General features: G+C 48.9%; 52 protein-coding genes (2 of these 52 running past the window's edge). 13 read left to right on the top strand and 39 right to left on the bottom strand.

What is annotated here, in order from left to right; genetic code table 11:
- From ACFO5U_RS15670 to nadB, 6 genes are all read right to left on the bottom strand, one after another.
- Positions 1-630 carry the 5' end (the start) of an aldehyde dehydrogenase family protein gene (locus ACFO5U_RS15670; protein ID WP_377280022.1) on the bottom strand. Its footprint begins 792 nt before the window's first position, so the window shows 630 of its 1,422 coding nt (coding positions 1-630); it begins with the start codon at positions 628-630; the stop codon falls past the left edge of the window.
- A 20-nt stretch (positions 631-650) separates the two neighbouring features.
- A complete protein-coding gene (locus tag ACFO5U_RS15665) occupies positions 651-2,039 on the bottom strand; it encodes a hypothetical protein (protein ID WP_377280021.1) in 1,389 nt (462 codons plus the stop codon).
- Between the two features lie 145 nt (positions 2,040-2,184).
- Positions 2,185-3,186, bottom strand: coding sequence for a LacI family DNA-binding transcriptional regulator (locus tag ACFO5U_RS15660; RefSeq protein ID WP_377280020.1), 1,002 nt, complete (start codon positions 3,184-3,186; stop codon positions 2,185-2,187).
- Positions 3,187-3,422: 236 nt separating this feature from the next.
- Positions 3,423-4,517: a quinolinate synthase NadA gene (gene nadA / locus ACFO5U_RS15655; protein WP_377280019.1), complete on the bottom strand. Its 1,095-nt coding sequence runs from the start codon at positions 4,515-4,517 to the stop codon at positions 3,423-3,425.
- Complete coding sequence (nadC, locus tag ACFO5U_RS15650; RefSeq protein ID WP_377280018.1) at positions 4,514-5,368, bottom strand: carboxylating nicotinate-nucleotide diphosphorylase; 855 nt, start codon at positions 5,366-5,368, stop codon at positions 4,514-4,516. The genes nadA and nadC overlap by 4 nt, the downstream gene beginning before the upstream one ends.
- Positions 5,365-6,924, bottom strand: a complete 1,560-nt coding sequence (gene nadB, locus ACFO5U_RS15645; protein WP_377280017.1) for an L-aspartate oxidase — start codon at positions 6,922-6,924, stop codon at positions 5,365-5,367. Before nadB ends, nadC begins: the two co-directional genes overlap by 4 nt.
- A 99-nt stretch (positions 6,925-7,023) precedes the next feature.
- Between nadB and ACFO5U_RS15640 the strand changes: the two genes are divergently transcribed.
- From ACFO5U_RS15640 to ACFO5U_RS15610, 7 genes are all read left to right on the top strand, one after another.
- Entirely contained in the window at positions 7,024-8,169 is a 1,146-nt protein-coding gene (locus ACFO5U_RS15640) for a cysteine desulfurase family protein (RefSeq protein ID WP_377280016.1), read from the top strand.
- Positions 8,170-8,356: 187 nt separating this feature from the next.
- Complete coding sequence (locus ACFO5U_RS15635; protein ID WP_377280015.1) at positions 8,357-8,731, top strand: GntR family transcriptional regulator; 375 nt, start codon at positions 8,357-8,359, stop codon at positions 8,729-8,731.
- Positions 8,731-9,603, top strand: a complete 873-nt coding sequence (locus ACFO5U_RS15630; protein ID WP_377280149.1) for an ATP-binding cassette domain-containing protein — start codon at positions 8,731-8,733, stop codon at positions 9,601-9,603. Before ACFO5U_RS15635 ends, ACFO5U_RS15630 begins: the two co-directional genes overlap by 1 nt.
- Position 9,604: 1 nt before the next feature.
- Positions 9,605-10,318, top strand: coding sequence for a hypothetical protein (locus ACFO5U_RS15625; protein WP_377280014.1), 714 nt, complete (start codon positions 9,605-9,607; stop codon positions 10,316-10,318).
- A 128-nt stretch (positions 10,319-10,446) separates the two neighbouring features.
- Positions 10,447-12,093, top strand: coding sequence for an ATP-binding protein (locus ACFO5U_RS15620; protein ID WP_377280013.1), 1,647 nt, complete (start codon positions 10,447-10,449; stop codon positions 12,091-12,093).
- Positions 12,090-12,803 carry a response regulator gene (locus ACFO5U_RS15615; RefSeq protein ID WP_377280012.1) on the top strand — a complete coding sequence of 238 codons (714 nt, stop codon included), beginning with the start codon at positions 12,090-12,092 and terminating at the stop codon, positions 12,801-12,803. The genes ACFO5U_RS15620 and ACFO5U_RS15615 overlap by 4 nt, the downstream gene beginning before the upstream one ends.
- 175 nt (positions 12,804-12,978) lie before the next feature.
- A complete protein-coding gene (locus tag ACFO5U_RS15610) occupies positions 12,979-14,301 on the top strand; it encodes a CitMHS family transporter (RefSeq protein WP_377280011.1) in 1,323 nt (440 codons plus the stop codon).
- A 58-nt stretch (positions 14,302-14,359) separates the two neighbouring features.
- Here ACFO5U_RS15610 and ACFO5U_RS15605 read toward each other — a convergent pair whose 3' ends face one another.
- The 7 genes from ACFO5U_RS15605 to ACFO5U_RS15575 all read right to left on the bottom strand — a co-directional run bounded on the left by ACFO5U_RS15605 (position 14,360) and on the right by ACFO5U_RS15575 (position 22,493).
- Positions 14,360-15,295: an acetamidase/formamidase family protein gene (locus tag ACFO5U_RS15605; protein ID WP_377280010.1), complete on the bottom strand. Its 936-nt coding sequence runs from the start codon at positions 15,293-15,295 to the stop codon at positions 14,360-14,362.
- Between the two features lie 120 nt (positions 15,296-15,415).
- Complete coding sequence (locus ACFO5U_RS15600; protein WP_377280009.1) at positions 15,416-15,550, bottom strand: hypothetical protein; 135 nt, start codon at positions 15,548-15,550, stop codon at positions 15,416-15,418.
- Positions 15,550-16,188 carry a DUF998 domain-containing protein gene (locus ACFO5U_RS15595; protein ID WP_377280008.1) on the bottom strand — a complete coding sequence of 213 codons (639 nt, stop codon included), beginning with the start codon at positions 16,186-16,188 and terminating at the stop codon, positions 15,550-15,552. Before ACFO5U_RS15595 ends, ACFO5U_RS15600 begins: the two co-directional genes overlap by 1 nt.
- A 168-nt stretch (positions 16,189-16,356) precedes the next feature.
- Positions 16,357-17,106 (bottom strand): hypothetical protein, encoded by a 750-nt coding sequence (locus tag ACFO5U_RS15590; RefSeq protein WP_377280007.1) that lies wholly within the window; start codon positions 17,104-17,106, stop codon positions 16,357-16,359.
- A 4-nt stretch (positions 17,107-17,110) separates the two neighbouring features.
- On the bottom strand, positions 17,111-20,875 hold the full coding sequence (locus ACFO5U_RS15585; protein ID WP_377280006.1) for an AAA domain-containing protein: 3,765 nt from the start codon (positions 20,873-20,875) through the stop codon (positions 17,111-17,113).
- A 249-nt stretch (positions 20,876-21,124) separates the two neighbouring features.
- Positions 21,125-21,865 carry an SDR family NAD(P)-dependent oxidoreductase gene (locus ACFO5U_RS15580; RefSeq protein WP_377280005.1) on the bottom strand — a complete coding sequence of 247 codons (741 nt, stop codon included), beginning with the start codon at positions 21,863-21,865 and terminating at the stop codon, positions 21,125-21,127.
- 82 nt (positions 21,866-21,947) lie between these two features.
- Entirely contained in the window at positions 21,948-22,493 is a 546-nt protein-coding gene (locus ACFO5U_RS15575; protein WP_377280004.1) for a DUF1697 domain-containing protein, read from the bottom strand.
- A 175-nt stretch (positions 22,494-22,668) separates the two neighbouring features.
- On the opposite strand from ACFO5U_RS15575, the gene ACFO5U_RS15570 reads away from it, so the two are divergent.
- On the top strand, positions 22,669-23,565 hold the full coding sequence (locus ACFO5U_RS15570) for a sulfurtransferase (protein WP_377280003.1): 897 nt from the start codon (positions 22,669-22,671) through the stop codon (positions 23,563-23,565).
- 91 nt (positions 23,566-23,656) lie between these two features.
- Here ACFO5U_RS15570 and ACFO5U_RS15565 read toward each other — a convergent pair whose 3' ends face one another.
- The 6 genes from ACFO5U_RS15565 to ACFO5U_RS15540 form a co-directional block, all read right to left on the bottom strand.
- Positions 23,657-24,889, bottom strand: coding sequence for an AI-2E family transporter (locus ACFO5U_RS15565; protein ID WP_377280002.1), 1,233 nt, complete (start codon positions 24,887-24,889; stop codon positions 23,657-23,659).
- A gap of 282 nt (positions 24,890-25,171) precedes the next feature.
- On the bottom strand, positions 25,172-25,426 hold the full coding sequence (locus ACFO5U_RS15560) for a hypothetical protein (RefSeq protein ID WP_377280001.1): 255 nt from the start codon (positions 25,424-25,426) through the stop codon (positions 25,172-25,174).
- A 115-nt stretch (positions 25,427-25,541) separates the two neighbouring features.
- Positions 25,542-26,576, bottom strand: coding sequence for an SDR family oxidoreductase (locus ACFO5U_RS15555; protein ID WP_377280000.1), 1,035 nt, complete (start codon positions 26,574-26,576; stop codon positions 25,542-25,544).
- Between the two features lie 380 nt (positions 26,577-26,956).
- Positions 26,957-27,736, bottom strand: a complete 780-nt coding sequence (locus tag ACFO5U_RS15550) for an ABC transporter permease (protein ID WP_377279999.1) — start codon at positions 27,734-27,736, stop codon at positions 26,957-26,959.
- Positions 27,733-28,656 carry an ABC transporter ATP-binding protein gene (locus ACFO5U_RS15545; protein WP_377279998.1) on the bottom strand — a complete coding sequence of 308 codons (924 nt, stop codon included), beginning with the start codon at positions 28,654-28,656 and terminating at the stop codon, positions 27,733-27,735. Before ACFO5U_RS15545 ends, ACFO5U_RS15550 begins: the two co-directional genes overlap by 4 nt.
- A 139-nt stretch (positions 28,657-28,795) precedes the next feature.
- Complete coding sequence (locus tag ACFO5U_RS15540; protein WP_377279997.1) at positions 28,796-29,257, bottom strand: hypothetical protein; 462 nt, start codon at positions 29,255-29,257, stop codon at positions 28,796-28,798.
- An 82-nt stretch (positions 29,258-29,339) separates the two neighbouring features.
- On the opposite strand from ACFO5U_RS15540, the gene ACFO5U_RS15535 reads away from it, so the two are divergent.
- Together ACFO5U_RS15535 and ACFO5U_RS15530 are read left to right on the top strand one after the other, a co-directional pair.
- Positions 29,340-29,705, top strand: a complete 366-nt coding sequence (locus tag ACFO5U_RS15535; RefSeq protein ID WP_377279996.1) for a PH domain-containing protein — start codon at positions 29,340-29,342, stop codon at positions 29,703-29,705.
- A gap of 339 nt (positions 29,706-30,044) precedes the next feature.
- Positions 30,045-31,640 (top strand): ABC transporter substrate-binding protein, encoded by a 1,596-nt coding sequence (locus ACFO5U_RS15530; RefSeq protein ID WP_377279995.1) that lies wholly within the window; start codon positions 30,045-30,047, stop codon positions 31,638-31,640.
- Between the two features lie 112 nt (positions 31,641-31,752).
- Here ACFO5U_RS15530 and ACFO5U_RS15525 read toward each other — a convergent pair whose 3' ends face one another.
- Positions 31,753-32,226 (bottom strand): cupin domain-containing protein, encoded by a 474-nt coding sequence (locus ACFO5U_RS15525; RefSeq protein ID WP_377279994.1) that lies wholly within the window; start codon positions 32,224-32,226, stop codon positions 31,753-31,755.
- A 325-nt stretch (positions 32,227-32,551) separates the two neighbouring features.
- On the opposite strand from ACFO5U_RS15525, the gene ACFO5U_RS15520 reads away from it, so the two are divergent.
- A complete protein-coding gene (locus ACFO5U_RS15520) occupies positions 32,552-34,225 on the top strand; it encodes a DUF2207 domain-containing protein (RefSeq protein ID WP_377279993.1) in 1,674 nt (557 codons plus the stop codon).
- A 280-nt stretch (positions 34,226-34,505) separates the two neighbouring features.
- Here the strand turns inward: ACFO5U_RS15520 and ACFO5U_RS15515 are convergent, their stop codons facing one another.
- From ACFO5U_RS15515 to ACFO5U_RS15455, 13 genes are all read right to left on the bottom strand, one after another.
- Positions 34,506-36,182, bottom strand: coding sequence for a peptide ABC transporter substrate-binding protein (locus ACFO5U_RS15515; protein WP_377279992.1), 1,677 nt, complete (start codon positions 36,180-36,182; stop codon positions 34,506-34,508).
- Positions 36,183-36,361: 179 nt separating this feature from the next.
- The gene (locus tag ACFO5U_RS15510; RefSeq protein WP_377279991.1) at positions 36,362-37,042 is read right to left on the bottom strand and encodes a protein kinase family protein; all 681 of its coding nucleotides are present in this window, start codon (positions 37,040-37,042) and stop codon (positions 36,362-36,364) included.
- A 298-nt stretch (positions 37,043-37,340) separates the two neighbouring features.
- Positions 37,341-37,514, bottom strand: a complete 174-nt coding sequence (locus ACFO5U_RS15505) for a hypothetical protein (RefSeq protein WP_377279990.1) — start codon at positions 37,512-37,514, stop codon at positions 37,341-37,343.
- A gap of 117 nt (positions 37,515-37,631) precedes the next feature.
- A complete protein-coding gene (locus ACFO5U_RS15500; protein ID WP_377279989.1) occupies positions 37,632-38,516 on the bottom strand; it encodes a proline iminopeptidase-family hydrolase in 885 nt (294 codons plus the stop codon).
- Between the two features lie 166 nt (positions 38,517-38,682).
- A complete protein-coding gene (locus tag ACFO5U_RS15495) occupies positions 38,683-39,585 on the bottom strand; it encodes a glycine betaine ABC transporter substrate-binding protein (protein ID WP_377279988.1) in 903 nt (300 codons plus the stop codon).
- A 28-nt stretch (positions 39,586-39,613) separates the two neighbouring features.
- Positions 39,614-40,351 carry an ABC transporter permease gene (locus ACFO5U_RS15490; RefSeq protein ID WP_377279987.1) on the bottom strand — a complete coding sequence of 246 codons (738 nt, stop codon included), beginning with the start codon at positions 40,349-40,351 and terminating at the stop codon, positions 39,614-39,616.
- Positions 40,352-40,355: 4 nt separating this feature from the next.
- Positions 40,356-41,348 carry an ABC transporter ATP-binding protein gene (locus tag ACFO5U_RS15485; protein WP_377279986.1) on the bottom strand — a complete coding sequence of 331 codons (993 nt, stop codon included), beginning with the start codon at positions 41,346-41,348 and terminating at the stop codon, positions 40,356-40,358.
- Between the two features lie 18 nt (positions 41,349-41,366).
- Complete coding sequence (locus ACFO5U_RS15480; RefSeq protein WP_377279985.1) at positions 41,367-42,020, bottom strand: ABC transporter permease; 654 nt, start codon at positions 42,018-42,020, stop codon at positions 41,367-41,369.
- Between the two features lie 507 nt (positions 42,021-42,527).
- Positions 42,528-45,377 carry a DEAD/DEAH box helicase gene (locus tag ACFO5U_RS15475; RefSeq protein ID WP_377279984.1) on the bottom strand — a complete coding sequence of 950 codons (2,850 nt, stop codon included), beginning with the start codon at positions 45,375-45,377 and terminating at the stop codon, positions 42,528-42,530.
- A 98-nt stretch (positions 45,378-45,475) separates the two neighbouring features.
- The gene (gene nadX / locus ACFO5U_RS15470; protein ID WP_377279983.1) at positions 45,476-46,255 is read right to left on the bottom strand and encodes an aspartate dehydrogenase; all 780 of its coding nucleotides are present in this window, start codon (positions 46,253-46,255) and stop codon (positions 45,476-45,478) included.
- Positions 46,256-46,380: 125 nt separating this feature from the next.
- On the bottom strand, positions 46,381-49,527 hold the full coding sequence (locus ACFO5U_RS15465; RefSeq protein WP_377279982.1) for a bifunctional cytochrome P450/NADPH--P450 reductase: 3,147 nt from the start codon (positions 49,525-49,527) through the stop codon (positions 46,381-46,383).
- An 80-nt stretch (positions 49,528-49,607) separates the two neighbouring features.
- Positions 49,608-50,180 (bottom strand): TetR/AcrR family transcriptional regulator, encoded by a 573-nt coding sequence (locus ACFO5U_RS15460; protein ID WP_377279981.1) that lies wholly within the window; start codon positions 50,178-50,180, stop codon positions 49,608-49,610.
- A 327-nt stretch (positions 50,181-50,507) separates the two neighbouring features.
- Complete coding sequence (locus tag ACFO5U_RS15455; protein WP_377279980.1) at positions 50,508-51,497, bottom strand: aldo/keto reductase; 990 nt, start codon at positions 51,495-51,497, stop codon at positions 50,508-50,510.
- Between the two features lie 526 nt (positions 51,498-52,023).
- Here ACFO5U_RS15455 and arr point away from each other — a divergent pair.
- The gene (gene arr, locus ACFO5U_RS15450; protein ID WP_377279979.1) at positions 52,024-52,440 is read left to right on the top strand and encodes an NAD(+)--rifampin ADP-ribosyltransferase; all 417 of its coding nucleotides are present in this window, start codon (positions 52,024-52,026) and stop codon (positions 52,438-52,440) included.
- A 41-nt stretch (positions 52,441-52,481) separates the two neighbouring features.
- Here arr and ACFO5U_RS15445 read toward each other — a convergent pair whose 3' ends face one another.
- From ACFO5U_RS15445 to ACFO5U_RS15435, 3 genes are all read right to left on the bottom strand, one after another.
- Entirely contained in the window at positions 52,482-52,814 is a 333-nt protein-coding gene (locus ACFO5U_RS15445) for a hypothetical protein (RefSeq protein ID WP_377279978.1), read from the bottom strand.
- A gap of 130 nt (positions 52,815-52,944) precedes the next feature.
- The gene (locus ACFO5U_RS15440; protein ID WP_377279977.1) at positions 52,945-53,940 is read right to left on the bottom strand and encodes a bile acid:sodium symporter family protein; all 996 of its coding nucleotides are present in this window, start codon (positions 53,938-53,940) and stop codon (positions 52,945-52,947) included.
- The gene (locus ACFO5U_RS15435; RefSeq protein WP_377279976.1) at positions 53,937-55,340 is read right to left on the bottom strand and encodes an FAD-binding oxidoreductase; all 1,404 of its coding nucleotides are present in this window, start codon (positions 55,338-55,340) and stop codon (positions 53,937-53,939) included. Before ACFO5U_RS15435 ends, ACFO5U_RS15440 begins: the two co-directional genes overlap by 4 nt.
- Before the next feature lie 182 nt (positions 55,341-55,522).
- Here ACFO5U_RS15435 and ACFO5U_RS15430 point away from each other — a divergent pair, with 182 nt between their 5' ends.
- Positions 55,523-56,224 carry a FadR/GntR family transcriptional regulator gene (locus ACFO5U_RS15430; protein WP_377279975.1) on the top strand — a complete coding sequence of 234 codons (702 nt, stop codon included), beginning with the start codon at positions 55,523-55,525 and terminating at the stop codon, positions 56,222-56,224.
- An 87-nt stretch (positions 56,225-56,311) separates the two neighbouring features.
- Here ACFO5U_RS15430 and ACFO5U_RS15425 read toward each other — a convergent pair whose 3' ends face one another.
- From ACFO5U_RS15425 to ACFO5U_RS15415, 3 genes are all read right to left on the bottom strand, one after another.
- Positions 56,312-57,055 carry an aquaporin gene (locus tag ACFO5U_RS15425; RefSeq protein WP_377279974.1) on the bottom strand — a complete coding sequence of 248 codons (744 nt, stop codon included), beginning with the start codon at positions 57,053-57,055 and terminating at the stop codon, positions 56,312-56,314.
- Between the two features lie 167 nt (positions 57,056-57,222).
- Positions 57,223-57,405, bottom strand: a complete 183-nt coding sequence (locus tag ACFO5U_RS15420; protein WP_377279973.1) for a hypothetical protein — start codon at positions 57,403-57,405, stop codon at positions 57,223-57,225.
- A gap of 130 nt (positions 57,406-57,535) precedes the next feature.
- Positions 57,536-57,671, bottom strand: partial view of an SRPBCC family protein gene (locus ACFO5U_RS15415; protein WP_377279972.1) — the 3' portion only. It continues 311 nt past the right edge of the window; 136 of the gene's 447 nt are visible here — the last part of the coding sequence; its start codon lies off the right edge, out of view; the stop codon is at positions 57,536-57,538.

The raw sequence follows: 57,671 nt of genomic DNA, 5'->3' as shown, positions 1-57,671 counted from the left end.
GACTGTTCTGCCGCTGCCCGTGACCAAATTAAATGCACCCTTCGGCAAATCTGTTTGATCCAGAAGTCGAGCCAGGAAAAAAGCGGAGAGCGGGGTTTGGGATGCTGGTTTCAACACGACCGTATTGCCTGCCGCTATCGCCGGCCCGACTTTATGGGCGACCAGATTCTGCGGAAAGTTGAACGGTGTGATTGCCGCTACGACGCCCAAGGGTTCGCGCATCGTGTACGCTAAGCGATTGCTGCCGCCTTTTGCCGCGTCCATCGGGATCATTTCCCCCGACAACCGTTTCGCTTCTTCAGCCGCGAATTTATACGTTTCAATCGTCCGCTCAATTTCCCCTAAGGCAAATTTCAAAGGTTTGGCGGATTCTTGCGCAATGATTTTCGCTGCTTGCTCTTTGTGTTCCATGAAAAGCGAAACCAATTGCTCAAGGATGGCCGCACGCTCATAAGCAGTCAATGCTTCCATGGCCTCCTGTGCATCAGCAGCAGCTTTGATGGCTGCTTCCACCTCTGATACAGAAGCTTTCGGGATTTCACTGATTTTTTCATTGGAGTACGGTGAGAACAACTCTGCGTAGTCTTTCGTTTCTTGCCATTGGCCGTTTATATAAAGTTTCTTTTTCATACATGACATCCTTTCATTCGTTAAGCATTTTCTTTCGTCTCCGGCACGAGGTCTTTCGTGAATGTCTCATCCGATTCATTCTTGAAGAAATCCTTGCCGTAAATCAATAAGCACAATGCGATGCCGACTGGGAATGCCCACGCCGCGCCTTTGATGACTAACACCGCCCCAATGATGCCGGCAATCCCCAAATCGCTTTGGCTTCTCGCTTCCAAAATGCCAACTTTCACACTGACATATCCTTGGATCAATAGCGTCAACGCGAGAGCGATTCCGAGGATCGGCTCAACCAAGCTAACAATCGGTAATAATAATAAGCCAGTATTCGTTCCCCAACGGAAAGAGCCTGCGCCACCAATGAAAGAATCCATCGCTTTTCTGCCATCTTTATAACGCTGAACCACTACGACTTGCATGGCTGCCCATAAAGGTCCGGCCATCGTTACGTCTGGACCTATTACACTCATCGCCGAGTTTCTTGCGCCAAAAATTAAATGCGCGCGGTTCGGATTGTAGTCGAGCTTTTCATCGGGACGCGATAAATCCGCCTCTTTCACTAGCGCTTTCGTCTGCAATACATCACCAAACAAGACGATATAAGCTGCTAATACGGTCGGAATTCCCGTGATAAACAGCATCAATGGAGGAAAGCCTAAACCGAACATTGTGTAGTTTGTCCATAAACCGATAAAGTCAGGCGAGATGAGGCCCCATTCGATGTTTGGCCACGGCGCTTCGCCGAACAGCGGCGCAATGACGATGGCTATGATGATAATCGGGAAAATTCCAAGCTTTCCGACCAGCCCCCAAATCGGATGCGTCGTCTTAAGTTTGTTGAAATGCTTTGAAAACAATAAATAGAAACCGATTCCGACAGCGATTGAAATCGTCCATGGGAAGGTCTCGAAACGGCCGCCCACTTCGAAAATCGAAACGACGGCGGCAAAACCGGCACCGAGTATGATTCCGGCTCTAATGGCGGAAGGAATGCTGGATACCACTTTAGCCGCTAAACCGGTCGATCCGAGAAGAATCGCAAACACCCCTAAGGTCATCTGAAAAGCGATTAACGCGTGCACCCTCTCCGGCCCTTCCGGAAATTGCATGCAATACAACATGATCAGCGGAATCGCTGGCGTAATCCATCCCGGTACTGCTGGATCTCCGAGTAGATGGTGCAGCAAATAAAAGGCCCCGTTCAGCAATACAATGGCTAAAGCTACTTCAAAAGGCATCCCGAGCAATTCGATCAATAGCGGAATCGCCGCTAAATCGACTGCACACATTAACAGGCCTTGCACATAATCCGGCCATTCAAATCGGTAATGAATAAAAGGCAAACGAATTTTAAACGGCCCAGCTGGAATAAATGGTGATTCTTCACCAAACTCACGCTCTTTCCACTTCATAAACATCCCCCAGTTTCTGATTGAAATTAATACCCCTTTGATATCAGGATGGATTTTAAGCCATCCTCCCACAAAAAATGAAAGCGCCATCATTAATTAACTAGAATAAATGGTTACGTAACCATTTTCGCGTTAAAAAAAGGGCTCATACCCTCCTTCTTTCAATTGTTGTCTTTCTTTCGAATAGTCTAACAGCTTTTGTGATTTGAATACAAGGTTTATTTTTTTGATGAATCATGTCAATCAGCGTTTCGATGGCTAATTGCCCCAGGTTCGCCGTCGAGGAAATGCCGACCGTTGTTAAGTTAATGGAGGCATGCTGGCCGATTTCCACATTATCGATGCCGATGATGCTAATATCTTCCGGCACGCGATAGCCTGCTGAAATATAGAAATCCATCATTTGGATAGCGATAGCATCTGTCGCTGCATAAATAGCCGTCGGTTTTTCCTTGAGCATTTCCATTTTCAAAAAAGTTTCATGCAGCTGTTCTTTGCTCGTGTCGGTGAGAAAAACCCGCTCTTGCTCCACTGCGACTCCATTTTTTTGGAACGCTCTTAGAAAGCCGTCGTAGCGGCCTTTGAATGTGCTAATCTCCAGCGGCCCCCCTATCCAGCAAATCGCTTCGTGTCCGAGCGAAAGCAAATAATCCGCAGCCAAAAAACCGGCCTGTTCGTTATCCATTTCCACGAAATTTTTGTTGCTTGCATGTTTTCTGTTGTATGTAATGAAGGGAATTCCCGATTTCTCCAGTTTTTCGAAAATGGGGTCATCCAATAAAATCGAAGACAAGATAATGCCGTCCACTTTGTTTTCAAATATAGAATGATACGTATCGGTAATGTTTTCATTTTTGGAGAAATGAACATTGATTTTAAAGCCGTTTTCGTTGGCGTAATTGACGATCGAAGTTGTCGTTTCCACGAAAAACGGATTGTATAAAGGACCTGAAATCAAAGCGATCGTATCGGTTTTTTGTTGAACAAGCGACCGGGCGTTAGCGTCGGGGATATAATTCAACGCGTCGATGGCAGCCATCACTTTTTTGTAAGTGGGCCCTTTGACTCGATCGGGAGTATTCAAAACACGTGAAACCGTAGTTTGTGAAACACCTGCATATTTTGCAACATCTTTTGATGAAACCATATCGAATCCCCCGGCTTTCATATGTCTTAAATCCTGCATAGATGCCCGCAGCCTGGCAGCATCTGCGGGTTTCTGCATTGTCGTAATGTCCAGAAAAGAAATTATCTTCCATGGGAATTTTACACGAAAACCGGCTTTGGTTAAAGCGCGAGATGAACGGACAGCCTCTCAGAATCCATCAATCGACGATGAAAAACCCGCTGCCCATTTTCAGGACAGCGAGTTTTCTTCCTAATTTATAGCATCTTCTCCAAAGCCATCTTCGCCTCTAGAGCCGTTTGTTCGTCCACTTGGATGCGGTTAAGGACACGCCCTTCCACCAGTTCTTCCAAGATCCACGTGAAATGCGGCAAATCGATGCGGTTCATCGTCAGGCATGGGCACATATATGGGTTCAAGGACACGATGTCGCGGTCCGGATAGTCTTTGATGAGCCGGTTGACGAGATTCATCTCCGTGCCAATCGCCCATTTGGATCCAGGCTCGGACGCTTCGATCATGTCGATGATGTATTTCGTCGAGCCTGCAAAATCAGACGCACTGACCACTTCATAGGTGCATTCAGGGTGTACGAGAATGTTGCGGTCCGGCTCTTTTAGACGTAAATTGTCGACATGTTTCGGCAAGAAGTTCATATGCACCGAGCAATGTCCTTTCCATAAGATCACTTGAACGTCCTCAATGGCGCAGTCGAGTTCAAGCTTTTGCTTGATCGGGTCCCACACGGCCATATGCTCGAGCGGGATGCCAAGTTTCACGGCGGTGTTGCGCCCGAGATGCTGATCGGGCAAGAACAGCATGCGCTGCTTTTGCGATAATGCCCATTCGACCATTTCTTCGGCGTTGGAGGAAGTTACCGTCGCTCCGCCGTTTCTGCCGACAAAAGCTTTGATCGCTGCTGTCGAATTGACGTACGTCAGCGGAACGATCGTGTCGCCGTAAAGTTTCTGCAGCTCTTGCCAAGCGCGCTCGGTTTGGTCGATATTGGCCATATCCGCCATCGAACACCCCGCCCGCATATCCGGCAAAATGACCGCTTGATGCGGTTCGGTTAAAATGTCTGCTGTCTCCGCCATAAAATGGACGCCGCAAAACAGGATATAATCCGCCGTCTGTCTGCCGGCGATTTGGGACAATTGCAGCGAGTCGCCTTTGACATCGGCATACCGGATCACTTCATCTTTTTGGTAATGGTGGCCGAGTATATACAATCGTTCACCGAGTAATGCACACGCGCGCGTTGCCCGTTCATGCAGCTCATCCGTTGTGGCTGTTAAATAACTTTCTGGCATGGCGTCAGCGAGTTGCAGTTCTTCGAGAAAAGAAGTCATTGAGTGAGTACCTCCTTATGGGATAAAGCCAAATTCATGCTGATGTCGATATTCGATACGCTATGCGTCAAAGCACCGATCGAGATGACGTCGACGCCGCTGTCCCGATATTGCGACAGCTTTTCCAAGTCGATGCCGCCAGAAGCTTCCGTGCGGATCGTGTCCGGAACGAGTTGCGCCCAGCGCTTGATCGTGTCCGGTGTCTGATTGTCGAACATGATCGTGTCGGGACGGGCATCGATCGCTTCCAACAATTGCTCTTCGCTTTCGACTTCCACTTCGATCATGACCATATGGCCGAGCGATGCGCGTACTTTTTTTACCGCTTCCGTAATGGATCCGGCCGCTGCGATGTGATTGTCTTTCAGCATCACCGCATCATACAGCCCGTTGCGGTGGTTGAACCCACCGCCTGCACGGACGGCGTATTTTTCGAACATGCGCAGCCCCGGCGTCGTTTTCCGTGTATCGACGATGCGTGTATGACTCGAGCCCAGCGCTTCTACACACTTCGCGGTCAATGTAGCGACCGCACTCATGCGCTGGACCAGATTTAGCATGACGCGTTCCCCCGCCAAAAGCGAAGCGACCGGGCCGCTCAAACGCACGATGGCATCCCCCGATTGAACATGGTCTCCGTCTCGTTTCAACTGTTCCACTTCAACGGAAGGATCAAGCAATTCGTAACCCCATTGGTAGCACTCGAGCCCCGCCACTACGCCGTCTTGTTTCATGCGGACAATCGCTTGTGCGGTATCTGTTTCTTCAAATAACACGGACGACACGTCGCGGTCTCCGACGTCTTCCAATAGAAAAAGCTTTAACGCTTCCTGCGCTTTCATTCGGTTCATAGCACTGTCTCCTTGAATGTAATTTGGCGCTCGCGTATCGACGCGCCGCGCTTTGATAATTCGATAACTTTCCCCGTCCATTGATCGTTCGGTTCCGGGCAGTCGATGCGATAATGGCCGCCTCGGCTTTCCGTGCGCAATAAAGCGGCCGTCGCGATCAGGCTGCTGGCAGTGGCGCGGTGGATTTGTGAAATCACTTGCGTTGGATAATCGCGCAGCGTGACTGTTGGGACGGGATGCTCTTGAATAAAGTTTTTCAGTTTTTCCGGGTGTCTTAATATACCCGCCAGCCGGGTCATTTTTTCTTTCATATCGGTTTCGTCGCTGGGTTTGTAAGTACCGGCTCTTATATGGGCTTGAACTTTCTTTAAGTGCACTGAAAGATCGGTTTCAGGAACCGCGCTTCTACAGATAAATTCAGCAAGACGCTTCCCGAATACCAGCCCTTCAAGCAATGAATTGCTCGCAAGCCGGTTGGCGCCGTGGACGCCGGTCGACGCCACTTCACCAATGGCAAAAAGGCCCGGTACCGATGTCGCGCCGACGCTGTCGGTTTGGACACCGCCCATATGAAAATGGGCACCTGGACGGACCGGCAGTAAATTTATTGCCGGGTCGAGGCCATTGCGCAGACAATTCGCATGGATTGACGGGAACCGTTGCGCAAACCCGTCCAACTGCCTGGCGTCGAGAAATACTGGCCCGTTCTGCTGCCAATGCCATTCGATGGCCCGCGCTACTACATCGCGAGGGGCAAGCTCCATCATTGGATGGATGCCATTCATGATGCGTGTAGCGTTTGCGTCAATTAACAAAGCGCCTTCCCCCCGAACCGCTTCGGATATGAGTCCCCGTGACTCGCCGTTGATGGTCAGCACGGTCGGATGAAATTGGACAAACTCCAAATCTTCGAGCACCGCTCCGGCATGATACGCCAGCGACAATCCGTCGCCTGTCGCCACCGGTGAATTCGATGTTTCTTTGTAGAGCTGCCCGATGCCGCCAGTCGCAAGCACCACGTGTCTCGCACGGATTTCAACGCGTTCACCGACGCTATCGCTGACGAGGACGCCCGTGCAGCGGCCGTCTTCTACAATCAATTCCAGCGCCTGATGATATGCGAAGCGAGTCGCTTTTCCAGCCGTTTCTTCTATTAAAAAACGCATGAGCCTGTTTCCGGTCTGGTCGCCGCCCGCATGCAAAATCCGTCTTGTGCTATGGGCGCCTTCCATTCCGAGAATGGGCAATCCGTTTTCATCAGCATCAAACGGCAGCCCTTCGGAAATCAAGCTTCCCATTATGTCAGATCCTTCACGGACCAAGATCTCGACCCGTTCGGCATCTGCGTGTTCAGCTGCAGCAAGCAGCGTATCCATGGCGTGGGAAGCTGGGCGGTCATCAATACTAAGGCTCGCGGCAATGCCGCCTTGAGCATAGACCGTATTGCCCGTCCCGGCATCTTGTTTCGTCAGCACGGCTATGGAATAACAATCAGGGAGCGAGCGGGCCAACATCAGCCCGGCAGCGCCTCCTCCGATAATGCAAACATCGAACAAAACTTTACACCTTCTTTACAAGTGTCTTGACACTATTAATGACATAAAGATACAGTGATTACAAGAATAAAGTCGGCTATGGAAAGAAGTTGATGGGAAATGATGATTTACTTGGACTCGGCAGCCACGGCTCCGATGAGGCAAGAGGCAATCGACGCTTATGCAGAAGCTGCCAAAAAAGCATTTGGCAACACACAAAGCCTTCACGATGCAGGATCTGCAGCGGCGGAGTATGTCGCTTCTTGCCGCAAGATCTGGGGGCAGCTAATGAACGTACGCGCTGGTGGTATTTATTTCACAGGCAACGCCTCGGAAGCGAACCAGCTGGCGATCCGGTCGTTGTTGAGAGGGCGGCCTGACAAATGCCGAACCATCGTCTCGACGAAACTCGAACACGCTTCCGTGCTCACCACACTTCACGAGCTCGAAAAAGAAGGCTACGTGATCGACTGGATTTCGGTCGATCGTTTCGGCCGCGTAGACATGGATGAGTTCAAGAAGAAAGTGAGCGAGGAAACGGCATTGGTCATTATGCAACTCGTCAATTCGGAGATGGGTGCAGTGCAGCCGGTCGAACAATGCGCTCGCATCGCCCGCACATTCGGCGTTCCGGTCCATTCGGATATTGTGCAAGGTTTCGGCAAGCTCCCTGTTGACCTCGGCGCTATCGGTGTGACGTCCGCTGTTTGTTCGGCGCATAAGATCGGCGGCCCTAAAGGTGTCGGCATCGCTTACCTTGATCCCGCAGCACACTGGGAATCAGTCTACGAAGGAACGACGCATCAAGCGGGGTTTCGGGCAGGTACCATCGACGTACCGGCAATCGTCTCGGCGACAATTGCGGCAAAGCTGGCCGTTCGCGAACAGCCCCACGCTTATGAGCATGCCCGCCAGTTGCAGCAGTATCTTGTGGAACATTTGCCGGAGGGCGTTGTGCTGACGGGCGAGCTTTCATCAAAATCCCCGTTCATTCAGGGACTTGTTTTGCCGCATGTCGAAGGGCAATGGATGATGCTCGCTTGCAATCGGCACCAAATCGCCATTTCCACCGGCACGGCCTGTAAGATCGGTTTCGGAGAAGCGATGTCAGCCATGCTTTCGATGGGCATAGAAAGTGATGCAGCAAGAAAATTCGTCCGCATTTCATTCAACAAAAATACAACGGAACATGAAGTGGAAGCGTTTCTTCAAGTGGTGGCAGATTCTATAGCCAATAAAACGCCAGAATCTGCTCGCCTCCATTGAACGGATTCACTATTCACCTAATTTGATACGTTTGAGCATCAGAAGCCGCAGCGATTGCGGCTTCTTTTTTCTGGAAAATTTTTAGAACCATTTCAAATCTGCTGTGTTGACAAAAAAACAATTACGTTATATGGTTATACACATAAGCATATAACCATTACACCAAATCATTCAAGGAGGTGTTTTCATGATCAACCCATCCGATTCGACAAAGCCATTGTTTTTGCAGATCCGCGAATTGATCGAAGACCAAATCGTTAACGATCAATTAAAAGAAGGCGATCAAGCCCCGTCCACCAATCAATTGGTCAATTTTTATAAAATCAATCACGCAACTGTCTCAAAAGGCATTACTCAGCTCGTCGATGAAGGAATACTATTTAAAAAGCGAGGGATCGGCATGTTTGTAGCAGAAGGTGCGAAGAAAACTTTAGTCAAGCAACGCAAAAAAGCATTTGTCGACAATTACGTCACCGGACTCATCCAAGAAGCCGAAAAGCTAGGAATCACAGAAGACGAAATCATCGAACTGATCAAATCCACGAAAGGACGTGATGCATGATGACAGCTTCAGTCCAGCTCAATCACGTAACATTGAAATTCAAAAAGTTTGAAGCCTTGAAAGATGTATCGCTGACATTGGAAGCGGGAAAAATCCATGGGTTGATCGGCCGAAATGGCGCCGGTAAGACCTCTTTGTTGTCGTTAATTGCCGCTTTTCGCCAACCTACATTCGGCGAGATTTTAATCGACGGCTCCCCGGTATTTGAGAATCCGGAAAAGATGGAGCAAGTTGCTTTCGTCTACGACAAGGACTATAAGGAGGAAACCGAGAAAGCGAAAAAGTTAATCGCACTTGCCTCCCATTACCGCCCCCACTTTGACATGGAGTACGCAGAACAATTGATCGAACGTTTCAAACTACCGGTCAACAAACCTGTCAATAAATTATCTAAAGGCATGCAGTCTGCGTTAAACGTTATCATCGGCCTTGCCAGCCGCGCGCCCGTTACGATTTTCGATGAAGCCTATCTCGGCATGGACGCACCGGCACGCGAGATTTTCTATAAAGAGATATTGAAGGATCAGGAAGAACACACCCGGACATTTATTCTCTCGACCCATTTGGTATCAGAGATGGATTATTTGTTCGACCATGTGGTTATCATCGATCAAGGCAAATTGTTATTGAACGAACCATATGAAACCGTGTCATCACGTGGGGCGTCCATCACGGGATCTGCCGAGCAGGTGGATGCATTCACATCTGATATGAAACGCTTAAACGAGCAACAGCTAGGCGGGACCAAATCCGTCATGGTCTATGGCGATCTCGATGACGCCAAACGCCAGGAAGCACATGCGTTAGGACTCGAAATCGGTCCGGTTTCACTTCAAGATCTATTTATCCATTTAACCGAGGAGGCGAACTAATATGGTATCCCAGCGCTATAGAAGAGTTGCAGCCGCTGTCTTTTCCGATATGTGCAAATGGAGTTTGTGGTTTTTCTCAATCCTTTTCGCGATTCATTTGGTAAGAGTGTTTTGGTTGAACAGTGATACCGATCAAATTGAAGGGTTCTTCGTCTTCTCCCAGTATTCCGTAAATATTTTCATGTTGGTTGTAGGGATCATGACCGCTTATGCGTTCATGGGCCGCCACATCCAGCAAGGTCTCAGCCGACGGGATTCTTACGCCGGCACTGCCATCGCTGCTGTCGGCCTGTCTTTATTCGTCACCATCGTTCCACTCGTCATCAACGGGATTCAACATTTTCTTGCTGAGACGGTTGCATTGCCTGTTACTTTGGACACGGCCTCTGCTTTCGAAGCGACAGGCGGCTGGTTTGCGGCTGCCATCGCGCTGTTCCTGAACGTTTTGACTTTCTATTTAGCCGGCTGGCTCATCAGCATTGGCTATTACCGCTTTGGCTGGATCGCCGGCTTCGGGTTTATCGCCTTATCGTTCGTCGTCTTCGGCCTGAATGATTATCTATGGAAGCCTACTACGGCTAATGCAATGGCTTGGCTGCCATATGATCCACTCGATGCGGATTTCTGGTTGACCGCACTTGGATCATCCGTTTTGGTCCTAGTCCTTTTCTTGGCGATGCGGGTGATGACCAAACGCGTCACCATCAAAATGTAAACCTTACTGAAGCCTTGCCCATCGATGCGGCAAGGCTTTTAGACTGCCCTGCTGATGGTGCCGCTTCATATACACTTTGCCTGCTATGGTATGATGGCTACAGAAATTATGCACAAGGAGCTTGCCACATGTTTCTACAAAAGACAGTTGAGAAGCGCAGCCGGCACGATGCACCTGTCCGTGCGCTTTCATTGAAAACCAAAATGATCGCCTTGATCGCTCTGTTAATTGCTGCGGTCTTAGTTGTCGTCGGCTTGTTCTTGAATTATTTCGTCAGCAACGTGACTGAAGATCAGCTGGGCGGTCAAGCCTTAAGCGTGGCTGAAGCGGTGGCACTGAATCCAGAAATCATTGACGCCTTCGATGCCCCGGATCCCTCGGCCATCATCCAGCCGATCGTCTCCCCCATTCTAGAGGCCACCGATGCGCAATTCATCGTGGTCGGCAACGAGGAGGAAATCCGCTATTCGCACCCGAATCCCGAGTTGATTGGAGAAAGAATGGTCGGTGAAGATAACGAGCGTGCGCTGCAGGGCGGCGAATCCTATATCTCGAAAGCGACCGGCACACTCGGCAATTCGTTGCGCGCAAAAGTTCCGGTGATGTCCGATGGAGAAATTGTCGGCGTCGTATCAGTCGGCTTTTTAGCAGGTGATGTTCAATCGCTTGTCGGCCAGTATACGGAAGAAGTCTGGTTGATGCTCTTCATTATCGGCTTGGTCGCCTTGTTGATGGCAATTGCCATCGCTTCGTATATTAAGCGCAAGCTGCACGGCCTTGAACCAGAAGAAATCGCCCATCTGCTCATTCAAAAAGAAACGATTTTGCAATCCACGCACGAAGGTATTATTGCCGTGAACGAACAAGGGCGCATTACGCTGATCAACCAAATGGCGCAGCAACTATTGTTCGGCGATAACAAACAGCAGCCTTTGATCGGGCAGCCGATCGAACATGTCTTGCCTTCTTCCGACCTTCCAGACATCCTGGCGCATGGCGAAAGCCGTTATGACAAAGAACGCGTTTACGGAGAGCACCATGTCTACGTCAACTCGAGCCCGATTTATTCCGACCAATCGCTCGCCGGCGCCGTCTCGACGTTCCGTTACAAAACGGAAATCGACCAATTGACAAAAGAATTATTTCAAGTAAAGCAATACGCCAATGCACTGCGAGCACAAACCCACGAATTTTCCAATAAACTGTATACGATTTCCGGTTTGCTTCATTTGAATAAAAAACAAGACGCGCTCGACTTTATCCGCACCGAGCATGGCATCCAGCTCGACTGGTCGCGCCAGCTAGCTGGCCAAGTGACGGACCCGTTGATTAGCGGACTATTGTTCGGTAAAATCCACCAAGCGCGAGAGCAACAAGTGCAATTGTCGATCGATCCCGAAAGCAGTCTCCTGGTGGAGTTATCCGACTCGCAGCGACAGGCGCTTCTTTCGGCGATCGGCAACTTGGCCGATAATGCCTTGGATGCGGTGAAACAGCAGCTGTCTGATAAACGTCATATTTCCCTCGTCTTCACCGATTTCGGAGACGACATCGTCTTTGAAATCGATGACTCCGGCCCAGGCATCCCACCTGAACATGTGCCTAATCTTTTTGACGAAGGCTTTTCATCTAAAAACAGTGCGGGCCGCGGATTTGGTTTGAGCACGACGAAACGGCTCGCGGAAGCTGCGAACGGCGAAGTGCATCTCGAGGAAAGTGAGCTCGGCGGTGCGTGCTTCGTTGTATCTTTACCGAAAGAGGCGAACCAAACATGAACGAGTTACTGCATGTCTTTATCATAGAAGATGATTTCCGGGTGGCGGACATCAACCGGGAAATCGCCAGCCAAGTCGAAGGCCTCACCGTCAGCGACATGGCCAAAACCGGTGACGAGGCGATGGCTTTTTTACGCAGCACCAGCCACTTGCCGGATTTGATTCTGCTTGATATGTACATCCCGGACCGTCGCGGGCTCGAACTTTTCTGGGAAATCCGCACACAATTCCCGCGCGTAGCGATCATCATGCTGACGGCGGCGACAGATCGCGAGACCATCAGTGAAACCGTCCGCGGCGGAATTTTTGACTATTTGATCAAGCCTATTGATTTTAGCCGGTTTACTCTGGCACTCGAGCGTTTCCGTGATCAGTGGCTGGCACTTGGCGATAAGGACGAATGGGAACAGGCGGATATCGACCGGTTATTTGGTATCTCGCCGCCCGCTCTCACTAATCTTGAAACAGATGCGCCTGAAAGTTTGCCAAAAGGCATCGATCAATTGACATTGGACGGAATACGCAAGTTTCTCGGTGCTTCAGCAAAAGACGGCATCAATGCGATGGAAGCCGGAAAAGCCGTCGGCGTCAGCCGTTCCACCGCCAGGCGCTATCTTGAACATTTGGTCGCAAGCGGCGAAGCAAAAGCACAATTGAATTACGGGGAAATCGGCCGCCCGGAACGCCGCTATATCCCGTGGACAAAATGAACAAAACTACCAAAACGCTCTTTAGTCGCCTTAAGTGAATAATCTTATTTTTCAAATCCCTCTATGCTAAGTTGTTATTTATAACTTAAAAGTCGAGGGATTTATTTTTTACGCCATTATGTATGCGTTTACAAAATAACCCTCCTATCCATTTTGCACCTAGGGGGAATTCATTATGTTAAGCATTATTGCCTTAATGACGATTGTCGTCATCGTTGCGTTGCTCATCAGTAACAAAATCACGCCCATTGTCGCGCTGGTTCTGGTTCCGATTGTTGCGGCTTTTGTCGCGGGCTTTAATTTTGCCGAAATCGGCGACTTTTTCAATAGCGGCATCGAATCCGTCATCAGTGTCGTCATCATGTTCATCTTTGCCATCCTATTTTTCGGCATCATGCAAGACGTCGGCTTGTTCGACCCGCTCATCAATAAAATGATCGCCGTCTCGAAAGGAAACGTCATCGCAGTAGCAGTCGGAACGGTCTTGATCGCCGCCGTCGCACAGCTCGATGGATCCGGCGCTTCGACTTTCCTCATTACCATCCCGGCGCTCTTGCCTTTATACAAACGCTTGAAAATGAACCCATACCTGTTATTACTATTGATCGGGATGTCGGCAAGCATCATGAACATGATGCCGTGGGCCGGGCCGCTTGGCCGCACCGCTGCCGTGCTCGGCATGGATGTCACCGAATTGTGGCGCCCGCTCATTAAAGTTCAAGTGATCGGGCTGGTGCTATTGATCGGCCTTGCCGTACTGCTTGCCATCCGCGAAAAACGCTTGATCGCCAAACGCGGCGACTTTAATAAAGAGCTTTACCAGGAAGCTGACCCCTTAGTGGAAGGCGCCGAAGACGAGAGATCATTAAAAGCTGCCGCTTTGCGGCGCCCGAAACTGCTATGGGCCAATGCCTTATTGGCACTTTCTGTCATTGGCGTCCTCGTGTGGGGCGTCATCCCGGCAGGACTCGCTTTCATGATCGGCGTCAGTATCGCCTTGCCGCTCAATTACCCAAATATGAAAGACCAGATGGAACGCATCAAAGACCATGCGCCGAACGCACTCTTGATGGCCGCAATCATTCTTGCCGCCGGATCGTTCCTCGGCATTTTGGAAGGCACTTTGATGCTCGACTCGCTCGCGAATGACCTCGTGACGATTCTGCCGGCCTTTGTCATTCCTTATTTGCATTTGATCATCGGATTTTTCGGCGTACCGTTTGATTTGCTGCTCAGCACCGACGCCTATTACTTCGCGCTATTGCCGATCGTCGAACAAGTCGTCACAGGCTTTGGCGTATCTTCACTGTCGGCCGCTTATGCCATGGTCATCGGCAATGTCATCGGCACGTTCGTCAGCCCGTTCTCCCCTGCACTTTGGCTCGCACTCGGCCTTGCGGGACTCGAGATGGGACGTCACATCCGCTATTCGCTCTTCATCATGTGGGGCTTTAGCATCGTCTTGCTCGTGATTTCTGTCTTAATCGGTGTCGTATAAGAAAAGCTGTTCCACAGACGATTTTTTTCGTCTGTGGAACAGCTTTTTAATTGATTATTTAACGGATTGCCCCGTGCGGTAAAATGGCGTGGACCCCTTTGACACCGTTGACGATTTGAGTGACGTGCAAATCGACGGCGACACTTGCGAGCGCAACCGCTTCGGTTTTTGAAACCGCATGAAATTGCTGGATCAAACCGGCCATTTCATCAAGCGCAGTCGCTGCCGCTTGATTCAAGTCCTCATCAAAGCCGAACGTCACCCATCCGGACGGCGTCTTCGCTTTGGGCATATTGAGTGTCATTTCCGGATGAAGGATGACGGTCAGGCTGGCGCAATCCATCGGGCATTCGATTGCGGTGCCTGAATTCTCACCGTCGCCTTGCAGCGCGTGACCGTCGCCGAACGACAGCAGCGCCCCTTCCACTTCAACCGGCAAAAACAACGAACTGCCTTTGACCAGTTCCTTGCAGTCGATATTGCCGCCTGTCCGGTATGGCGGGGACGTGCGGTGCATACCCGGCACTCCCGGTGCCAAGCCGATGAGCCCGAGAAACGGCGATAAGGCCACGCTGAAGTTCTTGCCGGATAATGTGCAGCTGCCGGTCATTTGTTCCGGATCGAGTTTCCAGTCCACTTTGAGGCGCTCGCTGTCGGCGATGCCGAGCATATGGTTTTGCCAAGCCGGCGTGCCGCCCGCCCAGTTGCGCCCGTACCAGCCAGGTATCGTTTCGTTGATGCGCACTTCGATGACCATGCCCGGTTTGGCGCCTTCGATGGCAATCGGCCCGATGAGCGGATGGCCCAGCGTTGCTTCGTTCTCGCGTGAGCTGTAAATTGTCCGCTCTTCGCTTTCATGCGCTGAATAGCCCCACTGGATATCCGGCGTTTTTGCCTCGATGGAGTCTCCGGATCGGACGATCAGGATCGGCTTGTATTCCTTATTGAACGAAGAATGGAGATGTTCGGACTTTAACTCGATTGTATGGTTCATAAGTTTCCCCTTCCTGATGTGTAGTTCATTTGATTATACCGGAAACCGTAAACGCGCAAAGCATGTTGGAATCGAGCCAGAAATCAAAAAAACCTGCCGATCGAAATGGCAGGGTTTCATTCACTCTAAGCGCTGCGCATACAATACGCAATGAGCACAAACGACAACCGGCTCGTTTTGGTCATTGAAATACTTGCGCGGCTCTTTTGCTTTTTGCTTGCATACTGCGCATTTCTTTTTGAAAATCGAGAACATCAATGTCTAGCTCCTTTGTGTAGAGGAATAGTGGCTGTGAAAAATTGAATGGACGACACCAGCATCCACAGTTGCAATGCGCCGATATTGAGCCGTTCGACCAGCCCGAAATACGGCCAGCCGTTAGCGAAAAAAATGGCCGTGGTGCCTCCGGCGAGCAGGATAAAAATCCCTGTGATGATGGAATAATTCCCGTAGTTCCGGAAGCCGGGAACTTTTCTCAAGCCAAACCCGATGAGCAACGGCGCAAGAATCGTCAACGGCACGATCAAAGCGGTAATCACGAGATGCATGATTCCTTGGAATGTCATCGCCGCACCGCCTGCATCTTGCGGAAACAAGCCATACGTGATGGACACCACATGCAGCACTAGGAAAACGAGCGCGCCTATTCGGGCTAGCTTCGGCGCAAAACGCTTCAATAATAGATAGACGCTGACAGCAAACACGATTGAAAACATGCCATATAAAACCGTGATGGCGGTCAATAAGACGCGGTCCTGCGCCCCTTGAGCCGTCAAATCGCTGATTGGCTGTTGGAGATGGCTATACCCTTCCCACAGCCATCCCCCAAGTACGACGTGGAGAACATATAAAAACACACCGAATGCTCCGAAAATCGTTAGTTTCCGTGCCATAAGCTTGGCCTCCCCAAACGAACTTCCCCTATGTCGCTGCTCACGATCAATTACTGGTTTTCATATGTTTATTATCCCTAATCCAACTCTTTTTGGAAATATTTTTGCTTTTACTTGTCCGCATAGAAAAAACACCCTGCACGATGCAGAGCGCTTTGGTTTTAGGAGTTAGATTTCCGCTGGTTGTTCCATTGCTTTTCGCCACTGGACGACTTCCCGCTCTTCGATTTGCTTCTCGAGCGTTTCATCCCAAGTGGATATCGAAGTATTCCATACACGCGCATAGAAGATATCCTGTTGTTGATCGTATAGCTGGAACTCTATGCATGGAATGGCTATAGTTTCGATCGGCTCGCACTGCACAACGTCCGTGACGATGACTTGATAGCTTTCTTCTGTGCTGTTCTTTTCTGCTGTTAACAGCTCGAAAACGCGCCCGTGATCCGCCTTGCCCTCTATTGCATAGCGGTAAATTGCCAGCTTGCTGTCCAACTCTGGTGCACTTTCACTTATCAGTCGGTACTCATCATGCGCTGCGCTATAAGATAACAGCGCTTCGCCCCCGTCCATCTCTTCCTCGAAAATGCCTTTTTCCAAATGTCCGTGGCCTTTATCGGTCAGCTCATAGCCTTTGGCACCGACACGGATCAATTCGGTGCGCTTCATTTTGTCGATCAAATCACGGATAAACAGTTCTTCGACAAACAGCATTTCGGCCAACTGGGCAGGGCGTCGGATATCCGCTTCCTGGAACGTGAGCAAGAGCATTTTCATTAAGATGTCCATCTGGAGCCGTTTGACGCGCGCAAAAGCTATTTTGTAAGTGACGACCGGCAATTGCCACATTTGCTCGCCTAGGACCGAGACGTCCATATTCACCAACAATTCCGCCCGCAAATCATTCTTCAGTTTGTCCACTTGCTCACCCCTTCTGCAGCACTTTCACGCCGTTTTTCTGTTCGGCGATGTCGAGTACGTGCTGATACATCTGCTTTGTTTCCACTTTTTTCGCCCGCTTCGTGAACATCTCCGAACTGCCGATCATCACCAATAATTGCTTGGCGCGCGACAAGGCGACGTTCAGTCGGCGGTAATCTCTCGCGAAACCGATGTCGCCGCGGTCGCCGCGGTTGTTTCTGACCATGCTCAGCAAAATGATCTCCATTTCGCTGCCTTGGAAACGATCGACGGTGCCTGTACGGATCGTTAAGTGAGGCAGGCGCAGCTCTTGGTCGATCATGCGCTGCAGCCTTTTGACTTGTTCGCCGTAAAACGAGATGACACCGACCGTTTTCAGTTCATGCTCGCCCATGCGACCGGCCTGTTTCGCTTCACCGGTCGCTTCGTTGAGCTCCACCAACAAGCGGCTGATCTCCGAGAGTTCTGATGGATTGTACAAACTTTTCCCGCCGCTCATCCGCTCCTCGAAATACGCCGGTTCATTCGGCAAATCGAGCCACATGAGATGATTTTCGCGCTTGACCGATGCCGACTCAAGGAAATGGTCGCGCTCGTTGTCCGAATCCGCTAGCCCACATTGCAATTGCACGTTCTCGTGTTTGTAAAATGGTGCGATCGTTTCCATAATGTCTTCATGCATGCGGTATTGGATGGCGAGCATCGTCTTGTGCGACTCCGGCAAGTTTTTATACAAGCGCTCGAACAGCGATTCTTCGAGCAATTTTTCGAGTTCGCGCTTTTCTTCAAAGCCGCTGCCTTCTTTGATCATTTCTTCGAGCGTTTCTTCCAAGGTGTCATTGCCAAGCAGCGGCGGCAATTGGTGATGGTCCCCGACCAAAATCACTTTTTTGCCTTTAAGCATCGGCAACAGCAGTTCAGGCGGTGTCGCTTTTGATACTTCGTCGATGATGACGACATCGAACACGGGGTAATTGTCCTGGAAGTCCTTGCGCGCCGATGCGACGCATGTCGTTCCGATGACGTTGGCGTGCTTGATGTACAGTTTACGGATTTCGTCCAAATCGTGGCCGCTCGCCGATTCCAATAATTCCAGCCATTTTTTTTGCACCGACTGCAGCAATGGCAAATTCTTCTGTTCCTGCTTGAGCGACTCTTGATCGAATGACAGGCTCGCAAGTTGCTTCGCCGTCTCTTCGTACTCGGCTTGCGGGTCTGAGGCGAGGAGTTCACTTAAAGATGCAAGTTCTCTTTCTTTAACCGCTATGCGCCCTGCCGCTTGCGCCAGTTCTGCATCGATGTCGATGATCTTCGATTCGGTTACAGCAAATGCCTTCGTTTGTTCCGCATGCTGGGCTTGCTGTTGTTCCAAGCGTGTTGCTGCTTGTTTGAAAACAGCCTGGTCTTGTTTTAATTGATCGAGTTGTGCTTTCTGTTCGGCAATGGCTTGTTCGATATCAGCCGGAATGTCGATCGCCACGGCCAATTGCTTCGCCTGCTGGTCGAGCCGGTCTAGTTCAAAGCGTTGCCGCTCCCATTGCTCGAGACCTTTTTCATCCAAGGCAAGATAATGCTGGTGCTGCTTGTCGAGTTCACTGCTGAGAGCTTTTTTCAATTGCCCGAACGCCCGCTTGGATTCGTCGATATACACTTCTGACGCTTTAAGCATCGCGCCTCTGCGCCACACATCGTTTTGCCGTTTGTACAGACCCGTCAACGCCTTGGCGAGAACGGCCGAATCGATTTGCTGCGAACTTTTCAATAAAGCGCGCAACTGGTCAAGAAACTGGTCGATATCAGCTGAGGTGAATGACTCGCTTTGCGCTAAGGCGCGCTCTTTCACTTGCGCTATGTTCATCCCGGAAGGTGCCAACAGCTTTTCGACATAGCCAATCGCCGATGTGACACTGCTATTGTAGTTCTCGAGCTTTTTGCGCTCGGCCATTTTGTCGCGGATCATGTCCAGTTTGCTGAGGGAAAACGTGATGGCAGGCACTTCTTGGATTTGTTGTTCAGCCATCACCTGCATCAAGCTGTCGACTTTCTTTAGGCTATCGACTGTCTCGAGCACGGCTTCTTTAGTGTTCACCAGCGCCATGACATCGTCGCGCTGTTGTTCGACCGATGCCATGTCACGGCGCAATGCCGTTATTTGTTCTGTCACTCGTATTAACTGTTGCGCGCGTTCGAGCTGGCGGATCGTTTCTGCAATGCGCTGTTGTTCGCTTTCAAACCACTCGTCGTCTTTGCCGCTATCGAGCAGTTCTTGCGTTTTACCAATCGATGCCAGGAGCGTTTCAATTTCCCCCGCAATTTGTTGTTTGCTGTTGGTTGCTTGTTGTTTTTCCAGTTCGGATGTACGCATGTGATTGTGCTGTTGTTCTATGGAAGACTGCAGTTCACGCTGGCGTTTTTGCGCTTGTTTTTTGTCTTCCACGGCTTTTTTCAAGTGGTCGAAGACCGGCTGCAATTCTGCATATGCTTGTGCTGTCGCCGACAATTTCTTGTCGATTTCGATTCCGCGGAGCTTTCGCGCTTCATATTGCGAGGTGATTTCTTTTAAGGTATGGTCTTTCCAATACTGGCCGACGTTTTCTTCGATGAATTTCTTGCCGTCTTCTTCGATGCTTTCCGTTCTGCCGACACGCAAGATGCGGATGTCTTTATGCGCGAGCAGTCGCCCAAGCGCATTATCGACCGCCAAATTCGATTGTGAGGCGACGAGTGTGCGCAAGCCTTTTTTCGCGTTCTGCAAGCAGATTTCTGAAATGACCGTTGTCTTGCCCGTTCCCGGCGGCCCTTGAATGACGTATAGGTCTTCCGCCGACATCGCACCGGTGACTGCTTGCTGCTGGAATTCGTTCAAACGGTTGTGGAAGCTTAATGTCTCCAGCTCTTTGAGTGCTGCGACTTTCGGCTCCTCTTCAAACAGCAAGCGGTCGAGCTGCGGATTGACCGCGAGTCCCTTTTCGAGATTCGTGAAGCCCTGACGCAGACGCCGGATTTGGCTGAGTGCCGCAAAATTGCTGAAGACGACTTCTTTTTTCGACAGTGCGTGCCCTTTTTCGCGCAGCTGCTTGATGATGTATGTATTGAGCTCGACTTCGATGGTGCGATTTTTCGTCTTCGTGACGGAACCGACATCGCCTTCGATTCCGGTCAGCCGGACGCTCAAATTGCGCAGGTTTTTCCATTCATTGTCGTTCATGCGGCAGCCGGTCAATGTGATGCGGCTGAAATCATGGCTGAACGCCAAATTCGAATAGCCTGTCTTGATGTCTGGGATGTCCATGCCTTGCTCTTGGATCTTCAAATAGCCTTCCCAGCTCGAGATGCGCTTTTTCACATAGTCCGAACGCTCTTTCGCCGGCGTCATCCGGTTGATCATATTGATGAACGCCACCGGCACCGGATCTCGTGAATTGTTGAACGCGATCGACTCCTCGCGCTGCCAATTCGTCCCAAGTGCCTGATAGGCTTTTCGTAAAGTCACATTCGTCACCAATAACTGATGGTTCGCGAACACACAATGAAGGACGATCAACTGCCCATTTGCCTCATCCGTCAATCTCCGCGTTTCCTCAAGACCGAAAAACAGCGCAACCGAAAGCGAGCCATCCGCACTTTGTGGATAGCGCTCGAGAAATACCTGAAACGGTTTGTCCGCCATAAAAAATGAGCGTTCGCTAATGCCGAACCCTCTCATTTTTTCTGATGCGGTTTTAGTTAAACGTAAAGACGTATTATATGTTTTTGTCTGTGCTGCCATCATGTCATCACCTGTTCTGTAGAACTGAAAAAATCCTCTTGGCCTCTCAATCCGGAAAGAGAGTTTGTATCTTATCATATCATCTATAAGCAGTCTTTAGCTGATGAACTTGTGAATTTTTAAGAGAGCAAGTTTTCAAATATCGGTCGAATACGAGCTTTTTCCTCCCTTTCAAGCGATATCAAAAAACCTCCCGTTGACCCGAGGCTTGGTAAGCCCAGAAATCATCGAGAGGTGGTTTTGATTTTTTTATTGCGCCGTATAGCCGCCGTCGACCAGAATCGTCGTACCGGTAGTAAAGTCATTTTCACTGAGGAAAATGATCGCGTGGGCGATTTCATCCGCTTTGCCGATGCGGCCGATTGGATGCTTGCTGACCAGCTGCCCGTAAAACTCTTCGCCGAGTGCTTCACGGCTGACCATTCCGGATTCGACATAGCCAGGCGCGACAGCGTTGACGCGGATATTATGCTTGGCATATTGAAGCGCTAATGATTTCGTCATGAGGTTGACCGCGCCTTTGGATGCGTTATAGGCAAACGCTGCCCCTTCGCCAACACTTCCAAGAATAGAGGAAGTGTTGATGATAGCGCCTCCACCGTTATTCATCATGTGGCGTATGGCGTGCTTCGCGCCGAAGAAGATGCTGTCCTGATTGACCGCAATGACTTTATGGTAATCTTCATAGCTTAGCTCATGCGTTTCCGTCAGCGCGCCGATGCCGGCATTGCTGACGAGCAGGTCGATGGTGCCGAACTGCTCGATCGCAAAATCGATCATGCTCTTCACTGAATCCTCGCTTGCTACATCCACTTTGATGAACAGGATGTCTCCATCGTTCTTCAAGCTCTCTGCCGCCTGCTTGCCGCCCTCTTCATTAAAATCGGCAATGACCACTTTGGCGCCTTTTGCTAAATACGCTTTTGCTGCTGCGAGCCCGATGCCGGAAGCCCCACCCGTGACGACTGCCACTTTTCCTGCTAAATCCATCCATATCTCCTCCTATTCAAATAGGTGTTCACTTAGTATACTATCAGAATTATCTGTAATTTTAAGAGTTATTGGCATTTATTCATGAATTTTCTAGATCACTCATTAAAGCATGGAGTTTCCGTACGGTGTTGACGTTGCGGATCGTCATCAGCTTATACAATTTGGTTCCGACAATTTTCGCCATCCCGCTCTTTGTCACCTTGTTCCGGTCGACCGACCACAGTATCGCTCCGGGCACGTATTGAATGCGGTCGATTTCCGGCTTGAGCGGCAATTGATCCAATACCGCTTCGCTATCTATTTCTTCCCATAAAAATAACACATCACTTTTCAGTTGATCGTCATTGGTCCATTCTTTCGGCACCGCTTCCGCGATGAGGCGGAATTGATCGAGCGAGTAAACGAGCACCTTGATGCGCAGCCCGAAACTGTTAATAATGGCCGCTTCCAAAACCGCTGCGACTTCCTCTTTCGGGCGCTCATCCGTGAAGACGATGTTTCCGGAGTTGATATAGGTTTTCACCGAATCCATCCCCGACTGTTCAAATGCACTTTTCAATTGTTTCATATCGATTTTATTATTGCCTCCGACATTGATGCCTCTGAGCAGTGCTGTGTAAATCATCAATATTCACCCCTTACGAAGAAAATCAAAGAATCTAGCTGAATGAAAAATCCGGTAAACATTCCAACTTCCAAAAAACCAATCCAATCATTCCCATCAGAATACCAATGTTTTGACTGCTGATTGGCAAAAAGCGTAAAGTAAAGACACTAGCTGACAAGGAGGAATTGCGAAAATGAATGATATTCCATTAATCGTCACCACGGACTGGCTTGCTGAGCGCATGGGGGATCCTGACTTGCGGATTGCCGACGCAACAGTATTCATGAACTTCCCGGAAATCGGCGGGCCACCCAAAGTCGAATCGGGTCGCGCGTCCTACGAACAAGGCCATATTCCAGGAGCAGTCTATGCAGACTTGCTCGGAGAATTATCGGCTGCCGATGCGAATTTGCCTTTTACTGTCCCGTCCCGTGACGTGTTCGTCGACAAAATGACACAGCTCGGCATCGGCGACGGAACTTATACGGTCATCTATGACCAGAACGCACTCGTCGGCGAATCGGTCGCCGCTTCCTACTGGGCTTCGCGACTTGCTTGGCAGCTGCGCTACGAAGGATTCGATCACATCGCCATTCTAGAAGGCGGCTTGCAGAAATGGCAGGCGGAAGGACGCAGACTGTCTGCGGAAAAAACGTCTTATCCGATGGCGAGCTTCACCGGACAGCGTCGCACCGAAATGCTCGCGACAAAAGAAGACGTCCAACGAGCGATCGAAGATGAAAACACTATCCTCATCAACAGCCTATCGCCGGATGAATTCCGCGGAAACCGGCCGGACGACCCGCGCAGCGGCCACATCCCAAGCAGCGAAAACGTTTATTTCGGAAGCCATGCCGACGAACAGACGAAAACACTTTTTGATGATGACCAATTGCGTGCAGCCTTTGAAAAGAGCCAGGCTCTCGACCCCGATAAAAAAGTCATCACGTATTGTGGAGGCGGCATTGCCGCTACGTGGAGTGCATTGCTGCTCAACAAACTCGGACAGCCGAACGTTGCTGTCTATGATGGCTCTATGAATGAATGGGCGAGCGACCCGTCCTGCCCAATCGTGAAAAGTGAAACTTAACAGCCATCTTCCCTCCAAACTCCCGACAAAAACTGTCCGGGAGTTTTTTTCTTTGAGTCGATTGACAGGCAATTTGCACAAAACGCGATCCTCAAGTCATTTTCTTTTTGCGCTTCAGCATTTTTTTCTTTTTCTTTTCTGAAACAAGCGGCTTCGGAGCCGGATTGTAATCGTCCGCGTATAGGCCGGTATACACTTTGTACCATTCGAAAAAGTGCACAAAGATCACCTTAAGCACGGCGTAAACCGGGATTCCAAGAATGACCCCCGGCAAGCCGAACAGGCTGCCTGACGTTAACAGAACGGCAATGATGGTGACCGGATGGATATTCAAATTGCTGCCGAGCACAAGCGGTTGGATGACACGCCCTTCTAAGGCTTGCTCGATCGCGAAGACAATGAGCACCTTAATCAACATTATCGGCGAATGCACCACAATGGCGATGACGACAATCGGAATAAGCGCGATAAAAGTCCCTAAAAACGGAATCAAGTTCAACGCACCAGCTAAAATTCCAAGCGTCAGCGCATACTCAAGCCCGATGATGCTAAAGCCAATCCAAAACATCAACCCGACACAAAAGGCGACGATCAACTGGCCTCGGATGTATTGGCTGATTTGCTGGTTCATCTCACGCAGCAATAAATAACTTTGCTCGCGCATATTGGATGGCACAAACTTCATGATGTGATAAGGCAGATGATGTCCGTCCTTCATCAGGTAGAACAAGATGAACGGTGTCGTGATCACAGCGAGTACAGTTGTCGATACAACCCCGAATACATTCCCGATGCCTGTAACAGTCGTCCCTACGACGTCATCCGCTTGGTCAGTGATGGACGCCGAAAAACCCCCTTCACTTCCTGTCAATTGCATTTGTAATTGCGATAATAAATCACTTTGAAAGAAGGCATCGATTTGCGCAATAAACCGGTCTACATAATCTTGCCAGTTTTCCAAGAGGCTCACAGTCTGTTCACGGATGACCGGTATCAATGCCGTGATGCCCCAGGCAAGCAGTCCCACAATCACCACAAAGACGATGGAAATGCCCCCGATGCGTTTGATATTCTTTGTCTCCATCCAGTCGATGAGCGGATTCAATAAATAATACAGCACCCCGGCCATAATGATCGGCAGCCCCATGACGCTAAAAAATGCCCTCAACGGATCAAAAATAAAACTGATTCGCGGAAGCAGCAATAAATTCACTTGAATCAACAAAATGATGATCAGGACCGATACCGCCTTGTTGTTGAGCACCCACTTCACAAACCAGGAAGCTGCATGGCTGAACACATTTTGATTATTGTCCTGCCCCATCGAAATCCACCCCTCTCAAAGCGCAACTTGTATTATCATCGTCAACGCTATAGGCATGCAGCGGCAATTGCATTCCGAAATATTGATGGCTCTTACCCCATCCTAATAACCTTCAGCACAATAAATAAAGTTATATAACCATTCTCTAAAAAGACAAAAAAGCCTCTAACTGGCATCAGGAATTTGTAGAACTTAGCAGGAATATTGCCCGCCCAAACAAAAACCATCCCATTGCGGCGAAACGCGGCCAGAATGGGATGGTTCTCTTTGCTTTAACTCCATTTATTTTTCACTGGAATAAATCAGTTCGTTTTCGACAAACACTTTGCAATGGATTTTGTAAAAGCCGCCGACAGCGACTTTGATGTTTTTAAAGCCATCCGTGCTTTTCATCTTGCCGTTCAAATCGCCCCGAAAGCTAAGCCCCAGATTTTCATCTTGCAACTCTCCGTCTACATATAGCTTTTCTCCTTGGAACCAGCGATTTTCGACTAGAATATGGCGGCCTTCGTGAGTAACATCGAAAGTTTTCTTCATCGTTGCCCTCCTCTGGTTTTCCAGATTAATGGATATACGTTTATATTTCCCCTTATAATTTCCAATTAAACTTCATGATATTCTTTAAAAAACATCTTGAACTCACCTTGATTTTTTATGAGTCAGCCGAATCTTCCATCCTGCCTTTCCACAATTTCACTAGCGCCTTCTCCTTCTTTCGGTTAAGTCCAGCTTTCCGTTCTAGATCCGCATGCTCTGCTTCCCATTCGCGCGTATCTTGAATTGTTTTCGATAGTGGACGGAACGTGAGGCCAGCTTTCAGCGCTTTTCGGATATCGAGCGCGAGGAAGCCTTCCATCTTTTCTCGGTCTGGAATCCATAACGGCAGTTCCATCCAAAACCCGACATCGTTCTCTAATAAAAAGCTTTCGTCTGCCCACACCAGTTCGGCTCCGGTGTTCAAAACCACACAGCATTCCTCCAATAAAGCTTCCATCGTCAACGAGATTTCAGGACCGGTTGCATTGAACTTGCCCGTGACCTTTTCTTCAACCATGCGAACGATCCACTCCGCCAGATCGCGTACGTCGATAAACTGCACTTGCTTATCTTTGCGCCCGGGTGCGAGTACGTCGCCACCTTGTGCGATGCGGTTTACCCAATAGCTGAAGCGTCCCGAAAAATCATAAGGCCCGACAATCAAGCCAGGCCGAATGATGAGGCTTTGCCCTGGAAAAGCTTTCTCCACTTCCTGCTCGCATAAAAACTTCAATTCGCCGTAGTATTCATTGTTCATCGGACCCGCCGTCCCTTTTGTCATTTCTTCGGCTTGTTCAAGCGAAAGTTTGCTGACGGGATGATTTTCATCGATTCCCGGCCGCTCCAATTCGTCATAAACTGACGCGCTTGAGATGAACGTGTAATGCCCAGTATTTCCCGCGAGTAGCTGCGCCGATTCGCGGACTGTACGCGGCACAAAGCCGCATGTATCGATGACCGCATCCCACTTCTTGCCTTCGAGCGCATGCAAATCGCCATTGCGGTCGCCGATCAATTTCTCTGCCTCCGGAAAAAGATCCGGATTTTCTTTTCCGCGGTTGAATAAGGTAACTTCGTGCCCTCGCTGCAGCGAGGTTTCCGCGATAAAACGCCCTAAAAAACGGGTGCCGCCAAGGATTAAAATTTTCATTTACTTTCCCCCTATTCAGTTTAGCTGACCTGTTGCATGGAATCCTTCTTTATCACAAGGATATTCACTCCTGGATTCAAAAATCCTCCACTCTACTTTCCATGCGCTGACTCAGAATTCAATTAAACGGATCATCCTAAAATAGATTGCATTGTATTTTAGTTCCATTTCCTAGGAGCAAACCTTGAACAACTCAAAAGCCGTCTGCAAAACGTCCGACCTATACAACGCAAAGGTGCTTTATCTGCTTCGGAGAATCTTTATATATTTGAGATCATTAAGTAAAGTAACTTCCGTTATACTCAATACCCCAATTACCGGATTAAGCAGCTGCTGTTATACGCTGTCCCTCTGTTTTCAGCCCCCCGTTTTCTGCTTCATCAATACTGATCCGCAAAAAGCCACCACACAAGTGTTGTCGAAAAGCCTACAACCCCAACCAGCAGGACAAGCAATAGGCTGCTGGATTCCAAACCGCCCTCTATTCCCGTCATACCGCTGAACAGTGCTGGGACAGCCCATGGGAAATATTCGCCATAGCCGATAGCGGCAATAATCTGCGCACACACGACCATAAAAATGACAAAGCCGACCGGCGCCAAGAATCCTTTTCCGTAACAAGCGAAAAAGGCGACAGGTGGGCTCAACGCCAAGGTCAATGCGGTAGTGGACGCTAGCAGATAAAATCCATCCACCGCTGTTGCATAAGACCAGTCCGGAAGTCCAACTACCATGCCGGCTAACATGCCGATGGCAATCACATATAAACTCAACAGCAGACACGTGACCAGGACAGTGACGAACTTGGCGATGACGATAAGCGTTCTATGGACGGGCAATGACAAAAGATCTTTAATTGTCCGGTCTGCGTATTCCCTGCCGAACACCCAGCTCGTAACAAAACCGAAAACAATGATCCCCCCCACCGCAATGATTTGGGCGAGTAAGCTGAAAAATGCTGGCCACGTCGCTTCCCCAAGCAGTTGTGCTTTGTCACCAAGCAAGCCCGAACTTCTGGCCAGTTCAGGATCTTTCAGCACAAACATAAAAAACCCACCCATCAAAGGCGCCAAGGTAAAAATCGCAAGTGTGATCCAGATCATTTTGGATTTCCTGATTTTTATATTTTCTGCATCCAACGCTGCTGTAAAGTGCCTCATGGTTCCCCGGACTCCTTTCGGATGGATCTCAGGAAATAAGCTTCCAACGATTCTTCCTCAACACTTATATGAATAAGCGAAAATCCATTGTTCACCAATATTCCAGAAACAGTTTCCGGCTTTTCCAACATATCCTTGCCGCTGATTTCCAGGAATCCCCGCTCTCCGATTCGGCAAGCTATGCCCTGCGATGCCAAAGCCTTAGCCGCCGCTTCATTTTGTCGAGTGCCAATTAAAAGTTTGCGCTCAATCAGACTTTCCAATCGATCCGCTTCGAATTCTTCAATCAAACGGCCGTGGTGGATGATTCCGATTTTATCTGCAATCAGCGCCACTTCGCTGAGAAGATGGCTCGATAGAAAAATGGTTACGCCTTTATTTTTCGCCAAGTTCCGCAGCAATTCCCTTACTTCCACAATTCCTGCCGGGTCCAATCCATTGACCGGTTCATCTAAAATAAGGATTTCCGGCTGATGCAAGAGAGCTTTTGCTAACCCGAGGCGCTGGGCATTTCCGAGAGATAGATGCTTGGCTTTGCGGTTTGCATACGGTGTTAATTGCAACTCGCTGATGGTATGATCCACAGCACGGGTATCCTGAATCAGCCGAAGCTTGCGGATCAACTCCAAGTTCTCTTTCACGGTGAGTTCCGGATAAGCATACGGCGTCTCCACCATATAGCCGACTTTTTCCCACAACTTATAATTAGAAAGCTTCACTTTTTCCTCGAGCAGAAAGCAGGACCCGCGAGTCGGTTTGATCATGCCGAGCAGCATGCGGAGGGTGGTCGTCTTGCCGGAACCGTTCAATCCGATAAATCCGTAGATTTCCCCCTTCCTCACTGTCAGCGAGAGATCTTTAACGGCTTGCGTTTCTTTATAGCGCTTCGTTAACTTTTCGATTCTTATGACCGCCTCCATTATCACCCTCTCCTTTACCTGATACTATTCGCCGGAAATTATCGGAAGCCTGTAAATTTCATCATCACTTAGCAGCATTCCATAAAAAAGAACCGGAGATGTATTCGACACACTTCCGGCTCTTACTTGATCTAAAATTTCAATTGGTTTTTTTAAAGGTAAGCCTGAAATCATGCTCCCAGGTAACACCATCTTCCGATTGTTCCCAAGAGGCTTCAATCGCGTTTCCAGATTCATCGGCAGTTCCGATAAAACGCTGAACGAAATCGAGTGGTGAAAAATCGGGCTTTTCCCGCCACAACTTCCATATGCCAGACTCAAAACTCATCTCGTACAAACGCGTCACACCACGCGAATCAAAATAATGCTGAATGTACTGACCGGTGGGAGCATTCCAGTCGTAGATAATCGTGCTGCTCGGGAATTCTGGTTGCTCGATTTTTGTATGCTGAATGAGATAACTATCATCCAGCCATTCAAAACGGGTCTCCCCCACAATCGGGACGGGCCGAAGATGTGGATGGATGATTTCGACCGTCCAAGTTCCAATGAAAAAATCCAGCCGCATTATCATTTCTTTGCGAGTTGACGATTCCATCATTGATCCTCTCCCATCCCATTTTTATAGCTCCTCTTCCCGACATATGCCATACTGAAACCATAACGATTAGGGGGGAATTCAAATGACAGAGTTAAATGCTATGATGGGCTGGACATTCGTTCAAGAAATTGATGTACCGGAATCGGTCAAAGAATTGCTCGTAGATGGTGAAATAGCCAAAGTCGCCTATAAAACCGTACGCGACACGGCCGTCGTCACAAATAAACGCATCATCATTTCCGACAAACAAGGACTGACCGGCAAGAAAGTCGAGATCTACACCATCCCATTCAAATCGATCAATATGTATTCGACCGAAAATGCAGGAACCTTCGATGCCAATGCGGAAATCCAGCTTTGGACAAGAGCCGGAAACTTCAAACTGAACTTGAACAAAAAAGTCGATATCCGCAAGCTCGATAAAATTATTGCGGAAGCGATCCTATAGATACGAACTGACAGCCTCTTTCACTTGGAAAGAGAGCTGTTTTGCTTTATACAACTTATTCATATCTTCCATCATCGACGATATCTCCAAAGAAGTTATTAACATCAGATCTTTAGTATAAAATGACCAAATATTTATAATAATCACAAAACGTTGTCGAATTCCACTATACTATTACACATGGCGTTTTATCATGCTAATTTTTTTCGAGTTTTCAGAAAGGAGGTTCCAGCGGATATGGGCTAATAGTTCATTTCAGAACCACTTCAAAAGGACTGCTGCTGCCATGGTGCACAACTATACATACTTTTACAAACTATCTTAATAAGGAGTGTTTCAATGACTAAAAGATCCATGACCAAATTACTGATGCTTTTCTCCATCTCGCCCTTTCTCCTAATGGCCTGCTCGAGCGACGAATCCAGCGGCGATGAAGCGGGTGTTCAAGATACGCTCATTTTCGCTCGTGGCGGCGACGCCGTATCACTCGACCCATCCGAAGTAACGGACAATGAATCCGAAAATGTTGCACAAAGCGTTTTGGAAACTTTGACGACGTTTGCGGACGGTGAGACGACGACAGAACCGATGCTTGCGACCGAGTGGCAAGAGTCTGAAGACGGCCTTACTTACACGTTTACGCTTCGTGAAGGCGTCCAGTTTCATGATGGAACCGATTTTAATGCGGACGCAGTCGTTTTCAATTTCGACCGTTGGATGACAGGAAGCGGAGAGAACTTCCCGATGTACGGAACCGTATTCGGTGGATATGAGGGCGACGAAAGCCATAATATCGCATCCGTCACAGCCCTTGATGAATCCACTATCGAAATCACTCTGAACAACTCCCAACCGACGCTATTGAAAGACTTGGCGCTCACGCCGCTGTCAATCTCGAGCCCTTCAGCGATTGAAGAATCGGGCGAAGAATATAGAAGCAACCCGGTCGGCACAGGCCCATTTGTGTTTCAGGAATGGCAGCGCAACGAGCGCATCGTCTTGGAGAAAAATGACGATTACTGGGCAAATGGCTTACCGAAACTTGAACAAGTGATCTTCCGCACTATTCCGGATAATTCCGCACGGCTCAATGCTTTGTTGAGCGGCGAAGTAGATCTGGTTGCTGGATTGGATTCGGAAAGCTATGCACAAGTGGAGGGGGATGCAGACCTGATGCTGTTTGCACGCCCGCCCCTCAATCTCGGCTATCTCGGGATGACATTGACCCATGAACCCTTGGATGATCCAATTGTCCGCCAGGCACTCAGCCATGCAGTGAATAAAGACGCGATGGTCGAAGCGTTCTTCGGCGAAGGGGCCATTCCGGCGAAAAATGCAATCCCGCCAGCAGTCGAAGGTTATAATGACGACATCGAACCGTACCCGTATGACCCGGAAAAAGCGAAAGAATTGCTCGCAGAAGCGGGGCTTCCAGACGGCTTTGAAATGGAACTTTACGCCATGCCAGTATCGCGCCCTTATATGCCGGATGGAGAAAAAGTCGCTGAATACTTGCAGTCCAATTTTGCCGATATCGGCGTTGACGCGACCATTGTATCGTTTGAATGGGCCACTTATATCGAACAGGCATTAAACGGTGAAGCCCAAACCTTTTTGCTCGGCTGGACCGGCATGAATGGCGATGCTGATAACTTTATCCATACGCTGTTCCACGGCGACAATATCGGATCTACCAACTCGACTCAATACGATAACGAGGAGTTGAATGCACTGCTGGATGAAGCCCGGACCATTACCGATCAGGAACAGCGCAACGAATTGTACAGGCAAGCGCAAGTCATCTTGCACGAAGATCCACCAGTCATTCCGCTCGTCCACACCTCGCCTGCGCTAGCCGGAAAACAAAACATCACCGGCTTTGACCCGCACCCGACTGGACGCGTCATGACGACGGAAATTGAGTTTGAACAATAAAAGCTGCAAAAACCAAAAGACCGGTTGCCAATTCAGACATGAATTGGCAACCGGTCTTTTTATATGCTCTTTTTTAATAAACAACAGCTATGGAGCTCTTCCGTACACTCTGCTACTCCAATACTTCCACGCCATAATCGGCAGCTAGCCCAAAGAGCTTTTCCAAATCCGTCTCGATATCATCCGGCGGCAGCGCGTAGTCGGCCGCTGAAACGCTGCATTCGATAAACAGCTTTTCCAGTCCGGCAGGTGCCAACATCGATAAGATTTTGGCTGGCTGCGTTCCTTCAACTTTGTACATGTGCGCGATGTCGCGCGGTGCAAAAATAAAGGTCCCGGGTTTCGCTGAAATGGTCTGGTCGCCGATCGTAAACGTCGCTTCGCCTTCCAGCACGTAAAAATATTCATCTTCCTTGTGGTGAATATGAAGAGGGGCGGCAAATTCCGGCGGATCGATTTCTTCGAGAATGCTGAACAACCCACCAGTCTGCTCGCCCATCACTTTCACTTCCATCACCGTTCCCAAAAACCAGTATTTCTTCCCTTCGCCGCTCGCTAGCGCAAATGCCTGAGGCAGCGATTCCATGTTTATCCCCTCCTTATCGTATACCGCCCTTTCCGCCAATTCTTCATGACTGGTTTTTACTGATTGTTTGTGCGCCTCCTCTCTGGTCAGTCCGAGACCTCATGATTTTGTGCATGCGAAAGGCGGTATTTCATAACGTACTTAGATGTTTTTCTCACTTAAAATTATACGCTTTTTTATTATCTTTTTCTATAAATTGATAATAATTTGATATAATGAATAAACCAATCAAAAGCTCTGTTCAAATGATCAAGGCTTGTCCTTATAACGCCGGGTGAAACCTTCCCCTTCCTCATCCGTATTCCCATACAAGAGGTGATAGATCATGAGAAGCCCAAAAGGAATTCCGATGTTGCTGATGTTCATGTTCGTACTGCTCATTCCAACGCATACTTTAGCCGTTGATTTTGACATTACGGAAGTCCGGATCGATGCCCAATTGAACGCAGACGGCACTGCCGATATAACCGAACAGTTCATATATCAGTTTGATGATGATTTTGAAGGCATCACGAGAAGTTTGATTCCAAAAGAAGGAACCTCGATCGACAATTTCTCAGCCACTGAAAACGGCAACACTCTTCGTGTCGAACAAGAAGGCAGCTTATACAAAGTCTACCGCAGCGGCGAGGATGGTGACACAGTCCAAGTCGAGCTCACATACCAAATTATAGATGCGGTCGAAAAGTTTGAAGACGGCGCTGAATTTTACTGGCCGTTCTTCGACAACAGCAACGAAAGTGAATACGGCGATCTAACCATTACCGTCACCCCTCCTGCTCCGGCCGTTGAAACCGAAGCGCTCGGTTACGGTGAAGCATACAATACGGTAAGGATCAGTGAAGGCGGATCTGCCGTTTTCGCACTTGGACAAGTGCCGGATGGCGAAAACGCGGATGTCCGCGCGATTTTTGAACCGGAATTGTTTCCAGGTGTGACTGCACAAAACGGAACCGTCCGCAACGAACTGGCGGCTGACCGGGAGCGCTTGGAAAATGAAGCGATCGCGTTCGCCCAAAACCAACAAACCGCAAGAGGTCTCGGAATTCCCGCTATTACGATACTCGGCGCTATCCTGTTAGCGCTCGTAACGATGGGCTGGCTGCGGGCATCTCGGCGCAAGCGGTCCATCCGCCAGCAACCGTACGAATTTTTCGTACCGGAAGCATCGATGAGCATTCCCGCGCTATTGTACTTCACTCATTCTTCTTCACTGTCGCCGAACGCCATTTCCGCGGCCATCATGGAGCTCATGCGCAAAGGCAATATCCGCCAGCTATCGGAAGATCATTTCGAACTGATCAATCGATCTACCGAGCACGAGCATGAAGATGTGCTGATGGGGCTTTTGTTCGATCGCATCGGAGACGGCCATGAGTTTACACTCGAACAAGTCGAGGTCTATACGAAACAAGAATATAACCACGAGCCTTACAACGAGGCGATTGCTGCGTGGAATACAGGCGTCGGCAATGAAGTCAAATCGCTTCATTTTTATGAAAAGCATCCGCGCTTGCGCTGGACGACCGGCATCATGAGCGCCGCTTTCATGGGACTTGCCATCTATACCGGCATTTACGAATTGTTTCCGTGGATGGCAGCTTCGATTTTCCTGGCCATGCTGGCTTTTGGCTTCGCGCTTAGCTACTCGCCGATTACACAACGGGGCCACGAACTGCGTTATGAGTGGCGGCAATTAAAAGCGGCAATGGAACAATTGCCTGCCGAACAGTGGGAGCGCTTGACGGTAGATGAAAAACAGCGCGCCTATGCCTATCTTCTCGGCAGCGACCAAAAAACCGCCGAGCGCAGAGCATCGGTCTTCATAGCCGCTGAGCCGGCAAATGATGTCTCTGGCTTTGCCATGAACCCGGTGCTTATGACCGCCGTTTTTGTCTCAGCGAGTACCACAACAAGTTCAACCGCCAGCGCAAGCGGCGGCGTAGCCGGAACTGGTGGCGGAGTCGGCGGAGGTGGCGGCGGCTCGGGTGCATTCTAAAACGATAAGCGATACGAAAAGGAGGATGGCCGCAGCCATCCTCCTTTTCTCAGTGTGTTGTATAAGTATAAATCCTGCTATGAAATAATAAGAAGTATATCCTTCCACAACTTTAAAAATTATGTGAGTAAGCTGAGTATATGGAGAAACGTTCGCTCGACTCCTGTGGGTTCAGCGGGTTTGAGAGACCCCGCAGGCCGCGGAGCGGACGAGGAGGCTCGATTTCCGCCCCACGGAAAGCGAGCGATAAGTTTCGGAAAATACGCTTTTGAAGATTTTCTCATTCTCTTCCTGAAATATAAGCCCATTTATAGCTGAAATCGCCCGTGAACGGATGTGCGATGACATCATACACATACGGTTTCTGAAGTGCCATGCTGCCGAACTGGTACATGCTCGCAATGGCCGCATCTTCTTCCACGATGATCTTTTCCGCTTCCGCAAGCGCCTGCCAGCGCGCTTCCAGCTCCAAGGCCAGCTCGTCGCTCGCTTGTTCTAGCAAGGCGTCCAATTGTCCATTGGAATACGACATGCTGTTTTGGGGTGAATCGGTCGCAAACAAATCAAGGAAGGTAATGGGATCCTGAAAATCCGGGCCCCAGCCGGTGCTTTGGATATCGTAATCCTGCGCTTCGTTTTTATCGAGCAGGACGTTGAATGGCACTTGGCTCATCTCGAGCGTCAAGCCTTCCAAATTGCCTTCCATCTGGTCTTTCATATAGGCATCGATTTTTTTCGAAAGTTCCGTATCGCCGCTCAAGTATTCAAGTGTCAGTTCCGTCAAGCCTTGTTCTTCCATGCCTTCCGCCCACAAGGTTTTGGCTTGCTCAGCGTTGAATGCCATCATGTCGCCGTTCACTTTTCGGAAATCTTCATTGTCCGCATCAAACGTAAATTCCGTTGGGACTAGGAAATCCGCCGGGATCGATCCGTTGGCGAGAACAATATCGGCCAAATCCTGTTTATTGAACGACAGCGCCAAAGCTTTGCGCAATTTCGAATTCGCAAGCGCAGTCGGCTCGCCTTCACGCTCCTGGTTGAATTGCAAATAATAAACAGACGGTTTCAGAATGCGCACGACTTCCTCATCATCTGCGTATTGCATGGCAAATTCGCCAGCCAAACCGGCACGGTCTGCTTCCTCTGTCTCGTATAAATTAACCCCGGTCCCTGCATCCGGGACGATATTGAATTCGACTTTGTCCAATTTCACCGTTTCTACATCCCAATATTCAGGGTTTTTCTCCAGCTCCCATGACGCGGCAGTTGGATCCCAGTTCGCTAAGACAAAAGGACCATTCGACAACAGCTTGTCTGAATCCATGGCGTATTGATCTCCGTGTTCAGATACGTACGCTTCTTTCTGTGGATAAAACGTACCGAATGCCATCAATGACAAGAAGTAAGGAACCGGCCGCTCGAGTGACACGACCAGCGTTTGGTCGTCTTGCGCTTTTATGCCGAGTTCCGATTTGTCCAGTTCACCTTGTGCAATCGCAGCGGCGTTTTTAATCGTGCCTGCCATCATATATGGCCCGTATGTTGAGCCCGTTGCCGGGTCGGCTGCGCGCTGCCATGCGAAGACAAAATCATGCGCCGTCACAGGCGAGCCGTCAGACCAGCTTGCATCGCGCAGCGTGAATGTATAGCTCAAGCCGTCCTCACTGATTTCAGGCTCAGCCGAAGCCATCGCTGGAACCGCCACATTGTGCTGATCCAATCGGTACAGCCCTTCCGCCACATTGTTCAATGTGGTGAATGATACCGCATCGTCCGCCAAAACTGAATCCATGGATGGAATTCCAGATCCCGTCGTCAACCGCAGTTCCTGCACTTCATCGATCTCGCCGTTTTCTATCTCTGTGGCCGTTTCTTCATCTTCACTGCCGCAAGCAGCAAGAAATATAGCAAGAATGAGAAGCAGCCCTGAAAACCAACCGTTCTTTCCCATGTTCATATTTCATCCTCCTAAGTATCTGGTTCTATAACATCTCTCCTTCATTATATATAGATAATATTTTTCTTTAAAAATATGTAAAATTTTGAATTAAATTACATTTATTAAATTCACTTCATTATTTTAGCCATAATTAAAAGACCTTCCGTAAAAACCGGAAGGCCTTGTGACTGTCGACATCATTTCCGGTAATTCACTTGCTTAAAAACGATGCGCATGAATTCGTCGAACGATGAAGAATAACGTTGCCAATGATGATACCATTTACGGATCGTATCGAGCAGCCAGAACGGCACCGGCTTGCCGTCGATGATTGAATAATACTCCTCGTAGGCTTTTTTCAAATGCTCCCAGCGAAAATCATTGCCGGGCTTGATGTATTCGGACACATCGAGCAGTTTCGCGCGGCCGTTTTGCAAGATGATGTTTTTCAAATGGATATCCCTTGGATTCAAGCCAATTTCACGGATGAAGTCGCGCGCTTTTTCCACATCCACAATCGCCTGTTTTGGCACATAGACGCCTTGAAGCAGGCAATCGAACAACGTCGGCCCCTCTTCATATTTCAAGATGAGCATGCGGTCGTCCTTGCCGTAGCAAGTCGAAAAATAAGGAGAAGATCCGATTTGTGCGTAGACCTCTGCTTCCGCTTCAAGTTTGTCCATCTTTCCGTCAGCGTACACTTTAAAAGCATATTCCGGAGCCGAAGTGGACTGAAACACCGCGGCGTCTGTTCCGACTCCGATGCAGCGAAATCCATCCGCGATGCCCATGATGGTGACCGGTTCATTATTAGGGTGCGCCGTCACGGTTACGTTTGCCAGAGCCTGTGCTGCGTGTTGCCAAGTATGTTGCTCCATCCCTATCGCTCCTCATAAATAGCAAGTGGTGACTCTTTATTGAAACCTACTACATCGCGTTTTGTTCTACTGAAAATATAATTTGGATAGTCCAAATAGACTTTGCAATGATTTGTGAAGTTATCATTATATAATACAACAGGTCCGCCTATTTCAAGCGTGTGGTTGCTTATGTGCACCTCAATAAATAAAGCTGGGCATAGTTGTTCATTGAACAAACAAAAAACCCGAATGACGCCACTTCATGAAAGTGTCCATCAATCGGGGTTTTATGTGCTTAATGCCTATTCGAAAGTGATTATTTTCGGTTTTTTTCTTTGATTTTATTTTCCACTTCATCTTTCAATACCATAGCTTTTTCTTTATAGATTGTCGCTTTTTCTTTGTAGTCGTCTTTGTTTTCTTGCCAATGTGCCACGCCTTTGTCAATCGCTTGGTCTTTCAGCGCGTTCAGCTTGTCTAGCAATGCCATAGAAATCATCCTCCCGTTTCCCTGATCATGTGATCAGTTCCACTGGGCTAAGCATACCCGTTTCACGGGGCATTGTCTAAAGAGGAGATGATCATCCCATAAAGCTCCTAGCGATTTTTAAGCCCCCGGTTTCATTTCCTGCTGGTTGATCCACTCGCGAACCTTTTCGACATATGCTTCCGGTTCTTCCACCCCCGGCATATGCGAGCTGTTTTCAAAGACGTGGAATTCCGCATCCGGCACGAGACTTGCATAATACTCGGTCGCCTCTGGTGTAGCCTCGTCAAAACGGCCGCAAGTGAACAAAGCCGGAACTTTGATTTCATGCAAGCGCGTAGTCGCATCGAAATGCTTTAATGTACCGGTGACGGTAAATTCGGAAGCGCCCCACATGAAGTTATACACTTGGTGGTTCATCCCTTTCATATCCTCCACCATCTCTTCCGGCCATGGATCGACACGGCACATATGGCGTTTATAATAAGCGGTCATCGCCTCTTGGTAATCCGCCGAGTCGGTCGTGCCTTCCCGCTCGCTGCGTTCGATCGTCTCCTGGAAGTCCTGCGGGAATTGTTTCAAATAACGCCGCTGATCCTGCTCCCATCTTTGCGCATCTAAAGCAGGCCCAGAGAACATGACGCTGCGTACGCCTTTAGGTTGTTTCAGCAAATAAGTAGCAGCCAGCATCGTTCCCCAGGAATGTCCCAATAAATGAACTTCTTCCAGCTGCAGCGCTTGGATCACTTGCCCCAACTCTTCCACAAAGCGCTCCACTGTCCACAGCGCGGTATCCGTCGGCCGATCGGATTTTCCGCTTCCGAGCTGATCGTAATGAATCACTGGACGCTCACTGCCGAGCTGCCGCAACGGGTCGCTGGTACTGCTTTTTGAACCCGGGCCCCCGTGCAAAATCAACAGCGGAATACCAGGGCCGTTGCCGGTGATCCGGTACCATACATTTCCACCTGTAACCGGGATAAATCCTTCTTTTACATTGTCCATTGATTGGTGCCTCCTTTTGTCATCGTCCAAACTCCTTCTGCACGAGAGGCCAATTTCCTTTATTTTTCATCACTCATTATTATAGAGGCGTTCAAAATGAGCGATAGAAAACCGCCATCCCAAAAGGAATGACGGTTCTTTCCGTGACTCACGGCAAAGTGAAGACTTATTTCTCTTCCAAAAAGCCATTTTCCACAAGCCAATCATAAGCAACGACCGATACGCTCTGCCCTTCGACATCAACGTAATAGTTCAGTTCCCTCATGATTTCGCTATTCAAATTTTCAGCCAAACGGGCCGTAATTTCTTCGATTTCTGGATATTCATCAAAGACTTCCTGGTTGATCGACACCGCTGCACGATATGGCGGGAAAAACTGTTTATCATCTTCCAATACGACAAGATCATAGCTTCTGATTGTCGCGTCTGTTTCAAAGGCTACCGACACATCCACCTGCCCATTATCCAATGAGCGCTGCGTCAAACCGATATCCATTTGATTCACTTGCGGCGAACCGAACCCAAAACCATAAGTCTCTTCAACGCCCGGCAAGCCATCTGAACGATTGGCAAACTCGGCATCCGAAGCCATTGACAGCTCTCCAGGATTGTCATTGATATAAGCAGCGAGATCACTGATCGATACAATTCCGAGTTCTTGCGCCTGCTCACTCGTCATGGCCAGCGCATACGTATTGTTGACTTCCGACATATTCATCCAATGGATGCCGTTCTCCCGGTCGAGTTCTTTCACTTTTTCATAAGCCTCTTCAGGGTCAGCGATGGAGTCTTCGCCCATATACGTGATGAGTGCAGTTCCTGTATATTCCCACATCATGTCCACTTGGCCATTGACGAGAGCAGAGCGCACCACGCTGCTGCCGAGGTTGTTCATTTGGTTGACTTTGAATCCTTCTTCAACTAATAAGAAAGCAGTCATCTCTGACAATAAATATTGTTCCGTAAAATTTTTGCCCCCAACCGTCACTTCTTTTCCTGCCACGCCTGAACAGGCCGACAAGATCAAGGAAATGACCAGCAGAGGGATGAGTTTGAGTGAGTTATTCACAAATTCCGATACCTCCTATTCTCTGGCGCTAAGCTTTCTCGATGCGCCTTGATCCTTTTGGCACGACTGCATATTCCACTTTGCGCAGGATATAATCGGCCAAAATCGCCAATAGCGTCACCGGGATGGCTCCGGAAATGAGGAAGCCGTTATCGAACAAATTGATGCCAGTAAAGATCCAAACGCCAAGCCCTCCTGCCCCAACGACATAAGCCAAAGCCGCTGTCCCGATATTCAAGACGACAGCCGTCCGGATGCCGGCAAGAATCGAGTAGGCCGAGTTCGGGAGCTCGATGCGGAAGAGAATCTGGTGCGGCTTCATGCCCATCCCTTTTGCCGCATCGATCATGTTCTTATCGATCGAGTCGATGCCTGCTACGGTGTTTCTAAAGATTGGCAAAATCGAATAAATGAACAGCGCAAACACTGCGGTTTGAAAACCGATGCCTAAAATACTGATCATTAACGCCAACACTGCCAGACTCGGAATCGTTTGCCCTAAATTGGCGATATTGGAAAAAATCCATTCCGCTCTTTTGAATTTCGGGCGCGTGATGAGGATACCCGCCGGAACTGCGATTAAAATCGCCAGCAATGAAGAAACCAGCACCAAGACAATATGCTGCCTCAATAACACTAAAAATGTTTCACTTTGCGTGAAGATATAGTCAAAATAATTATTGGTGATCGCCCAGATAAAGAATGCGGCGACCAATGCATATAGCGAGTATCTGACAATATCGCCTATCAACTTTTTACGTTTCACCGGATCACCCTTCCTGGGATGCGGATACTTTCCCTTTAATTTCAAAATGTAAATATTTTTGGACCAAATCGATCGTGATGGTCCCGATATTTTCATCGTTGTCATCTTTGACGATGACTTGGTCCGCTTCCTGGTTCATGAGCATCGACAAAGTATTGCGCAAATCCTGATGGACATTGATCGTCTTGGTATCTTGGATCGTCTCATCCACAGGGCCCAAGCCGATGATTTCCCGCAAGTTTTCTACCGTATGCAAGCTCAAGCTTTTGATGGCGCGGTCTTTGCCGAAAAATTGGGAGACGAATTCATTTTTCGGATGCGCCAGCATTTCTGAAGGCGTATCGAATTGCATGATTTTCCCGTCGCGCAGCAAGACGATTTTGTCCGCCATTTTAATCGCTTCATCGATATCGTGACTGACGAAGAGAATGGTTTTTTTCACTTCGCGCTGGATCTGTAAAAACTCATCCTGGATCTTTTCGCGGATGATCGGATCAAGCGCACCGAACGGCTCATCCATCAGCATGACCGGTGGATCGGCCGCCAGTGCACGCACCACGCCGATTCGCTGCTGCTGGCCGCCAGACAATTCGTGCGGATAGCGCTTGCCATAGTCGCCTGCATCCAAACCGCTCAGCTTCATCAAGTACTCGAAGCGTTCGCGCTTGTCTTTTTTGTTCCACCCCAAAAGGTCCGGAACGAGCATGACGTTTTCTTCGATTGTCATGTTAGGGAACAGGCCATTGCTTTGGATGACATAACCAATTTTCCGTCTCAATTCGATCGGGTCCAAATCCTTGGAGTTTTCACCGTTAATGATGATTTCGCCCTGTGAGATGGATTCGAGCCGGTTGACCATTCGCAACAGTGTCGTTTTTCCGCAGCCGGATGGGCCGAGCAGCACGACGATTTTTCCTTGTTCCACCGTGAAATCGACGTCCTCAATCGCGATGACATCTTCTCCGAACTTTTTTGTTACATGGTTAAATGAAATCATAGACTCACCTCTCTGCAATTAATTCGCTAATGCTTTTTTCGTAAAACGCTTTTGAATCAACAACAGAATCGAATCTGCAATGATCGCCAAAATCGCCACAGCGATAGAACCGCTGATAATCATGTAATTGTCGTTTCGGCTGATTCCTTGTGTAATCAAAACACCCAGTCCGCCCGCACCGATGTAAGCCGCGATGACCGCGATGCCGATATTCATGACAACCGCCGTGCGGACACCCGCCATGATGACAGGCAATGCATTCGGAATCTCGACACGCAACAGGCGCTGATGCGTTTTCATGCCCATGCCGATTGCCGCGTCGCGCATTTCCGGATTGACGTTCTTGATGCCCGCATATGTATTACGGATAATCGGCAACTGTGAATACAAAACGAGCGCCACAAAAGCAGGCACAAAGCCGATTCCTTGGTTGATAATAGAAAAGATCGGAATCATGACCCCAAAAAGCGCAATGCTCGGAATCGTTAATGTAATGGAAGCAATTTGAAGAACTGTGTCAGCAAGGTATTGGTTCGTGGTCAAATAGATGCCGAGCGGAATGCCAATCAATAACGCAACGACAATCGCCAAGGATACCAATATGGCATGGTCAATCGTCAACTCTAAAATACGAGACGCGTTCACTTCAAGAAATCGAGTCCAATTTCCCATTAAAACACCTCCCTTCATTGGTCAAAAAAATACTAACTAAACTCGAGCAATGCTCGATTGCTCGTGCCAACATAACTTCCAACTTGTTGAGGAAATTCACGGATTCCATCATCGAAAACCCTTGAAAATTAAGCGTTCCATGATGTACGACAGTTACTTACAAAAAAATACTCACTTTACTAGGATAACATGTATGGATCTTCAAAAACGGCTCCGCCTGATACATATAAACTATATGACAGTAATTTGCTTATTAAATCGGAATTATTTGTGTTTAAAGCGAGTCATAAAAAGGACGCTGGACAGCTGATCCAAAGGTTAGCCCAATTCCCCCCAACCATAGGCATTCAAGCACTCAGCCGTTTTGCCCGCAGCTTTTTCCCGTTTCATAATAATGAATAACATAATGACTCAGAACTTTTGCGAAAAATATATAAAAAAAAGCAAACCTTTAAGAAAACTAAAGGTTTGCTTGCTTGTTTTTTACTGCTTACGCCGATTTTATGATCAGCCATTGTGGTTTTTTTCCGCTTGCTCTTCGGCCTGTTGCACATAATTTACAATGGCCCGGTAATAGTTTTTGTCGGAAAAGCGCTGGCGGTCAGCAACAATGTAAAATTCCTTTTTGGCCCGTGTCACTGCGACATTCAGTAAATTCGGTTTTGCGCACGACCAATCGGCTGCCGCGTCGCTGTCCGCATCCGTTCCGGCTACGAAATAGACAACTTCCGCTTCTTGCCCTTGAAAGCTGTGGACCGTGCCGATGGATTGCTTGATCCACTCATCGATTTTATCAGGTTCGATGGATAATGATTCCAGTTTGCTGCGGACAATCGTTTTCAAGCCTTCTCGGACGGCAGTGAAAGGCGTGATGATAAAAACATCCGGCTCTTGCTGTTCATCCGACCATTTATCCGCGATCAACCCAGCAACCAACTCGCCTTGCTCTTCGATATAATGACGGTTGATGGCTGTTCCTTTATAATCATGCCATCCGACTTTTCCGGATCCCGTTTTCGCTAAAACCATTTTATCGTCATAACCGATTTCATTGGAGATGGAGAACATCGGGTCAAGGCAGCGGCGATGCACCCAAAGCGGTGTACCCATCCAGCCTCCATCCTTTTTCCACGTGCCGTTCGGATTGGCACGATCCGCCAGCAATTGGATAGAAGCCCCCTGCCCCATGAAGATGTCATCCAGCTGAAAATGCTTGCGGATGTCCGCCATTATGGTCTCATCTATCGTCACTTCGGGTTCAATTTGGACAGGATCCCCGACGATGATAGCTTTACGCGACCTCCACAAGGCGCCTGCAGCTTGTTGCGGGCTTGCTTGCCCGCCTTCGTCGATAAACAAGTATTGGATAAAATCCATACCCACACCGCGATACATAGACGCCATGCTTGCGAAAGTTGTGCCAATTACCGGAGTAACTAAATGAATCATATTCCACATATTCCTCAAACAGCGGACATGTTTATCGTCGTCTATATCCAGTTTTTCTCTCGATTTCAGTAAACTGAGCGCTGCCGCGATCGCTTCATGGTTGAATGCCAAAAAGATCTTATGCAACTCCATAGCTTTCAAAAATAATAAGCCCCGTTCGAAATTCAGTTCATCGGTCAGCCAAATCGTCTTTTGCTGCCGCTCCCGATAAGCGTACACGCCGGATTGCCAATAGTCTTCAGTCGGCAGCACCAAACCTTGCCGCTCATAGTCTTTTAATTGCTCTGAAAAGACAAGCTGTTGCTGCTCCAACTGTTCGATGGCGTGCTCGGTTTCTTTATGCGGGTTGTTTTCATGCTGTTGTTTCAGTTTCGCCAACTGCGCACGGTCCGCTTCAAATCCACTGAACTCCTCAGCTAGGAGTTGCAACTTCGCTTTTTTCTCTTCTATATCAGCATGCATCCCCTGAAATTCCTGCACCAGCTGCTGCCAGTCTTTTTCACCATTACCAGCCGCAAGCTGTTCTAATTGTTCTGTAAGGCCATCGGATTCGTCGTCTTTTCCTTCTAGCACCTCGGTAAATTTATCGATCTGTTCACTTTCACCAAGCGCGCAAGAAAATAAGCCCCATGCCTCTTCCTCCGTATCCAACAAGCGCTCGGCAATATCGGGGAAATGGGCAAGTCGGGCAGCTGTTTTTGCATAGATTTCTTCGTATTGCGCATGACTGCTTTGCTTTCGGTCGTCTGAAGAACGGATGGCTTCTGTTTTTTGCGGCAGTTCTTTTGCAATGTTCTCAACGGCCGCTTGCTTGCTCGACGCGACCACCATGGAAAAACCCGTCAATGCTTCGTCCAACAAAAAGACCGGCAACGAAGAAGACGCCCCGTCTAAATCGAGCTCGTTCTCGATTGTGAAAGCTTGGGTCGGATGTTCGAATGTGGCCATTTTCAATGACCGCTGGACGACGACATTGGCGAAAATTTCTTTCAGCAAGGTCGTTTTGCCGGTTCCCGGCGGCCCATTGACCGAATCGATCAGCTGTCCGTTATTGAGGATTTGGTTGACCGCGACTTGCTGCATCAAGGACAGACGGTGCTCTACCGGCGAGAACCATCTGCCAGCCGGTAGAAATTTCGGCTGCAATGCGTGCTCGATGTATTGACGGTTTTCATCAATATTCGTTTTCATATCAGCGCCTTCAATATACTGACGGATGGTGTCGTTTTCGCCCTGATCTAAAATCAGCTGCAGATCCTCTAAATAAGGACTGTTGTAGTTTGCTTTATTGTGCAAACCATCAATTTCCTGAATATCGGTTTTGATGTAAAAATCAGCTGTCGGCTCCAATTCACCAAAAAACTTGCTGAAAGCTTGCTTGGATTTCTGCAAGGATTGTTCATTGATGCCTTTTTCAAGTTCCTGCTCGGCCTGCTGTTTAAACGGTTCCAGATGGGACGCGTATTCATCGGCAAGTGAATTATACTCCACTGTTTCCTCGGCTTTCAGTTTGTTGATCAAATACATGACGAAGGGAACGAATAAGGAATCTTGGATATATCGGCCGCTGCTGTCGACTGAAAAATTAAAGCCGAACAGCAGTGATGAGTCCTCGTTTATACTTTCTTCGCTGCTTTTGAAATGCAGACGCAAAAACCGTGTCAGCTCACTTTGCCTAAAGCAATTCATATAATAATGGGATTGTGTCCTATAAGTGCTCTCGTCGCTCAGTTGCACACCTTGCCACTGATGGCCCTCGATGACAGCCGATTCGACTTCAGGCCGGTCTTGCCCATCCTTCAACAAAGACGGCTCTATCTTAATCCCACGGTCAGGGACGTGGCTGGGAGTAGCAGACTCCAATAAATGCCAAGCTTTTATCACAGCGTTCGCTTTCTTTGCATCCATGTTTTCTCTCCTCTTTGCGTTATAGCTTATCTTGATGATACCACGTGAATGAACCGTATTTTTGCGAGAAGAGCATAAAATCGAGTTTTGCCGGCAGGTCAGTTCCCGATGCGCAGCGCATTGCCTTTATTCTGCAGCACCGCGAGTATGCTGAGCGCTGCGAGCAGACTTGTCTTCGGATTGGCCGGCATCGGATTGTTTTCGACTTGCAGCTGCATCTTGCCAAAGTCACCGTAGGCTTCAATCGTATGTGTATTGCGCATAACCGCTGGGTCGACGATGATGCGCACGGTCGTTTTCTCCACGCCGATTCCAGCAAGTGCCAGCACTAAGGCGACATTGATATTCCTCGGGAACTTCTCGACGGCATCAATAGCCATACCATCGAACAGCACTTGCTCTTCGTCTGTTTCCATGCCGAGCGAAGCAGGTGATTTTCTCGTCGTAATCCCGACGCGCTCCAAACCACCGATCGCTTTCGCCGATTGCAAAATATCGAGTCCGCCAATGGCACCGGATGGCAGGAAGATTTGAGTGCCGTTCGCCTTTGCCACAGTTTGAAGTTCATCTAGCAAAGCGGCATCCTTGAATACGCCGATGCTGCTGACGATCAGGTCTTTTTTTTGTATGGCGACATCTTTTAAAAACAAGGCTGCCGCTTCCACTGTCACCGCTTCCACAACTGTATCGACCGGCGTTGCCAGAAACTCTTGCAGATCCGTATAAAACTCAATGCCAAACCGCTCTTTCAAACGTGTGCCCACCGCGACATTGCGGCCGAAGACGGCGCTGATCCGCCCTTCTGCCATACGTTTGGCATTCACTTGCTCAAGCAGGTAAGCCGCAATATTGCCGGTTCCAATAATCCCGATATTCATGAGCTTTCTCCTCCGTCCCTAAATGGCCTTATCTACCTTTACCCGCAAATAGAAAAATGCCACCTTCGAAATCAATCAATTTCGAAGGTGGTATCTTCTTCGTTATAAGAGTTGCTCTGAATCATTTACGAAGCCGACCAGATATCTTTTGCAAAACGGCCGGATTGCTCAAGTTCCTCTAGCCAAGCAAGCGCTTGTTCGCGCCCGGCTCCGCGAAGTGCCTGATAGCTGCGTACCAGGGTTTCCTCCACGGCTGGCGCCATTTTGCCGCCATCACCGCAAATGTATAAATGCCCTCCTTGTTCGAGAAGCTCCAAGATTTCTGGCGCATTCTGTTCCATCAAGTGCTGCACGTAGACTTTCTCCTCCTGCTGTCTGGAGAAGGCGCTATGGAGCGAGATGATGCCTTGCTCCTCAGCATATTTCAGTTCTTCCTCGTACAAGAAGTCCTGCTGAGCATGACGACACCCGAAATACAGCTGCGCAGTGCCGAGTTCGGCCCCTTGTTCTTTCAACACGCGCCGTGCCTGGATAAAGCCTCGGAAAGGAGCGATGCCGGTGCCAGGCCCGACCATGACGAGCGGCGTTTCGGTGGTTTCCGGTAATTGGAAGGCCGTCTGCGGCGTCCGGATAAAGCAGGCGATTTTATCGCCCGCTTCACGCTGTGCCAAATAATTGGAAGCGACGCCCTCGTATTCACCTGTTCCGCTCCACGCCGCGCTTTTCACGACACTGACCGTGATGCTCGCATGTTTCGATGCACGCGGAGAACTGGAAATGGAGTAATAACGGGCTTTCAAGGCCGGCAACAAAGACAAAAAGCTTTCAAACTCCATTTCGCACGACGCAAAACGCTCAAGCAATTCGAGCATCGTCAAGCGCTTCGCGAGCACTTCCCGTTTATACGTTTCATCCTCCACCAATTGTTCGAGTTCTTGTTTATGCGGCGGGCATGGATTGCATTTTGCGAGTTCGCGGAGTTGCGCGCGCGTCGCCGGTTCCTGCAATTCCACATAGCTTGTGAGCAGCTGGGCGAGCTGGACAGGCTGGCCGGTCGGTAAATGGTTCGCCCCGCCGGAACTCCCATCGAGAATCACATGCTCGTCTCCTTTTAAGTTAAAGCGTTTCAATACTCTGTCTATCAGCTCTGAAGAATTTTCAGGCAGCACACCGAGATGGTCGCCTTCTTGATACGACGCCCCTTTAGGTAACTGGATCTCAATATGGCGGGTGCTGCGTTCTGAGGTCTTCAATAGTTCGTCATTGCCGACGACCATTGCAGTGAACGCATCGTACGCTCGGGCTACCGGCGTGTGGCTGACACCGCTGATGAATTCCATCGACAACCGGTTTCTTGCTGGTGTATTCATTTCAAGATCAAGCTCGAACCGTTCAGCCAGTGCAGCCCATAGGGATTGCTGCCATTTTTCAAGCTCTCCGTCAAAGTCTTCACTGGCATCGCCTTCACCACGTCTGATAAGTCGCGATGCGCCGCTTGCCGACAGTTGATCATCGACAATGCTCGGCACGCGCTGATAGGTGGTGGCCCAGTTGCGGTCGCCGCAGCCGAAGACACTGTATGTAACCCCTGTTAGGTCAGCGTCAGTTGACAGCCAGTCCATAAAGCGCACAGCATTGTCCGGTGGGTTGCCGTTATAGGAGGCCGATACGATGACTACCGCCCCTTCAGTCGGCAAGTTGCCCGCATAGTCATCCAACGCGGCGGCTTTCGCGTCAAAGCCTTTGAAGCGTGCCGTTTCCGAAAGCTCACGCGCGACGCCTTGTGCTGTTCCGAGATTGGATCCGTAAAGCACCAAAAGTGGTGTGCCGTGTGAATCGATGGATTGCTGCTCTGCCGGTGCGTCTTCTTGTTCTTCCACTGCAGGCGCTTGGAACATCTGCAGTTTTCTTCTCGGTTTCACTTTCATCGTCAACCCGTCCGGTTTGAAGGTCAAAGTTTCTTTGACGTCCAGTTGATAATCGGTATGGTCGACCAGTTCGAAATGCTGCAGCACCATGCCAAGCACGAGTACTGCTTCGTGAAGCGCGAATTGCTGCCCGATGCATGCGCGCTGGCCGTTGCCAAACGGTTTGTATGCATGATACGGAATTTTCGAGATGTCTTCAAAACGCTCCGGCCGAAAACTTTCTGCATCTTGTCCCCAGACGCTCGTATCACGGTGCAGTTCGGGAATCAACAAAGTAAAGGCTTCGCCTTCTTCTACCGCATATTGTCCGGCAAGCGTCGTGTCTTGTTTTGCATAAACGGAAAATGCCGGCGCAGTCGGCCATAGGCGCAGTGCTTCATTCAAGACCATACGCACGTATTTCAATTGCTTTACTTGCTTGAAAGAAGGCGTCGCCTCACCGAGCACTTCGTCCACTTCGGCATAGGCTTTCGCTAATTTTTCCGGATGCTTCAAGAGATAGTGAATTGCGAACGACAGCAAGCCGCTCGTCGTTTCGTGCCCTGCAATCAAGAACGTGATGATCTGGAAGCGGATGTTCTCGTCATCCAAGGAGTCACCGGTTTCCGGGTCTTTGCCTTTTAGCATATGCGCCAGCAAGTCATCCTCGCCTTGGTCTCCTGCAAGTTTGCGTTCTTCGATCAATTGGTCAACCAAATTGAACATATAGTCGATGTCTTCTTTGAATTGCTGCTTCGAACGCAGCATCAGCTTGTCTTGAATGCCGAGGCGTTGCGTCTGGCTCATCGATTCATCCAAAGCCCGCACCATTTTTTCGATGAACGGATGGGAATCTTCCCGGTAAAAGCTGTTAAAGCGGTAATTAAAACCGCATAATCCGATCGTATCGAGCGTCAAGCGCGTCATATCATCCGGCACATCGATTTCCTCGTTCGGATTGAGCCGCGCCCATTTCTGGACCAATTGCGAAGCAAGGTCGATCATTTTCTCGTGATAACCTTTCATTGCCTGCTGGCTGAAGCTCGGCAACAAGATATTATGGGCTTTCTTCCAGTTCGGTTCTTCGGTTCCGCTCGTGAACAAGCCGTCTCCGCCAAATGCACGGACTTTTTGGAGAGCCGGCCCGATCTTTTTATCAAAGCGCGTTTCGTCACAAATTTCGGCAGCTAACTCCGCGCTCGACACGAACGTACTAGTGCGTCCTGGAAAATGGAATTGATAAATCGGGCCGAGTTCACGGGCCTGCTTCATGAACGACTGCACCGGTTTTTCTTTATCGATCAAGGGCAAATTCCCCAGCGGGCCATACGATTTCGGTTGTGGCAGATTTTTTGTATCAATCAATGATAAGCACCTCTTTTATAGATTTCAGCATAGGAATGAATATTCATTCCTATTAGATCAGAAAAAAACTGGCATCATCGTTATGGATGACGCACAGCATCCCAGCAGCTGTTTTCCACTCCTGCCAATAATTCTTCAGACGCTTCAAGTTCGCCTGCGCGGATCAATTGGTATAGCTGAAGAAAACCGCCAAAAATAATGGCAATCAGCGCCTTGGAAGGAAGCTCCCTAATCTGTTTTTCCTTTTTGCCTTCATCGAAGAAATTCTCGAGAATCATCAATAAATGGCTGAATTGATCCCGGCTGTTAGCATCAAGAAAATAAGCAGATGTATGGGTTTTAATAAAATACAAAGCATGATCATGCTCGTTCGTAAAACGAATCATCCCCTGGAATAAATGATGGAATTGCTCTCGAATGTCCGATTCCGCCGGATAGTCTTTTTCCAGTGTCTCTTTAAATAAGCTTACATAATGTTGGAACATAGTATTCACGAGCACTTCTTTATTAGAAAAATAACGATAAATCGTCCCTGCCCCTACCTTCGCGTCAGTAGCAATCATCGGGATTGTCGTGGCATCAAATCCGCGCTCGGCAAATAAGGTCAACGCGCTTTGGATGATATCCTCGCGTTTAGTAGTGGATGTCGGCATCTGGAAAAATTCCTCCTTCGGTTGCGGAATGAACATTCATTCTCCGACAGTCTACTCCACATATTCTTGAAAATCAATCATTTATACATATAGATTATGCGCAGTGCTCCGTTATCATAAATGAAACAATCTGGCACATTGAATGTATCGCCTACTATCCACTTAACGGTAAAATCATTCGTGTCGAAGTATTCCATCAAGCAATTTGACTAGCAAACCAAACAACAAGCAAGCGGACGAAACGCTTCATTGAACATAAAAAAGCTGCCCCGAAAAGTCAGTTTCATGACTTTTCGGAGCAGCTGTTTTCTTAATTCAACTGTGGGTTTATTTCTTCGGCAAAACAGCTTTAGGCGAAACCAGTCCTTTGTCGACCAGCTCCTCCCAAAAAGCGGCCGGAATAGTAGCTTCAAATGCAGCCAAGTCTTCCTTGATGCGGTCTGGTCTTGTCGAACCGGTCACCACGGCTTTGACCGCAGGATGCGCGCTTGAGAATTGCAGCGCAGCATCTTTCAAATGAACGCCGTGATTTTGTGCGACATCGTTAAAGCGTGCAACACGCTCCTTGATTTCGGGTGTGATTTCCTGATAATCGAAATGATCGCCGCCGAGCAAAGCGCCTGAGTTGAATGCCGAGCCGATGACCAGCCCGCCGCCCTTTTCTTGTGCAAGCGGCATCATGCGCTCGAGTGCGCGCTCGTGTTGGAGCAATGTATATTGCGTCGCGGACAAACTCAAATCGGGATGTGCCTGTTCCAGTTCAAGCGCGACTTCGATCGGTGTCGTCGTGTTGACGCCAAGTCCCCATGCTTTGATGACGCCCTCATCTCTCAAGCGGTCAAGCACTCTGAATGCCCCGTGACGCGCTTCATCAAACTTGGTGATCCACTCGTCTCCGAGAAAGTCAGGGGAAATATCATGGACAAAAACCATATCCAACCGGTCCGTCTTCAAGCGCTTCAAGCTGTCTTCAATCGAACGCAGCGTGCCGTCCTCTGTATAATTCGTCTCGATTTTATTTTGGCGGCCGAATTCAAACAGCCCCTCTTTTTCTTCCTTTTCATCGAGTACGATGCGGCCGACTTTAGAGCTCAATAAATATTCGTCGCGGTCATAAGAAGACAGGATCTCACCGAGGCGCAGCTCCGCAAGCCCCGCCCCGTAAAACGGCGCCGTGTCGAAATAACGGATTCCTTCATTCCATGCCGACTCGATCGTCGCCATCGCCTCTTGTTCCGGAACGTCTCTGAACATATTGCCAAGCGGCGCAGTCCCAAGGCCAAGTTTATGTTTAATTGTGAGTTCATTTTTCATCATTGGACACCTCTTTATATAATTGATTGAATATACATGTGTCTACCCGCTCTAAACGCATTTAAACGATAGCCCCAAACTGGCCTTTGCCAAACGAAAAAGCCCAGTTCCTCAATAGGAACTGGGCTTTCCAGAGTGTTGAATAAGTAGAAAATCTTCTATGATTCCATAATAGAGATACTTTTACTACATTAAAAATCAATGAAGTATCCTAGTGTTTGGAGAAGCGTTTGCTCGACTCCTGCGGGAATAGCGGGTTTGAGAGACCCCGCAGGAACGAAGTGACGAGGAGGCTCGATTCCCGCCCGCGGAAAGCGAGCGATAAGCTTCGGAAAATATGACTGCTTCACTTTCTCGACAGCCTGAAAAGCCCAGTTCCTCAATAGGAACTGGGCTTTCATATTTTATTATATGTGCTTCTCTACTTATAGTATAACCCGGCTAAAAAAATTTTACAGACTACTTTTTCTAAAATCGTTGTCCTATACTACTAATACATACCAAATGGAAAAACAGGAGGCAGAGTGCAATGGACGATAAAAAAGATGTATTAGACCTTGGCCCTTTCTTCCACGGAACAAAAGCCGGCTTGAACATCGGCGAACTTTTGCAAGCCCAAAATCTATCCAACTTCCAGGACAAAAAATCCAATTACATCTATTTCACTGCATCACTCGACGCGGCGAAATGGGGCGCGGAACTGGCTGCCGGCGATGCACAAGAGCGGATTTATATTGTCGAACCGACGGGAGAGTTTGAAAACGATCCGAACTTGACCGATAAACGCTTCCCTGGAAATCCGACACGCTCCTACCGCTCCAAATCCCCTTTGAAGATCGTCGCGGAACTCGCATCTTGGGAACGCCATTCCGAAGAGCAAATCAACCATATGCTCGCTTCGTTAAAAGAGCTGCGGGCACAGGGAAAAGCGCTCATCATCGATTGACTATCGAGGATAATGTCTTAGCCCTACTCGTCATTGCCTTGTCACAGCATATGTCCAATGATTTGATAAAGCGCGACACCCAAGCCTAACAAGCTCGCTTTCATTTTGACGGAATGGTATTTATCGGGACGGCGCAAATAGAAAAACATTAAGATGAACCCGACCGGAAGCCATAACTGGAATTCGGAATCTGTTGAATGATAGGAGAATACAGGAATAATGTACGCACTGACCAAAAAATAAATAAAAACGGTAAACCTGCGCGTTTCCAACTCCTTGCTCCATTTGACCAATAAGTAAATAATGACAATCGCCGCAATCGTAATGTGCAATTCAGGCAGCGTAAGTGTTCCATTTCCAATATTGAATTCCATTTTGTCTCACTCGCTTTTTATAAGAATTATGTAGCATTGCATCTGGTAAAATTCGCCACTCTTGTATCTTTCTCCTTTATTGAAAAAACCGCCCAGCAATTGGGCGGTTTTTTTGTACGTGCTAATTTACTCACTTCGATCCCGAATCGATTGCAGGCTTGACTCGGGATGCGAGATCAGGCTGTGCGGAGTCGGGTTCTGAGGCAGCTTTTTTCGACCAGATCGTTGCTAGGATCGGCCCTGAAATATTATGCCAAATCGCGCCCCAGACGCTCGGGAGTGCGGCTAGCGGGCTAAAGTGGGCCGTTGCCAGCGCCACACCCAATCCGGAATTTTGCATCCCCACTTCAAGTGAAATGGCACGGCGGTCTGTTTCGTTGAGTCCCATCGCCATGGCCGTGACATAACCGAGCATCAAGCCAAAGCCATTGTGCAAGAATACCGCGAAGAACACGATAAAACCGGAACTGATGACGTTTTGCCCATTGGCCGCCGTCACTGCCGAAACGATGATCAAAATTGCAACAACTGAAATGAGTGGCACAACGGAGATGCTTTTCGCGACCGCCTTCGGAAAAATCTTCTGGACGAGTATGCCGAGTGCGATCGGGATGATGATCACTTGAATGATCGAAACGAACATCGACAGCGGATCGACCGGCAGCCATTGGCCTGCCAAAAGCAACAGTAAAAACGGCGTCATGATTGGTGCCATCAAAGTAGACAGCGAGGTCATCGCTACTGACAGCGCGAGGTTTCCTTTTGCGAGATACACCATGACATTCGAGGCAGTACCTCCTGGAACGCACCCGAGCAGCACGAGTCCTGCAGCAAGTTCAGGCGGCAAGTTCAGCACATACGCGATGGCGAATGCCGCAAGCGGCATGACCAAAAATTGTGCAGCGACCCCGATGATGACAGGCAGCGGGCTCTTAAGAATGATTTTGAAGTCTACGGGTTTGAGCGTCAAGCCCATGCCGAACATCACGACACCGAGCAGGATTGTTATATATGCACCGAATCCGATAAACGCTTCCGGCAGCAAAAAAGCGAGCAATGCGGCGATAATGACCCAAACAGCGAAATATTTTCCAGCGAAGGCGCTTAGAGATTGCAGTAGTTTCATTGGATCGCCTCCTTGTTATCCACTTGGATATTTTTCCCTGGGTTCAGCAGGTTTTGCGGATCCAACGCTGCTTTAATCTTCTCCATGACATCCAGTGCGGCACCGTGTTCTTGCTTTTGATATTTCTGTTTGCCGATGCCGACACCATGTTCACCGGTGCAGGTGCCGCCGCGTTCGAGTGCGTAAACAACGATGCGTTCGTTGAATTCCTGGGCCTTGGCGACTTCCCCTTCGTCATTCATGTCCATCATGATGAGGGCGTGGAAATTGCCGTCGCCGACATGGCCGACGATGCCGCCCGGCAGCCCGAGCGCTTGCAAGTTTTCGCGCGCATGGTTGACCGCCCCTGCAAGTTCCGAAATCGGCAAACAGACATCCGTCACCATCAGTTTTTTGCCAGGGTATCCGTGGATATACGCATACGCCAAAGTGTGGCGCGCTTCCCATAGCTGGTTGCGTGCGGCTGTGTCGGTTTCAAAAGCGATTTCTTCGCACGCATGCCCTTGGACGATTTCTTCCATGAATTCGACATCTTGCTTGAGTCCGGCTTCGTTGCCGTGGAACTCCAAAAACAATGTCGGTTTTTCCAAGTAAGCTGTCTCATTGTAGAGGTTCACTTGTTTCATCGATTGCTCATCAACAAGTTCGACGCGGGCAATCGGGATGCCCGCCTGTAAAATTGATACGACCGCTTCCACCGCATCTTTCACTGAAGCGAATGAGGCACGGGCTGCAGTGATGAATTCAGGAATGCCATATACTCTCAGCGTCATTTCGGTAAAACAGCCAAGCGTTCCTTCAGATCCGACAAACAAGCCGTTTAAATGAAGGCCGGAAGAAGATTTTGCGGCTTTGTTGCCAGTATGGATAACCGTGCCGTCCGCCATGACCACTTCCAAATCACGCACTTGGTCACGCATGACCCCGTATTTCACAGAAGTCGTGCCGCTGGCGTTCGTCGCCGCCATGCCGCCCAGTGTGGCATCCGCCCCGGGATCGACTGTGAAAAACAAGCCGTGCTTTTTCAATTCTTTATTGAGCTGTGTCCGGGTGACACCTGGCTGCACAGTAACCAAAAAATCCTCCGCATCGATATCGAGCACCTTGCTCATCAAGGAGAAGTCGACGGTGATGCCGCCGCTTTTCGGGATGACATGGCCTTCCAAACTCGATCCGAGACCGAACGGCACGACCGGGACCTTATATTGCTGCGACACTTTCATGATCGCCGACACTTGTTGTGTGGTTTCGGGAAATACGACAATATCAGGCAGTTCCATTTGGTGGTAGGATTCATCCTTGCCATGCAATTCCTTGATCGTTTCGTTGATGGTGATTTGTTCCGGTTTTAAATGGTCTTTCAATGCCTGTAGCACTGTTTCTTGATTATCCATTGCCATGCTGACTCGCTCCTTTTTGAATGAGTTCATTGCTGTATTTTTCGTATTCGATCAAATTGGTCCTACCAATTATCCCAATTATACATAATTATCTGAAAAATACAATGTGTATTTTCAGACATTTCAGAGTCTCTTCGGTATGATAAAGGAAAATCTTAAAATACAAATAAGGGGAGAATGTTGTGTTATTGAATCCGAAAAAACGCACCTATGAATTAGTCGTCGAACAGATCCAAACACTATGCTTGGAGAACAATCTGCCCCCCGGCGGCCGCCTCCCTTCTGAACGAGATTTAGCGAGTTTATTCGGCGTCAGCCGCAATTCCGTCCGTGAAGCTTTGAAAGGGCTGGAAAGCAAAGGCTTCCTCGAAATCCGCCAAGGCGGCGGCAGCTTTCTTGCCCAGACCAAGCACGATATGCTCGGCAATGAACTCGGCACACACATTGACGCGGCGGATATCCAAGCTATCGACGATATGCTTGAACTACGCAGGGCATTCGAAGTCGAAGCCGCATCGCTCGCAGCACAGCGGGCGACTCCTGACAACTTGCAGGCGATCCGTGATGTGCTTGAGCAAATGGCTTTGGCAGCGAACGACCCCGAACTCGGCGTCCAGGCCGATGTCGATTTTCATCTGCAAGTCGCCAATGCCACCAAAAACCAATTATTGATCGATTTGATGGAGACACTCGCCAAACGGCTGGAAGAAAATATCCGCGCTACGAGACACCACCGCTTTACGGACGCTACGCGCCATCAGGATACGTATAAAGAACATGAAGAAATCTATTTGGCGATCGAAAGCCGCAATAGCGAATTGGCCAAGAAATTGATGGGTGAGCATATTTCACGGATACGGCATGAGCTGTATAAATCCATTTGACTTCATCACAGATAAACGCGTAGAGAAACGGATCCGTTTCTCTACGCGTTTTTTCCACCAAACTTTTCTGATTCCTTACCTACTCGCTCACTTGACCAGTTTTTCGTTGTCGGCATCTCCCGCAACTTCGATGCCGGTTTCTTCTTTGACGAAGAAGAACGATTTAAACACCAGCGCGGCAATTGCTGCCCCAATCAGCGGAGCAACAATGAATACCCATAGTTGCGCTAACGCATCGCCGCCGGCAAAAACAGCTGGAGACAAGCTTCGCGCCGGATTGACGGACGTGCCGGTGAGCGGAATGCCGATCAAGTGGACGAGCGTCAGCGTCAAACCGATCACCAGCCCGCCCATATGGGAAGTAGCCTTGCTCGATGTCACACCGAGTATAGCCAAAACAAAAATGAAAGTCAGCACCACTTCTACGACAAAAGCTCCGGGCAAATTCAAGCCAACCGCGCTCAACTCCCCGTATCCGTTCGCGCCAAAACCTTCTAGGGTGGTTGAACTAGCAACGAGAAAAGCGAGAAACGCCGTACCCGCAAATGCCCCGACGATTTGCGCTGCGACATATCCGCCGAATTCCTTCGCACTTAAATTGCCGGACATCCACACGGCGAGTGAAACGGCCGGATTGACATGGCAGCCTGAAATGTGCCCGATGGCGTAAGCGCCTGCAACAATTGCTAAACCGAATGCCAACGCAATCGCCAGAACCCCTAAAAAGCCGCTATCCGTTCCACCTGTATAGCCGCCCAAAACGACGGCTGTCCCAGTACCGAGAAATACTAAAATAAAAGTCCCGATAAACTCTGCTAAATATTTCTTCATTTCGATTTCCCCTTTTTCGGAATGTTTTATCAACTACTAAAGAAAATTGCCCGAAATTTCAAAAATATTCAAAACACTGCAATCCATGCACCATGCATTCCTCGCCACTACAATATCCTCCTGTCGACCCCCTCCTTTTCGGCCGCCTTGTCAGTCCATAGCCCAAACTATTTTGGTTTCTTCATGCCATCAATCGCTGCGCCAATAACGAGGCCAACTCCGGTCCCTGCACCAGCCCAAATCAGATTTCCCGTAAGAATCAAACCCAAAACTGCGCCAATTGCTGTGCCGAATACTAAACCTAATCCGGCAAATGGTATTTTGGAGTAATCGCGGTTGCCATTATCCATGGCGGTCATCTCCCTAAAATCTTAAATTCCATTGCTCAAATCCCGCTTTGCGCTGATGTGGAATGACCGATCATCGACAAATAAAGCCGGCCCGAAAATCATGGCTATGACTTACAGACCGGCTTTTTCCTCACTCGCTTTCACTGATGTCTTTCAAGTTCTGCAAAGTCTGCTCTATTGAATTGCTCATCAGCTTTTTGATATATAGCTTATTGGCTACTTTTCCTAAGATGCTGCCAGGCAGTTCGTAATTCATTTCAAAATGA

The sequence above is a fragment of the Planococcus dechangensis genome (assembly GCF_042654465.1).
In the GTDB taxonomy this organism is placed as follows: Bacteria; Bacillota; Bacilli; order Bacillales_A; family Planococcaceae; genus Planococcus; species Planococcus dechangensis.
Note: the sequence above shows the minus strand (reverse complement) of the source record. Positions and strands in the feature narration are given on the sequence as shown.

Excerpts from the sequence above, each read along its gene's own strand:
- ACFO5U_RS15665 (WP_377280021.1), bottom strand. The coding sequence starts at position 2,039 with ATGAAGTGGAAAGAGCGTGAGTTTGGTGAAGAATCACCATTTATTCCA.
- ACFO5U_RS15660 (WP_377280020.1), bottom strand. The coding sequence starts at position 3,186 with ATGGTTTCATCAAAAGATGTTGCAAAATATGCAGGTGTTTCACAAACT.
- nadA (WP_377280019.1), bottom strand. The coding sequence starts at position 4,517 with ATGACTTCTTTTCTCGAAGAACTGCAACTCGCTGACGCCATGCCAGAA.
- nadC (WP_377280018.1), bottom strand. The coding sequence starts at position 5,368 with ATGAACCGAATGAAAGCGCAGGAAGCGTTAAAGCTTTTTCTATTGGAA.
- ACFO5U_RS15640 (WP_377280016.1), top strand. The coding sequence starts at position 7,024 with ATGATGATTTACTTGGACTCGGCAGCCACGGCTCCGATGAGGCAAGAG.
- ACFO5U_RS15635 (WP_377280015.1), top strand. The coding sequence starts at position 8,357 with ATGATCAACCCATCCGATTCGACAAAGCCATTGTTTTTGCAGATCCGC.
- ACFO5U_RS15630 (WP_377280149.1), top strand. The coding sequence starts at position 8,731 with ATGACAGCTTCAGTCCAGCTCAATCACGTAACATTGAAATTCAAAAAG.
- ACFO5U_RS15625 (WP_377280014.1), top strand. The coding sequence starts at position 9,605 with ATGGTATCCCAGCGCTATAGAAGAGTTGCAGCCGCTGTCTTTTCCGAT.
- ACFO5U_RS15620 (WP_377280013.1), top strand. The coding sequence starts at position 10,447 with ATGTTTCTACAAAAGACAGTTGAGAAGCGCAGCCGGCACGATGCACCT.
- ACFO5U_RS15615 (WP_377280012.1), top strand. The coding sequence starts at position 12,090 with ATGAACGAGTTACTGCATGTCTTTATCATAGAAGATGATTTCCGGGTG.
- ACFO5U_RS15610 (WP_377280011.1), top strand. The coding sequence starts at position 12,979 with ATGTTAAGCATTATTGCCTTAATGACGATTGTCGTCATCGTTGCGTTG.
- ACFO5U_RS15605 (WP_377280010.1), bottom strand. The coding sequence starts at position 15,295 with ATGAACCATACAATCGAGTTAAAGTCCGAACATCTCCATTCTTCGTTC.
- ACFO5U_RS15600 (WP_377280009.1), bottom strand. The coding sequence starts at position 15,550 with ATGTTCTCGATTTTCAAAAAGAAATGCGCAGTATGCAAGCAAAAAGCA.
- ACFO5U_RS15595 (WP_377280008.1), bottom strand. The coding sequence starts at position 16,188 with ATGGCACGGAAACTAACGATTTTCGGAGCATTCGGTGTGTTTTTATAT.
- ACFO5U_RS15585 (WP_377280006.1), bottom strand. The coding sequence starts at position 20,875 with ATGGCAGCACAGACAAAAACATATAATACGTCTTTACGTTTAACTAAA.
- ACFO5U_RS15580 (WP_377280005.1), bottom strand. The coding sequence starts at position 21,865 with ATGGATTTAGCAGGAAAAGTGGCAGTCGTCACGGGTGGGGCTTCCGGC.
- ACFO5U_RS15575 (WP_377280004.1), bottom strand. The coding sequence starts at position 22,493 with ATGATTTACACAGCACTGCTCAGAGGCATCAATGTCGGAGGCAATAAT.
- ACFO5U_RS15570 (WP_377280003.1), top strand. The coding sequence starts at position 22,669 with ATGAATGATATTCCATTAATCGTCACCACGGACTGGCTTGCTGAGCGC.
- ACFO5U_RS15565 (WP_377280002.1), bottom strand. The coding sequence starts at position 24,889 with ATGGGGCAGGACAATAATCAAAATGTGTTCAGCCATGCAGCTTCCTGG.
- ACFO5U_RS15560 (WP_377280001.1), bottom strand. The coding sequence starts at position 25,426 with ATGAAGAAAACTTTCGATGTTACTCACGAAGGCCGCCATATTCTAGTC.
- ACFO5U_RS15555 (WP_377280000.1), bottom strand. The coding sequence starts at position 26,576 with ATGAAAATTTTAATCCTTGGCGGCACCCGTTTTTTAGGGCGTTTTATC.
- ACFO5U_RS15550 (WP_377279999.1), bottom strand. The coding sequence starts at position 27,736 with ATGAGGCACTTTACAGCAGCGTTGGATGCAGAAAATATAAAAATCAGG.
- ACFO5U_RS15545 (WP_377279998.1), bottom strand. The coding sequence starts at position 28,656 with ATGGAGGCGGTCATAAGAATCGAAAAGTTAACGAAGCGCTATAAAGAA.
- ACFO5U_RS15540 (WP_377279997.1), bottom strand. The coding sequence starts at position 29,257 with ATGATGGAATCGTCAACTCGCAAAGAAATGATAATGCGGCTGGATTTT.
- ACFO5U_RS15535 (WP_377279996.1), top strand. The coding sequence starts at position 29,340 with ATGACAGAGTTAAATGCTATGATGGGCTGGACATTCGTTCAAGAAATT.
- ACFO5U_RS15530 (WP_377279995.1), top strand. The coding sequence starts at position 30,045 with ATGACTAAAAGATCCATGACCAAATTACTGATGCTTTTCTCCATCTCG.
- ACFO5U_RS15525 (WP_377279994.1), bottom strand. The coding sequence starts at position 32,226 with ATGGAATCGCTGCCTCAGGCATTTGCGCTAGCGAGCGGCGAAGGGAAG.
- ACFO5U_RS15520 (WP_377279993.1), top strand. The coding sequence starts at position 32,552 with ATGAGAAGCCCAAAAGGAATTCCGATGTTGCTGATGTTCATGTTCGTA.
- ACFO5U_RS15515 (WP_377279992.1), bottom strand. The coding sequence starts at position 36,182 with ATGAACATGGGAAAGAACGGTTGGTTTTCAGGGCTGCTTCTCATTCTT.
- ACFO5U_RS15510 (WP_377279991.1), bottom strand. The coding sequence starts at position 37,042 with ATGGAGCAACATACTTGGCAACACGCAGCACAGGCTCTGGCAAACGTA.
- ACFO5U_RS15505 (WP_377279990.1), bottom strand. The coding sequence starts at position 37,514 with ATGGCATTGCTAGACAAGCTGAACGCGCTGAAAGACCAAGCGATTGAC.
- ACFO5U_RS15500 (WP_377279989.1), bottom strand. The coding sequence starts at position 38,516 with ATGGACAATGTAAAAGAAGGATTTATCCCGGTTACAGGTGGAAATGTA.
- ACFO5U_RS15485 (WP_377279986.1), bottom strand. The coding sequence starts at position 41,348 with ATGATTTCATTTAACCATGTAACAAAAAAGTTCGGAGAAGATGTCATC.
- ACFO5U_RS15480 (WP_377279985.1), bottom strand. The coding sequence starts at position 42,020 with ATGGGAAATTGGACTCGATTTCTTGAAGTGAACGCGTCTCGTATTTTA.
- ACFO5U_RS15475 (WP_377279984.1), bottom strand. The coding sequence starts at position 45,377 with ATGGATGCAAAGAAAGCGAACGCTGTGATAAAAGCTTGGCATTTATTG.
- nadX (WP_377279983.1), bottom strand. The coding sequence starts at position 46,255 with ATGAATATCGGGATTATTGGAACCGGCAATATTGCGGCTTACCTGCTT.
- ACFO5U_RS15460 (WP_377279981.1), bottom strand. The coding sequence starts at position 50,180 with ATGCCGACATCCACTACTAAACGCGAGGATATCATCCAAAGCGCGTTG.
- ACFO5U_RS15455 (WP_377279980.1), bottom strand. The coding sequence starts at position 51,497 with ATGATGAAAAATGAACTCACAATTAAACATAAACTTGGCCTTGGGACT.
- arr (WP_377279979.1), top strand. The coding sequence starts at position 52,024 with ATGGACGATAAAAAAGATGTATTAGACCTTGGCCCTTTCTTCCACGGA.
- ACFO5U_RS15445 (WP_377279978.1), bottom strand. The coding sequence starts at position 52,814 with ATGGAATTCAATATTGGAAATGGAACACTTACGCTGCCTGAATTGCAC.
- ACFO5U_RS15440 (WP_377279977.1), bottom strand. The coding sequence starts at position 53,940 with ATGAAACTACTGCAATCTCTAAGCGCCTTCGCTGGAAAATATTTCGCT.
- ACFO5U_RS15435 (WP_377279976.1), bottom strand. The coding sequence starts at position 55,340 with ATGGCAATGGATAATCAAGAAACAGTGCTACAGGCATTGAAAGACCAT.
- ACFO5U_RS15425 (WP_377279974.1), bottom strand. The coding sequence starts at position 57,055 with ATGAAGAAATATTTAGCAGAGTTTATCGGGACTTTTATTTTAGTATTT.
- ACFO5U_RS15420 (WP_377279973.1), bottom strand. The coding sequence starts at position 57,405 with ATGGATAATGGCAACCGCGATTACTCCAAAATACCATTTGCCGGATTA.